The sequence below is a fragment of the Nocardioides flavescens genome, assembly GCF_009823805.1.
Taxonomy (GTDB): domain Bacteria; phylum Actinomycetota; class Actinomycetes; order Propionibacteriales; family Nocardioidaceae; genus Nocardioides; species Nocardioides flavescens.
Genome location: NZ_WUEK01000002.1, coordinates 1 through 56110 on the forward strand (window position 1 = coordinate 1; position 56110 = coordinate 56110).

Genomic DNA, 56110 nt, shown 5'->3' on the forward strand with positions numbered 1-56110 from the left:
CGCGTGGCCGACGCCGTTCTCGGTCGAGGTGCTCGACGAGCACCCCGAGGCGGTCGTGCTGGCGACGGGCGACCCGCTCGTCTCCGGGGTCGCGACGACGCTGATCGAGCGGTACGGCGCCGAGGCGGTCACCGTCGTCCCCGCGGTCTCCTCGGTCACGCTCGCCCGGGCCCGGATGGGGTGGACCGACCCGACCGTGCTGCGCGACCCGCGCCACCTGCCCCGCCACCTCGCCCCCGGCCACCGCGTGCTGCTGCTCTCGCCCGACGAGACGACACCCGCGCAGGTGGCGGTGCTGCTCGCCGAGGCGGGCTACGGCGCCACGACGATGACGGCGCTCAGCGACCTCGGCACCGACCACGAGACGCACGCCGCGGCCAGCGCCGCGGACGGCGGTCCGGCGGCGTCGCGCCTGCACGTGCTCGCCCTCGAGCTGCGCGGCTCCGCCGTCTCGAGCTGGGCGACCGGGCTCGCGGACGACGCCTTCGAGCACGACGGCCAGCTCACCAAGCGCGACCTGCGCGCCGCGGCGCTCGCCCGGCTGGCCCCGCACCCCGGCGCCCTGCTGTGGGACGTCGGCGCCGGTGCCGGCTCGGTCGGCATCGAGTGGAGCCGGGCACACCCGTCGTGCCGGGCGGTCGCCGTCGAGCGCGACCCGGAGCGGGCCGCGCGGATCGCCCGCAACGCGACCCGCCTCGGGGTGCCCGAGCTGCGCATCGTCGAGGGCTCGGCGCCCGAGGCGCTCGCCGGGCTCGAGGCGCCCGACGCGGTCTTCGTGGGCGGGGGTGCGACCGCCCCCGGGCTGCTGGAGACCTGCCGCGACCGGCTCGCCCCGGGCGGGCGGCTCGTGGTGCACGCGGTGACGCTCGAGACCGAGCGCCTCGTGATCGACCTGCACGCCGCCCTCGGCGGCGAGCTCACCCGGCACGCGGTGGAGACGGCCGCGCCCATCGGCGCCTTCACGGGCTGGACGCCGGCCCGCGCGGTCGTGCAGTGGGCGTGGGTGAAGCCGTGACCGTCCACTTCGTCGGTGCCGGCCCCGGGGCCGCCGACCTGCTGACGCTCCGCGCGGCGGCCCTGCTCGGCGCCGCCGACCTGGTGCTGTTCCCGGGCACCTACCTCGACGACGAGGTGCTCGCGCACTGCCGCGCCGACGCCGAGACCGTCGACACCCAGGGCCTCGACCTCGACGCGATGGTCGCCCTGATGGTCGAGGCGTCGGGCGCGGGGCGGGAGGTCGTGCGGCTCACCAGCGGCGACCCGTCGGTCTACTCCGCGCTCGCCGAGCAGACCCGGCGCCTCGACGCCGCCGGCGTCGCGTGGGACGTCACCCCCGGCGTGCCGTCGTACGCCGCGGCCGCCGCGCTGGTCGGGCGCGAGCTCACCGTGCCGCTCGTCGCGCAGTCGGTCGTGATCACCCGGCCGCAGGCGCGCTCGAGCGAGATGCCCGAGACGGAGTCGCTGGCGGCGTTCGCGGCCACGCGGGCGACCCTGGCGCTCCACCTCGGCATCACCCGCACCCGCGAGCTGATGGCCGAGGTCGAGCCGGCGTACGGCGCCGCGTGCCCCGTCGTCGTCGTGCACCGCGCCTCACAGCCCGACGAGCTCGTGCTGCGCGGCACCGTCGGCGACATCGCCGACCGGGTCGAGGCAGCCGGGCTGAGGCAGGCCGCGGTGGTGCTGGTCGGCTGGGCGCTGGCGCGCGAGGGCGACGGGCAGCGGGCCGCGGGGGAGTCGTGGCTCTACTCGGCGGGGCGCCCGCGTGGCTCCGAGCGGGGGGCTTCCCAACCGCCGCAGGATTGATAGCCTGCAGCCGCCAGTCACACATGGGAACCCGGTGAGAGTCCGGGACTGACGCGCAGCGGTGTGGGTGACGGGCGGGGCACGCCGGGCGACCGGCAGCCACTGGGTCCGCGGACCTGGGAAGGCGCTCCGACCCGGTGGATCCCGAGTCCGAAGACCTGCTGGCCCTCACGGCGACCGCCGCGAGGTCGAGAGGACGACGCGCCGAGTCCGAGACCTCCCAGGGACACCCATGCTCGAGGCTCCCAGCCGTTCCCCCGGCACCTCGCGCCACCGGCGCGACCTGTGCCCCGGCGTGCTGCGGCCGTGGCGCGCCGACGACGGCGCGCTGGTCCGGCTGCGCCTCGTCGGCGGCCGGGTGAGGGCCGGGCAGCTGGCCGCGCTGAGCCGGGTCGCGACGGCGTACGGCGACGGGGGAGTGCACCTCACCGCCCGGGCCAACCTGCAGCTGCGCGGGCTGGCGCACCACGACGGCGTCCTGCCCGACGAGGTGGTCGCCGCGATCGAGGCGACCGGCCTGCTGCCGACACGCAGCCACGAGCTGGTGCGCAACGTGATGGTCTCCCCGCCCGGCCCGGGGGCACGTGCCGATCTCGCCCCCGTGGCCGCGCGCCTCGACGTACTGGTGTGCGCGGACCCCGCGCTGGCCGGGCTGCCGGGGAGGTTCCTGTGGGTGCTCGACTCCGGCCGCGGCGACCTGCTCGACCGTCCGCTCGACCTCGGTCTGGTCGCCCTCGACGAGGTCACCGCGCAGCTGCGCGTCGGGGCGGACGGGTGGGGCGAGACCGTCGCCCTGGCGGACGCCGCCACGCGGCTCGCGTCGCTGGCGGCGCGGTTCCAGGTGCTGCGCGGCACCGGTCCCGGCGCGCCGTGGCACGTCGACGAGCTGCCCGCCGAGCTCCGCTCCCGGCTCGCGGCGCGCGTGACCCGCGACCCGCGGACCCACGTGCACGCCGACCCCGCGCCGTACGACGACCACCACGTCGAGGCCCCCGGCGGGGTGCTCGACGCGCCCCTGGTCGCCCGGCTGACCGACCGCGTCCACCCCGACGACGAGCTCGTCGTCACGCCCTGGCACGGCGTCCAGATCCCGCTCCCGCTCCCGGAGGCCCCGCGATGACCCAGCTCGAGCTCCCCCCGCCGGCACCCGTGCTCGCCCCGCCCACGGCGCGCTACGACTACGTGCACACCGGCCCGGCGATCTACGCCGACTCCTTCGCGACGATCCGCGCCGAAGCCGACCTGTCGGGCGTGCCCGCCGACGCCGAGAAGGTCGCCGTGCGGATGATCCACGGCAGCGGCCAGGTCGACCTCACCGAGGACCTCGTGGTGCACCCCGGGCTCGGCTCGGCTGGTCGCACGGCGCTGGCCCTGGGCGCGCCGATCCTGTGCGACGCCCGGATGGTGGCGATGGGCGTCACCGCAGGCCGGCTGCCCGCCCGCAACGAGGTGCTCTGCTTCCTCACCGACCCGCGGGTGCCCGACCTCGCCCGCGACTGGGGCACGACCCGCTCCGCCGCCGCGGTCTCGCTGTGGGAGCCCCACCTCGAGGGCGCCCTCGTCGCCATCGGCAACGCCCCGACCGCGTTGTTCCACCTGCTCGAGATGCTCGCCGACGGCGCGCCCCGCCCCGCGGCGATCATCGGCTGCCCGGTCGGGTTCATCGGCGCGGCGGAGTCCAAGGAGGCGCTCGCCTCCTTCGCCGCCGCGACCGGGATCGACGTGCCCTTCGTGACCGTGCGCGGTCGCCGCGGCGGCTCGGCGATGGCCTCGTCGGCCGTCAACGCCCTCGCCACCGAGGTCGAGTGATGGGTCGGCTCTCGATCGTCGGGCTCGGCCCCGGCGACCCCGAGCTCGTCACGCTCAAGGCGGCCCGCCTCATCGGCGAGGCCGACGTCGTGGCCTTCCACGCCGGGGTCCGCAAGAGCTCCCACGCCCGCCGCATCGCCGGCGACCTGGTGCGACCCGGCACCGTCGAGGAGGAGCTGCGCTACCCCGTCACGACCGGCGCGACCGACCACCCGGGCGGCTACGCCGGCGCGATGGACGACTTCTACGCCGAGTGCGCGGAGCGGCTCGGCGCCCACCTCGACGCCGGGCGCCACGTGGTGCTGCTCGCCGAGGGCGACCCGCTCTTCTACGGCTCGCCGATGGTGATGCACGACCGGCTCTCCGCTCGTCACGAGACCGAGGTCGTGCCCGGCGTGCCGGCGTACGCCGCCGCGACCGCGCTCGCGCAGACCCCGCTCGTGCGCCACACCGACGTGCTGACGGTGCTGCCGGGCACCTTGCCGGAGCCCGAGCTGGCCCGGCGCCTCGCCGACACCCAGGGCGCGGTGATCATGAAGCTCGGCCGCACCTTCCCGGCTGTGCGCCGCGCGCTCGAGGCGGCCGGACGGCTCGACGGGGCGGTCTACGTCGAGCGGGCATCGATGGACGACGGCCGACAGCTGCCCGTCGCCGACGTCGACCCCGACTCCGTGCCCTACTTCTCGCTCATCGTCGTGCCCGGCGACACCGCGCCGCGGGCGCTCACCTCCCTGCCCGCTCCGGCCCCGGCGGCCGAGCTGCTCGTCGTCGGCCTCGGGCCCGGCCCCGACGCCTGGCTGACCCCCGAGGCGAGCGAGGCGCTGGCGCAGGTCGACCACGTGGTCGGCTACGCGCCGTACGTCGACCGCGTGCCGCAGCGCCCCGGCCTGCAGCGTCACTCCTCCGGCAACACCGTCGAGGTCGACCGCGCCCGCCTCGCCCTCGACCTCGCCCGGCGCGGCGAGCGGGTCGCGGTGGTCTCGGGCGGCGACGCCGGAGTCTTCGGCATGGCTGCGGCGGTCTTCGAGGTGGCTGAGGAGTTCCCCGAGGTCGACGTGCGCGTGCTGCCCGGGGTGAGCGCGGTGCAGGCAGTCGCCGCGAAGGCCGGTGCCGCGATCGGCGGCGACTTCGCGGTGATGAGCCTCAGCGACCGGCTGAAGCCCTGGCCGGTCATCGAGCGGCGGCTGCGGGCCGTCGCCGAGGCCGATCTCGTGCTCGCGGTCTACAACCCCGCCTCGCGCAGCCGCCGCGACCAGCTCGTCGAGGCGCAGAAGCTGCTGCTCGAGGTGCTGCCCGCCGACCGGGTCGTCGTGATCGGTCGCCACGTCGGCCGCCCCGCCGAGTCGCTCGAGGTCACGACCCTGTCCGAGCTCGACGCCGACTCCGTCGACATGGGCTGCCTGCTGCTCGTCGGCTCCAGCGGCACCACCGTCACCTCGACCGGACGGGTCTGGACCCGGCGCTCCGTCGAGCGCTGAGCCGCCCGCCCCCGCCGCTCCGCTTGTAACGCGGAGTTGGCGACTCTCCCGACCCGTTGCAACGGGTCGGCACCGTCACCAACTCCGCGTTGCAGCTGGAGGGCGAGGCGGTGCCCGCGCAGAGCGCAGACGGGGCGGGGCCTGAGCCTGAGCCGCTGGACCCCGCCGCACCCCGCGGGGTGGAGGTGGCTCGGCGCACCAGGGGCACCTGAGGGCCGTGCTCCTGCTTTCCACCGCCCGCCTTGCCGCCCGCCCTGACGCGCGCCCTGCCTCTTGTAACGCGGGGTCCGGGCCTCTTCCATCGCGTTCGAACGCGGTGGAAGAGGCCCTGACGCCGCGTTACAAGCGGGCGGTCAGTGGCGACGGACGTCGGGGGCACGGGGCGTGACCGGCGACCGGGGTGAGCACACGCTGACCTTCGGTGGTACGGCGATGACACTGCTGCGGCTCGGGTCGTTCACCCTGCTCACCGACCCGAACTTCCTGCACCGCGGCCAGCGGGCCTACCTCGGCAAGGGGCTGTGGAGCCGGCGGCTCACCGAGCCGGCCCTGCAGGCCGCGGACCTGCCGCCCCTCGACGCGATCGTGCTCTCGCACCTGCACGGCGACCACTTCGACCGGATCGCCCGCCGGGACCTCGCCCGCGACCAACCGGTCGTCACCACGCCCGCGGCGGCGCGGCGGCTGTCGCGGTGGGGCTTCGAGACCCGCGGACTGCGCACCTGGGAGACCGAGACGCTGACCCGCGGCGACGAGACGCTGAGCATCGAGGCGCTCCCGGCGTTCCACGCCCGCGGCGCCATGCGTGCGCTGCTGCCGCCGGTCATGGGCTCGCTCCTCGAGCACCGTGTCGGCGGCGAGGTCCGGCTGCGGGTCTACGTCACGGGCGACACCCTCACCGGCGACCACGTCGACCTGATCGCCGAGCGGCACCCGGATCTCGACGTCGCCGTCGTCCACCTCGGCGGCACCCGGGTGCTGTTCCACACCGTGACCATGGACGCGACGCAGGGGGTGGACCTCCTGGACCGGGTGCGCCCGGGCAGCGTCGTGCCGGTCCACTTCGACGACTACCGGGTCTTCCGCTCGCCGCGCTCGGCGTTCCTCGAGGCCGCCGCGCGGGCCGGACTGCCGAGCGTGGTGCGCCCGGTCGAGCGCGGCGAGACGCTGACGCTCGCGCGACGGCCCTGATCCGGGTGGGGGCACAGATCAGGGTGGTCCTCCCGCCCGCAGCGGGCGGGAGGACCGTCGTCGCATCGAGGTGTCGTCAGGTCACCTCCCGCACGGGGCCGGGCGGGTGATCCCTGGTCACCCGAGGGGCGCCGAGGCTCAACGGTAGGCGGCGCGGCCGGCACCGGACAGGGCCCGACCGGGCCGTTCTGCAACCGTTTGCAACGACCCGTTCGGGCCAGCCCCGAGGGGTCTCGGGTCAGAGCCGGTAGTCGAACCGGGCCAGGTCGTCGGCGTGCGCCGCCTCGACCAGGCGGCGGCTGCCGACGTCGTAGGCCTGCCAGTACGCGCGGCCGCGCGCGGTCACGTTGGTCGGCGGCACGTCGAGATCGAGGCCGAGGAGGTCGCGGAGGTCCTCGCTCAGTCGCTCCATGCGGAGCACCACGTCGGCCTCGTCGACGTGCCCGGCGTTGACGCGGCGCGTGCGCGGACGACCGTCGACCTCGCCGACCGCCTTGCGCAGCCAGTCGCCGAAGTCGAGCGTGAGCGCGTCGACGATGCCGTCGACCGCGCCGGGCGTGGCGTGCACCCACGATCCCGGGTCGCGCAGGTCGTGGACCCACCGGGTGCGGCTGCGCTCGTACTCCGCGACGTAGAAGTCGAACGGGTTGCGCGTCGTGGTGACGATCCGAAGCCCGTGGTCGGCGGGCAGGAGCCCGACCGCGACGAGCTCGCGCACCGTGGCGTGCTTCGCGTCGACGCCCTCGACCCGCACCGCGCTGACCGGCGGCACCTCGCGGACGCCGGGGCGGGCCAGCAGGGCCTCGCGCAGCGCCGTGCTCGCGGTGCCGGGGGCGGCGGTGACGACGATGCCGGCCGCCGGGTCGACCAGCGCCATCAGCGAGCGCCCCGACCGGGCGAGCGGGGTCGGAGGGTGGGCGGACAGGAGTCGGGCACGTCCCGCACTGAACCACGAGGCGCCGACGGCCGCGGCACGGGGCGGGTCGTCGCTCGACGCGCCGGTGCGGGACGATGGCTCGCCCGCGCTCGGTGCCCGGGCCGAGAGGAGCCACGTGTCCGGTCTGACCCTGGTCGTGATCGCCCTCGGCGTCTCGGCTGACGCGTTCGCGGTCGCTCTCGCGAAGGGACTCCAGCTGCGCCGGCTGCGGGGGCGCGACGCGCTCGCGCTGGCCGTGGCGTTCGGCGTGTTCCAGGCCGTCATGCCGCTGCTCGGGTGGTTGGCCGGCACCGGCTTCCGCGGCGCGATCAGCGGCATCGACCACTGGGTGGCCTTCGGGCTGCTGGTGCTGATCGGCGGCCGGATGATCTGGGAGGCGCTGCACCCCGACACCGACGACGAGCAGCGCGACACGGGCATCCCGCTCGGTGAGCTGCTCCTGCTGGCCCTGGCCACGAGCCTGGACGCGCTGGCGGTCGGGCTCAGCCTGGCCTTCCTCGACGTCGACATCCTCTCGGCCGTCGCGGTCATCGGGGTCACGACGTTCGTGCTGACCCTCGTCGGGGTGTACGTCGGGCACCGGGCCGGGGCACGGTTCCGCACCCCGGCCGAGGTCGCCGGTGGCGTCGTGCTCATCCTCATCGGCGTGCGGATCGTGCTGGACCACACCGGCGTGCTGTGAGCGAGCTGCGCGTCCGCCTCAGCCGGCTGCCGGCGGAGCGGGTCGCCGTCTCGCGCGACGACGGGTCCGAGCCGTTCGCGCTCGACCTGGCCGAGCTGGCGGCGTACGTCGCTGACCACGAGGGCGGGCCGGTCCGGCCCCGCTGGGTCTGGGACGACACGGCGCGCTGGCACGCGCTGCTCCTCGACGCCGGCGTGCGGGTGGCGCGCTGCCACGACCTGCGCCTGTGCCGACGGGTCCTGCGGCGGGCGCCGGCCGTGGACCAGACGCTCCTGGCGGGGGAGGACGCCGCGCGCTGGGACCGGCTCGGCCCGGCGTCCGCCTCCGAACCGGCGCTCTTCGTCGCCGACGACCGCGCCGAGCACCTGGCCGCCGACGCCGAGGACGAGCGGCAGCAGCGCGCGGTCGCGGCATCGGCCGAGGCGGGCCGGCTCGCCCTGCTCCTGGCCGCGGAGTCGTCCGGGGCGCTGGTCGCCGCCGAGCTGCGGTGGGCCGGGATGCCGTGGCGCGTCGACGTCCACGAGCAGCTCCTGGCCGAGCGCCTCGGACCCCGGCCGCCGCGCGGGACGCGTCCGGCCCGGCTGGCCGCGCTCGCCGCCGAGGTGGGCGAGCTCCTCGCGGCGCCGGGGCTCAACCCCGACTCCCGCCCCGAGCTGATGGCGGCCCTGCGGCGTCAGGGGCTCGACGTGCCCGACGTGCGCGCGTGGACCCTGCGCCGGCTCGACCACCCGGTCGTCGAGCCCCTCATCGCCTACAAGCAGCTGGCGCACCTGCTCGCGACCAACGGGTGGGAGTGGCTCGACGCGTGGGTGCGCGACGGCCGGTTCCGGGCCGGCTACCAGCCCGGCGGCTCGAGCACGGGGCGGTGGGCCTCGGACGGCGGCGGCGCCCTGTCGCTGCCCGCCATGGTCCGCCCCGCCGCGGTCGCCGACGACGGGTGGCGACTCGTCGTGGCCGACGTGGCGCAGCTCGAGCCGCGCGTGCTGGCGGGGATGAGCGGCGACACCGCGCTGGCCCGCGCCGCCCGCGGCGGCGACCTCTACCAGGCCATGGCCGACACCGGCGCGGTCGAGACCCGCAGCGACGCCAAGCTCGGCCTCCTCGGTGCGATGTACGGCGCCACCAGCGGCGAGAGCGGGCGTCTCGTGGCCGACCTGACCCGGCGCTACCCGCGGGCGTTCGGCCTGGTGGAGGAGGCGGCCCGGGCCGGCGAGCGCGGGCAGCCCGTGCGCACGCTGCTCGGCCGCGGCTCGCCGCCGATCGGGGAGGAGTCGGGCGAGCTGTGGGCCGGCGACCTCGACGCGCCACCTGCCGACGACGCCTCGCTGGCCCGCCAGGACCGGCTGCGGCGCGCCTACGGCCGCTTCACCCGCAACTTCGTGGTGCAGGGGACCGGGGCCGAGTGGGCCCTGTGCTGGATCGCCGACCTGCGCAACCGGCTCTGGGCGCTCCCCTCGACGCCGGGCGCCGCGCTGACCGAGCGCCCGCACCTCGTCGCCTTCCTCCACGACGAGGTCGTCGTGCACACCCCCGCGGCGCTGGCTGAGGACGTCGAGCGCGAGGTGCGCGCCGCCGCTGCGGCCGCCGGTCGCCTGCTCTTCGGCGACGCCCCGCTCGACTTCCCGCTCAGCGTGTCCGTCGTGACGTCGTACGCCGAGGCGAGCAAGTAGGGCGTTGCCCCCTCGTGGGCGGTGAGTGCTGAACCTGGCGCCCGGGGTGGAGGTGCGTCAGCAACCTTCCGGGGCCGCCGGGTGGTTGCCCGCGCACCGCCGCCCCCGGCGGCGAGGTTCACAGTTCACCGCCACCCGGACCGCGGCGCGCCCCGGCTCACTCGCCGAGCAGCGACTGCAGCACCTCGCGGTGCCGGCGGTACGCCGCGCGCCCGGCGCGGGTGAGCTTGAACGTCGTGGTGGCGCCGCGGCCGCGGCCGGTCTTCGTCGTGTCGACGTAGCCCGCCTGCTGCAGCGCGGTCATCTGCTTGGACAGGTCGGAGTCGCTGACCTGCAGGTGCTCTCGCACGAAGGCGAAGTCGGCGTTGCCGGCCCGGCTGAGCAGTGCGACCGCCGCGAGCCGCTTGGGCGCGGTCAGGGCGGGGTCGAGCTCGGCCCAGCCGGGGGCCCGGGTGGTCGTCTCGTCGCTCACGCGCCGATCACCCGAGTCGGGCCCGCACCCGCGCGGCACCGGCGGCGTAGGCGCGCTCGTACCACCACACGACAGCGGTGCCGACGACGAGCACGAGCGCCGCGGCGAGCCAGGCGTGACCGGTCATGGTGAGGGCGCCGGCGCCGACGACGATCACCAGGACAGCGGCCATGAACGCGAGCATCGCGGGGCGCATCTCCCGGGGCACCGCGCCGGTCGGCATCGTGCCGCGGTAGTGGCGGTACCAGCGGATGAAGGCGACCTCGACGAGGGCCAGGGCGACCACGACGACGGCACCGACCGGGCCGTCGAGCAGGCCCAGCGCCAGGACCATCGCGGCGCCCCAGGCGCCGACGGCCGGTGGGTACCACCCCGGCGTCGGCGGGAAGTCGACCCACGGCGCCGCCTCGGCGCGGTCGGCCTCGCGGAGCAGCTCTCGGGCATCGCGATCGGTTTCCATGACGGAAACCATACCTATCGCTTTCCGGAGTGGCAAGCACTCTCGAGCCCTACGATCGCGCACGTGCGCCTCGTTGCCCCCGTCCTCGTCCTGTCCCTGCTGGCGTTGGCGGCGCCGGCCCACGCCGACACCTGGTCCTCGCGCGACCGCCGCGCCGACGTGATCGGCTACGACACGTCCCCACCCGCCGCGGAGGGCGACTGCGGGCCACCGCCGCGCCGGGTCCGTAGTGACGCCCGTCGTGATCTGCTGCGGCTCTCGGTCGACCACACGTCCGCGGACATCGTCGTCACGTTGTCGATGCGTGCGGTCTCCCGTCGCGATCGCGACACGAGCTACGAGGTCTACCTCCGCACTCCGGGTGGTGTCTACAGCGTCAGCGTGGTCCCTGGTCTGGGCAAGGACCCCGGCCTGTTCGAGGTCCCGACGCTCCCGCAGTCGGATCCTGGAGACGACTGCGAGGGCATCGGGCTCCTCCTCCTCGACACCGGCTGCGACGGTCTGGCTCGCGAACGCGACCCCGTCGCCGACACGGTCACCTACACAATCCCGCGCGACTGCCTCGACCGGCCGGCGTGGGTGCGGGTGGGAGCGCAGGTCTACGGCTTCCTGTCCGGCGAGGACGAGGGTCGCTCGGACCGGTGGGGCCGACAGGGCACTGCGGACGTGGGCTTCCCTCCGCCGTTAGGCCCGCGGGTGCACCCGTCCTGACGACGTACGCCATCAGGCGCGTGCCCTAGGCTGGCCCCGCGGATGGGCTGACCGGGCGACCGCGTCGCAGCACTCGGGAGACCGGGTGCGGCGCCGAGGAAAGTCCGGGCTCCACAGGGCACGGTGGTGGGCAACACCCACCCGGGGTGACCCGCGGGACAGTGCCACAGAGAACAGACCGCCTCCCGTCCCGACTCGTCGGGGCGGGCGGTCAGGGTGAAACGGTGGTGCAAGAGACCACCAGCGGCCCGGGTGACCGGGTCGGCTCGGCAAACCCCACCAGGAGCAAGGTCAAGAAGTCCGGAGCCTTCGGGCCCCGGATGCGCGTGCGTCCGAGGGCGGCCCGCCCGAGCACGCGGGTAGACCGCTGGAGGGTGTCGGCAACGGCACCCGTAGATGGATGGTCGCCCCCCGGCGACCGTGAGGGGACCGGGGACAGAACCCGGCTTACAGGTCAGCCCGTCCGCACCACCCGGCCGATCCCCGGCCGATCCCCGGCCGATCCCAGGCCGATCCCTGCCGCCGCGAAGATCACTCCGCCCTCGCCGCATGGACGCCGTCGGCGGGGACACAGGTGCGCCATGGAGACCCCACCTGCAGGACCCGACCAGTACACGATGCGCGACCCGTCGACGATGTACGCCGACCGCGTGCCCGACGAGCAGTACCTCCCCGGCCCCGGCACCGACGCGGAGATGGCGCAGAACGTCCCCGCCGACCACGGCGAGGACTCCTACCGCGGCAGCGGCCGCCTGCGCGACCGCAAGGCGCTGGTCACCGGGGGCGACTCGGGGATCGGTGCGGCGGTCGCGATCGCCTTCGCCCGCGAGGGCGCCGACGTCGTCATCTCCTACCTCCCCGAGGAGGAGGAGGACGCCGAGCGGATCCTCGGACTCGTCCGCGATGCCGGCCGGACCGGGGTGGGCGTGGCCGGGGACCTCTCCGACCCTGAGTTCGCCAAGCAGCTGGTCGACCGGGCGGTGGCGGAGCTCGGCGGTCTCGACATCCTGGTCAACAACGCCGGCAAGCAGCAGCACGTCGACGACGTCACGGACATCAGCGACGAGGAGTTCGACCAGACGTTCAAGACCAACGTCTACGCGACGTTCTGGCTCACCAAGGCCGCGGTCCCGCACCTGCCGCCCGGCTCGACCATCATCAACAGCACGTCGATCCAGGCCTACGCGCCCTCGCCCCACCTCGTCCACTACGCCGCCACGAAGGCGACGGTCAACAACCTGGCCAAGGGCCTCGCGGCCCAGCTGGCGCCGAAGGGGATCAGGGTCAACGCCGTGGCGCCCGGACCGATCTGGACGCCGCTCCAGCCCGCGGGTGGCCAGCCCCCGGAGGCGCTGCCGTCGGCCGGCGAGCAGACCTACCTCGGCCGCTGGGGTCAGCCGGCGGAGCTGGCGCCGGCCTACGTCTTCCTCGCCAGCGGCGAGTCGTCGTACGTCGTCGGCGAGACCCTGCACGTCGACGGGGGCATGCCCACCCCCTGAGGCAGCTCAGGCCCCGCCCGCGTGCGACGCCGCCGTCAGCCGCTGCAGGAACGACGTCACGGTGCGCAGCTCGTCGGGCGGGGTCGAGGCCAGCAGGGTCGCGATGTCGGTGCCGACGGCACTGAGGAACTCCCGGGTCCGCTCGCGGGCGGCGGGGGTCGGGCGCAGGGTGACCCGCCGTCGGTCGCTGCTCTCGCGCGTGCGCTCCACGTGGCCGGCGGCCTCGAGCCGGTTGACCAGTGCGGTCGTCGCGCCGCTGGTGAAGCCGTGCAGGCGCGCGAGCTCGGTGGGGGAGAGCGGCGACCCGGCCTCCGCGGCCCAGACGACCTGACCCAGCGCGGCGACGTCGGTGACGGGCAGGTCCATCCACGCCGCCTGACGGCGTACGAGCTCGTCGTGGGCCTGGACCCAGTCGCGCAGCGCGTGCATGACGGCGACCTGGTCGGGCGACCACGGGGTCTCGAGCGGGTCGAGGACGGGAGCGGGGTGGGTCTCGGTCACGGGTGGGTACCTTCACTGTGAAGCAACTTCACTGTTGAGCCACCACCCTAGAGGAAGCAGGACCCGATGACCCGACCCCACGCCCTCGTCTCCGGCGCGAGCGTCGCAGGCCTGTCCACCGCCTTCTGGCTCGAGCGCGCGGGGTGGTCGGTGACCGTGCTCGAGCGCGCGCCGGCGTTCCGCGACGGCGGTCAGAACGTCGACGTGCGCGGCGTCGCCCGCGAGGTGGTGGACCGGATGGGTCTGCTCGAGGCGATCCGTGAGCGCAACACGACCGAGACCGGCACCGTCATCGTCGACGACGAGGGCGGCGAGGTCGCCGAGCTTCCGTCCGAGGGCCCCGACGGGCCCACCGCCGAGCTCGAGATCCTGCGCGGCGACCTGGCGCGGGTGGTGCTGGACGCGCTGCCCGACACCGTCGAGGTGAGGTACGACGCCACGATCGCCTCGGTCGACTCGGGCACCCGGCCCGGTGACGGCGGGGTCGGCGTGACCCTGGCCTCGGGGGAGACCCTCATTGCCGACCTGCTCGTGGTGGCCGAGGGCGTGCGGTCCACGACCCGCGACCTCGTCTTCGGCGACGAGGTCGAGCTGCGCGAGCTGGGCATCACCATGGCCTTCGGCACCATCGCCCGCACGCCGGACGACGACCACCGGTGGCGCTGGTGCACCACGACCGAGGGCCGCCAGGTCCACCTGCGCCCCGACCCCTACGGCACCACCCGCGCGATCCTGTCCTTCCTCGACGGACCCGACGAGCGCGCCGGGCGTGGTGGTCGTCGGGTCGTCGAGCTCGGCCGCGACGAGCAGCTGGCCCTGCTGCGGGAGCGCTACGACGGGGTCGGCTGGGAAGCGCCCCGCGTGCTCGAGGGCTTCGCGACCTCCGACGACGTCTACGTCGACGACCTCGCCCAGACCCGGATGACGACCTGGTCGCGCGGGCGGGTCGTGCTGGCCGGGGACGCCGCGTGGTGCGTCACGCCGATGGGCGGCGGCGGGTCGTCGCTCGCGCTCACCGGCGGCTACGTCCTCGCCTCGTGCCTCGCGACCGACACCAGCGCTCCCAGCGCGCCCGGTGACCCCGGCGCCGCGCTGGCGGCGTACGACGCGTGGATGCGCCCGCTGGTCGACGACGTGCAGGACTTCCCCCAGGCGGTGCTCAAGCTGGCCTACCCGCGCACCCGGGCCGCCGTGGTCGCGAGCCGGGTGGTCACGAAGGCGATGACCACCTGGCCGCTGTCGCGGCTCACCGCCAAGGTCAGCCAGGTCGCGGACACCGACCGGGAGCTGCCTGCGGAGCCCACCCCCGGCGGTGCCGAGCGCGACGCCGTCTCGCGCTAGCGTGCGGGGGTCCGCCCGCCGACCCTCAGGGAGCCCCGCGTGACGACCACGCCCGCCCGTCGGATGCGCTCGCACGCCGTGACGCTCGGCGTCACCGCGCTGATGGCCGCGGGGCTCACCGGCTGCGCGACGTCGGCCGACTACGCCGCCGTCTGCGTCGACCCCGCCACCGAGCAGCGGGTCGACGACGACCAGTGCGACGACGACCGAGAGTACGACGGCACCTCGTCGGGCTTCTTCTGGTACTACCTCGCCGCGAGCCGCGCCATCCCCTCGGTCGGGTCGCCGGTCTCGGGCGGGACGTTCCGCAGCTCGGGCCTGTCCGGCACCGTCCAGCGCGGGGGCCTGCCCCGCGAGGGCGGCACCACCGTGAAGTCCGCGACCTCCAAGGGCGGCTTCGGCGGCTCGGGCCGCAGCTCGTCCTGACCCGCACAGACCCGACCCAGCCCGACCCAGCCCGACCCACCCCAGCCCGACCCAGGAGAACCAGCGCCGTGACCGACCTCCTCGACGCCCTCGTCCACGCCGTCGTCTACGCCGTCGTGGCCGGGGTCCTGCTCCTCGTCTCCTACTACGTGCTGGACCTCGTCACGCCCGGCCACCTCGGCAGCCACCTCCTCGGCGTGGACGAGCGCGGCCAGGAGTCGGTGCACGCCCAGTCGCGCTCCGCGGCGGTCGTGACCAGCGCCTGGCTGGTCTCCAACGCCCTCGTGCTGTTCACCGCGATCTGGACCAACGGCGCGACCACCTTCGGCTGGGCGCTCGGGTGGACGGTGGCCTTCGGCGTCCTGGGCATCGCGCTCAACGCCGTCATGCTCTTCGCGATCGACGCGATCACCCCCGGCGACCTGCGGCGCATCGTCACCGAGCCCGGTCCCGTCCGCCCGCTGGCCCACGTCGCGGCGGCGACCTCGCTGTCGGTCGCGGCGATCGTCTGCGCCAGCATCGCCTGATGTGGCGCCACCGGATCCGTCCGCGTGAGGACTGGCAGCGCACGGTCACCGAGCAGGGGCTGATCTTCCCGGTCACCGCGCTGCCGGACGGCAGGAGCGTGCCGTACTGGAACGAGTCGGCGTGGTACGAGCTGTCGCTCGAGGAGGTCGAGTCGCTCGAGGCCGCCACCGAGGAGCTGTGGGCGATGTGCGTCGACGCCGCCGGCTGGATGGCCTCGCCCGGCTCCGGCATCGACGACGCCCGCCTCGGTCTGCCGCCCGGCTCTCTGGACGTCGTACGCCGCTCGCTCGCGCGCCGCGACCCGATGCTCTACGCCCGCTTCGACCTCGTCTACGGCGCCGACGGCTCGGTGAAGATGCTGGAGCTCAACGGCGACACCCCGACCGGCCTCGTCGAGACCGGCGTCGCGCAGTGGCGCTGGCTCGAGGACGTCATGCCCGACCTCGACCAGTGGAACAGCGTGCACGACCGCCTCGTCAACGCCTGGCGGCGGCTGCGCAACACCGGCGCGATCCCCGAGAGCCGCGTCCACCTGCTGTACGACGCGCCGGCCGGCGGGGCGACCGACGACGGCGAGGCCGAGATGACGGTGCACTACCTCGTCGACACCGCCGTGCAGGCCGGGCTGGTCGCGATGGCGCACCCGATCTCGGAGGTCGGGTGGAACCCCGACGCGCGCGAGTTCCGCGACGCCCACGACCAGCCGATCACGACGGCGTTCAAGCTCTACCCCTGGGAGGACATGCTCGGCGAGGAGTTCGGCCGCCACCTGGTCGAGGGCCACGAGGTGCGCCCGGTGCGGTGGTTCGAGCCCGCCTGGAAGGCGCTGCTCTCGACCAAGGCGCTGCTGCCGGTGCTGTGGCAGCGCAACCCCGGCCACCGGCTGCTGCTCCCGGCCCACTTCGACGAGCCGCGCGACCTCGAGCAGTGGGTCGCCAAACCGCTGTTCGGTCGCGAGGGCGACAACGTCCGCATCCACCTCGCCGACGGCTCCGAGGACCTCGCCCGGCCCGGTCCGTACGGCGCCGAGGGGTGGGTCTACCAGGCCTACGCCCCGCTGCCGGTCTTCGACGGCAACCACGTCGTGCTCGGCTCGTGGGTCGTCGACGACGAGGCGGCCGGGATGATCGTGCGCGAGTCCGACTCGATGGTCACCGACTACTTCAGCCGCGTCGTGCCTCACGTCATCAGCGATGCCCTCAACCCCGACGACGCCCAGGTGATGGCCTGGCTGCTCGACCGGGTCGGTCCCGACGTGCCGCGCAGCGGCGGGACCTCACGCGCTACGTAGGTGGTTTCGAGACGGTCGTTGCACGACCTCCTCAACCAGCCGCACGGTGGTTGAGGAAGGACGAAGTCCTGTCTCGAAACCACTCGTGTCGTCAGCCTCGGGACACGAATCGGGACACGGTCCGGGACACCCTCGGGACATCGGCCGGGACACCGGTGGGACACCCTCCGCGACCGTCCGGGACCGGCGCCACGTCCGCGCGGAAGGGGGGCGCGCCCGACGGGTCGCCCTGTCTAGAGTGGCCGCGATGATCAGGGTGCTCGGGCCGCTCGAGGTCCACGGGGAGGCAGCCGCGGGGGCGGTCGACGTCGGGTCGCCGCGCCACCGCGAGGTGCTCGCCGCGCTCGTGGTCGACGCGGGCCGCGTCGTGTCGACCGACTCGCTGCTCGACCGGGTCTGGGGCGACGTCACCCGCGGGGGCACCACGACCAACCTGCACGCGATCATCTCGCGCCTGCGCGGGCGCCTGCGCGAGGGCCGCACCGGGGTCGAGCTGAGCACCGTGCCGCCCGGCTACCGCATCGACGTGCCCGTCGACGGCGTCGACGCCACGATGTTCCTCGACAGCCTCGCGCAGGCCCGCGACGCCCGCACCCGTGGCGACCTCGAGACCGCGCGGCGCGTGGTGCGTGAGGGGCTCGCGCTGTGGCGCGGACCGGCGTACGCCGACATCGCGCAGCCGTTCGCCGAGGCCGAGGCCGCCCGGCTCGAGGGCCAGCGCATCGCCGCCGTCGAGCTGGCCGCCGAGGTCGACCTGATGCTGGGCCGCCACGACGAGGTGCTCGAGGAACTGCCCGCCCTCGTCGCCGAACACCCCCTGCGCGAGTCGCTGCGCGGCCACCTCATGCTCGCGCTCTACCGCGGTGGTCGTCAGTCCGACGCGCTGGCGGCCTACGACGACGTGCGCGAGCAGCTCTCCGACGAGCTCGGGCTCGACCCCGGACCGCAGCTGCAGGAGCTGCGCCAGCGCATCCTCGAGCAGGACCAGACGCTGCTCGCCCCCGCGACGTCGGCCGCGCCCCCCGGCGCACCCACCGAGCCGCCGGTGGAGTCGGCGCCCGCGGGCCAGGGCGGCCTGCGCTCGGACTTCGTCGTCCCCACGAGCCGGCTGCTGGGGCGCGACCGCGAGATCGCCTACGTCCGCTCGCTGCTCGAGGGCTCGACCCAGCGGCTGGTGACGCTCACCGGCACCGGTGGGGTCGGCAAGACGCGGCTGGCCGCGGCGATCTCCGAGGCCAGCGTCGGCGCGTACGCCGACGGCGTGGTCGCCGTGTCGTTGGCGCCGCTCACCGACCCCGACCTGGTCCTCCCGGAGGTGGCCCGAGCGCTGGGCATCACCGGCGGCGAGGTCGTGGACCCCGCGGCCGCGGTCGCCGAGCACCTGCGCTCGCGCCGGGTGCTGCTGGTGCTCGACAACCTCGAGCACCTGCTCCCCGCCGCCACGTCGCTCAGCCGGCTCATCGCCTCCTGCCCCGACCTGACCGTGCTCGTCACGAGCCGCACGGTGCTGCGCGTGCGCGGCGAGGTGCAGTACCAGGTCCAGCCGCTGCCGCTGCCCGAGCCGGAGGAGGCCGACCCCGACGCGCTCGCCGAGTCGGCCGCCGTCGCCCTCTTCGTCGACCGGGCCCGGTCGGTGGCGCCGGAGTTCGACCTGGCCGGCCTCGATCCCGACAACCTCGCCGCCGTCGGCGCGATCTGCCGGCGGCTGGCCGGGCTGCCGCTCGCCATCGAGCTCGCCGCGGCGCGGGTGCGCCTGATGCCCCCGACCACGATGCTGGCGCGCCTCGACGACGTCGTGGCCGGCGGTGGCGCGCGGGACCTGCCGCTGCGCCAGCGCACCATGCGGGCCGCGCTCGACTGGAGCCACGACCTGCTCGACGACGAGGCCCAACGGCTGCTGCACCGGCTCTCGGTCTGCAGCGGCGGCTTCACCCTCGAGGCCGCCGAGGCCGTCGGCGGCGGTCCGGGCGTGCTGGCCACCCTCGAGTCGCTGGTCGAGCACTCGCTGGTCGTCACCGACCTCGACAACCCGACGGTCTCGCGCTTCCGCATGCTCGAGCCCGTCTCGCAGTACGCCGCCCTGTGGCTCGAGGGCGAGGAGCGGCTCGCGGCCCGCGCCGCGCACCGCGAGCACTTCCGCGCCCTGGCCGCCGAGCTGGAGCCGGCCTACCGCGGTCCGGGCACCTTCGACTCCCTCGCCGTCGCCGAGCGCGAGCACGCCAACCTGGTGACGGCCATCGAGACGGGCCTGGCCGACGGCGACGCCGACCTCGCGGGCTGGCTGGCCTGGGACCTGTGGCTGTTCTGGTGGCTGCGCGGCGCGCTCGTCGAAGGCAGGCGCCTCACCTCTGCGGTGCTGGCCGAGGACGTCGACGACCACGTGCGCGTCTACATGCTGGCCGTGCACGCCGCCATGGCCTTCGCCCAGGGCGAGCTGGCCACCGCCCGCGAGGGGTGGGAGGAGGGCGACGGGCTCGGCGAACGCATCGGCGACGGCGTCGGCCGCTCGCACAACCTCGCCGGCATCGGACTCGTCGCCCTCGGTGAGGGTGACCTGGACCGGGCGGTCGAGGGGCTCGAGGCCACCATCGCGCTGTGCGAGGAGATCGACCTCGCCGGGGCCTGGATGTGGACGTTGGCCCACACCTGGCTGGGCACCGTCCGGCTGCTGCAGGGCGACCTGGAGGCCGCTCAGCGCTGCGTCGACCGGGCGCTGGCCGCCGCCCACGGGCGCCACGACTCGCTCGCGACCTACATGGCCCACTTCACCGCGGCGCAGGTCGCCCTGGCCCGCGACGACGCGGCCACGGCTCGCGACCGGCTCGAGGAGGGCGTGCGGCTCAGCCTCGACACCAGCGACCTGGCCAACCTCGCCTACTTCCTCGACGCGCTCGCGCTGGTCGAGTCCCGCGACGGCGCGCACGAGCGGGTCGCCACGCTGCGCGGCGCGGCCGCCCGGGTGCGCGAGGGCGTCAGCGGCGTCGTCTACGGCTACTACAAGGTCGACTCCGCCGAGCTCACCGCGGCGCTCGAACACGCCCGCTCCGAGCTCGGCGACGCGGCGTACGCCGCCGCCCTGGCGCGCGGACGGGCGATGAGCGTGGCCGACGCGGTCGACCTGGTGCTGGCGCGCACGGCGGTCTGAGGGAGTCGCGCCCAGCGACGACAAGGCGACCGCAGGCGGGCCGCAAGGACGAGGGACGAGGCTGGAGCCATGGACACCACCACCTCCCGCTGGCTGCCCGCCGACTGGGCGCACCCGCTCCGGGTGCCGCTGGGCGAGCACCACCACCTGCGCCCCATCCGCGCCACCGACGTCGACCTCGACATGCCCGCCGTCATGGGCAGTCGCGAGCGCCTGTGGGCGACGTACGGCGTCGCGTGGGGCTGGCCGCCGGCCGACATGACCCACGAGGAGGACCGCGTCGACCTCGCGCGCCACGAGGCCGAGATCGAGGCCCACGAGTCGTTCAACTACGCCCTCTTCGATGAGGCGGAGACCGCCCTGCTCGGCTGCGTCTACATTGACCCGCCCGAGCGCGTCGGCGCCGATGCCGAGATCAGCTGGTGGGTCGTCGACGCACTCGTTGGCACCCCGCTCGAGCAGCAGCTCGACGCCTTCGTGCCCCAGTGGGTCGCCGAGGACTGGCCGCTGAGCCGGCCGCGCTACGTCGGCCGCGACCTGACCTGGGACGCCTGGCTCGCGCTGCCCGTGCTGCCGCGCTGACGAGCGGCCCGGGCGGCCCGGGCGCCTCAGGACACCCGGGTGACCTCGACCGAGACGTCGAGACCCCTGGCCTCGGACCCGGAGTAGATGCCGCTGATCGCGGTGACGTCGTCGTGGTCACGGCCGGTGGCCACGACGACGTAGCGGTCGTCGGGCTCGGTGCCGTGGGTGACGTCGTAGGAGCGCCAGCCGTGGTCCCACCACTCCAGCCAGGCGTGCGGGGAGCCGCCGACCGGCTCCCCGACGACGGGCTCGGGTGAGGGGTGCAGCCACCCGGTGACGAACCTGGCGGGGACCCCGAGCGAGCGCAGACCACCGATGGCCAGGTGGGCGGTGTCCTGGCACACCCCGGCGCGCTGGGCCCACGACTCGGCCGCCGTCGAGCCCGCGTGCGTGGCGCCGGGACGGTGCTCGACCTCGCGGCCGAGGAGGTCGAAGAGCTCCGACGCGGCCGCTCCCGGGGTGGCCGCGTCGGCGCGCAGCGTCTCGAGGCGCGAGCTGAGGTCCTCGGGCGGGGCGACGCGGGGCGGGAGCACGAGGTACTCCGTCCACCGGTCCGCCACCTCGCGACCGGCGAGCTCCTCCCAGGTCGCGCTCGGCGCGGCGGCGGGGGAGCGGTTGACCTGCACCGTCGAGGTGGCGGTCACCGTCATCGTCTCGTGCGGGTCGACGACCTCGAACGCCGTCACGTGGTTGCCGAAGTAGTCGCGGTAGTCGTAGGTCCACGGCTTCGGCGAGACCTCGAGGCGCGCGTGCACCACGATCTGCTCCGGCGTGGTCACCGGCGTCAACCGGGCCTGGTTGTACGACGCCACGGCGGGGCCGTCGTAGGAGAACCGGGTCGTGTGCACGACCCGCAGCTGCATGCTCATCCCTGGATCCCCTGCCACGTCATCGCCTCGGCCCCCGCGAAGTAGCGGCGGGTCACCGCCTCGGTCGCGGTCGCGCACGCCACCTGCAGCCGCTCCATCTCCTGCGGGAGGTCCTCGACGAGGTCGGCGAGCGAGCGGTACTCCAGCTCGGCGCGCATCCGCCCGAGCAGCCGCTGCGCGTCGTTCTGGAACCCCGCGCGGGCCGAGGACTCGAGGTTCTCCAGGCACTGCTCGGCGCGGTTGAGCGCGAAGACCACCGAGCGCGGGAAGAGCCGGTCGAGCAGCAGGAACTCCGCCGCCGCGCGCTCGGTCTCGAGGCCGCGGTAGGTCCTGAGGAAGGCCTCGTAGGCGCCGCAGGCGCGCAGGGTCTGCGTCCACGGCGAGGCGCCGCTGCCGGCCTGGGCGGCCGTCGCGACCAGGCGCGAGGTCATGTCGGCGCGCTCGACGCAGCGCCCCAGCATGAGGAAGTGCCAGCCCTCGTCGCGCACGGTCGTGGCGTCGGCGGTGCCGTTGATGAGGGCCGCACGACCGCGCACCCACTGGAAGACCCCCGGCACCCGGCGCTGCTGGAACTGCCCGCTCGGGATGGCGCGGTACGTCGTGTTGATGGCCTCCCACATCGGCACCGACAGCGTCTCGCGAGCCCGTCGCGCGCTCTCGCGGGCCGCGGCGAGCGCGGAGGCGATGGAGGTGGGCGAGGTGGGGTCGAAGCAGAGCCGGTCGTGCACGAGCGCGAGGTCGACCCGTGTCGTCGGCTCCTCCTCGGCGCCCATGATCGACAGCAGGGCGCGGCAGGCGGCGTCCTCGTCGAGCGAGGCGTCCTCGAGGATCAGCTGGGTCTGCACGTCGAGGATGCGCGCGGTGTCCTCGGCGCGCTCGACGTAGCGACCGATCCAGAACATCGACTCGGCGATCCGGCTCAGCACGTGCGTCCCCCGCTCTGCTCAGGTCCCTGCTGCTGTTGCTGGTCGGCCTGGGCGTGCAGGTCGCGCAGGTCACCGAGCGCCGGGCCGACCGGCATCTCCGGGGCCGGTCCCGGTCGGGGCGTCGGGGGTGCGGGTGGGGGCGGGGCCGATTCGGGCGCGGGGTCGTCGACCACGTCGATCTCGTCGATCTCGTCGAGGACGTCGACCACATCGGTCACGTCGACCTCGTCGACCGGATCGGTCACGTCGACCGGATCGGCCCCGCCGACCGCTTCACGCTCGGTCTGGGTGGGACCCGCGAGCACCCACGTGTCCTTCGAGCCGCCGCCGCGCGAGGAGTTCACGATCAGCTCGCCCTCGGCGAGGGCGACCCGGGTGAGCCCGCCGGGCAGCACCCAGACCCGCGAGCCGTCGTTCACCGCGAACGGGCGCAGGTCGACGTGGCGCGGGCCGAGCCGGCCGTCGACGAACGTCGGCACCGTCGACAGCTGCACGACCGGCTGCGCGATCCAGGCACGCGGGTCGTCGAGGACCTTCTGCCGCAGCTCGTCGAGCTCGGTGCGCGAGGCGGCGGGTCCGATGACGATGCCCTTGCCGCCCGAGCCGTCGACGGGCTTGAGGACGAGCTCGTCCAGCCGGTCGAGCACCTCCTCGCGGGCGTCGGCGTCACCCATGCGCCAGGTGTCGACGTTGCGGAGCACGGGCTCCTCGCCGAGGTAGTAGCGGATGACGTCGGGCAGGTAGGTGTAGAGCAGCTTGTCGTCGGCGACGCCGTTGCCGACGGCGTTGGCCAGGCTGACGTTGCCGGCGCGGGCGGCGTCGATGAGACCGGGGACGCCGAGCACCGAGTCGGCGCGGAAGTGCACGGGGTCGAGGAAGTCGTCGTCGATGCGGCGGTAGATCACGTGTACCGGCTCGAGGCCCTTGGTGGTGCGCATCATGACGCGGCCGCGGCGGCACTCGAGGTCGCGGCCCTCGACGAGCTCGACGCCCATCGTGCGGGCCAGCAGTGCGTGCTCGAAGTAGGCGCCGTTGAACACCCCGGGGGTCAGCACCACCACGGTCGGGTCGGTGACGCCCGCGGGGGCGGCTGCGCGCAGCGCCTGCAGCAGCCGCTGCGGGTAGCCCGCGACCGGGCGGATGCGGTGCTCGGCGATCGTCTCGGGCAGCGCGGCGGAGATGGCGCGCCGGTTGGTCATGACGTACGACACGCCCGAGGGCACCCGCACGTTGTCCTCGAGCACCCGGAACTCGCCCGCGTCGTCGCGCACCAGGTCGATGCCCGCGACGTGCACGCGCACGCCGTTGGGTGGACGCACGCCCGCCGCGGCGCGGTGGTAGTGGCTCGACGTGGTCACGACCCGCCGCGGCACGACGCCGTCCTCGAAGACCTGGCCGGTGTCGTAGACGTCGGCGAGGAACCGCTCGAGCGCCTCGACCCGCTGCTGCACCCCGCGCTCGATGACCGAGAACGTGTCCATCTCGATGACCCGCGGGAGGATGTCGAGCGGGAACGCCCGCTCCTCGCCCCCGATGTCGAACGTCACGCCCTGGTCGAGGTAGCCCGCCTGCAGCGCCTCGACGCGCGCGACCAGCTCGGGTGTGGTCAGGTCGGCGAGCGAGCTGCGCAGCCGGGCGTACGGCGGGCGCAGCTGCGCGCCGTCGAACATCTCGTCGTACGCCGGCCCCCGTGAGCCGTAGCCCTCGAACATGGCGTTCACGACCTCGACCCTAGTGGGCTGCGCTACCGGTAGGTTTCGGGAACATGACGTACTACTTCTGCCTCAAGCACCACACGGTCGAGGAGGCCGAGGGGTGCCGGGCCAACAACCGGCTCGGCCCCTACGACACCGAGGCGGAGGCCGCCCGGGCGCTCGAGAAGGTCGAGGAGCGCAACGAGGCCTGGGACAACGACCCCAAGTGGAACGACGACGCGGGCTCCGGGTCAGGCTCGGGGTCAGGCTCCGGCGCAGGGGACTCCTCCGCGGGTTCGTGACCGGCGGCTGACCCGTGGCGATCGTCGAGCGCGAGCGGGCCTCGCCCTGGCCGTTCGTCGCGATGGCCGGGATGGCCGGCTGCTTCTTCCTCTACGCCGCCAGCGTGCTCCTCGCCCCGTGGTGGGCGGTCGCCGCGCTGCTGGCGTTCTGGACCGGCCTGCTCGTCGTCGCCTGCCGCTGGTTCACCCGGCGCCCCCGGCTCTCGGTGGTCCTGCCCGTCGTCGCCCTCGTCGTCTGGTGGGTCGTCCTGCTCGTCGGCGCGGCGCTGCTCGACTGGTGAGGCCCGTCGGGGGTCACGCCACACCGACAGTCGAGGACTGCAGTCACCGGCGAGCGTGCAACTCTGCACATTCGGTTTGAGGCGGGGCACCGGGGCGCCGCGCCACCTTCCGACGTACGCCGCCGAACCACCCCCGAGATCCGAGGTCGACACGATGACTGCCACCCCCCGGCCCACCCGCGAGCAGGCGATCGGCGCCGGTCTGCGCTGGACGTCGGGCTGGTGCCTGCGCTGGCTGCTGATCGCGCTCACGGCGGTCGCGCTGGGCTACGTCGTGCAGTACGCCTGGTCGATCCTGCTGCCGGTGATCCTGGCCCTCATCGTCACCACGGTGCTCGAGGGGCCGGTGCGCCTGCTGGAGCGCTACCTGCGCTTCCCGCCGGCGCTCGCCTCGGCGGTGGTGCTGGTCGGCAGCATCGGCATCCTGGTCGCGATCGCCTTCGCCATCGCCCCCTCGGTCAGCGGGCAGTCCGGCGACATCGTCAAGAGCGCCAACGCCGGTCTGCAGAAGCTCCAGGACTGGGTCCAGGAGAGCGACTTCATCACCCGCAACCAGGTCGACGCGGCGCTGCAGGCCGCTCAAGACCGCGTGCAGTCGAGCGGTGGCGCGATCGCGGCCGGGTTCGTGACCACGGTGGGGGCGGTCAGCTCGGCTGCCATCACCCTCGTCATCACGCTCGTGCTGACGTTCTTCTTCCTCAAGGACGGACGTCGCTTCGTGCCGTGGGCCCGCGGCATCGCCGGTCCCCGGGCCGGGGTGCACGTCGGCGAGGTCCTGCACCGCTCGTGGCGCACCCTCGGCGGGTTCATCCGCACCCAGGCCCTGGTGAGCGCGATCGACGCGGTCTTCATCGGGCTGGGGCTCGTGCTGGTCGGCGTACCCCTCGCGATCCCGCTGGCGATCCTGACCTTCTTCGGCGGCTTCGTGCCGATCGTCGGCGCGGTCGTCGTCGGTGCGCTCGCGGTGCTGGTCGCACTGGTCTCGAACGGCGTGACCGGGGCGCTGATCATCCTCGCCGTGATCTTGGCGGTGCAGCAGCTCGAGGGCAACGTGCTCTCGCCGTGGCTGCAGTCGAAGAGCATGCAGCTGCACGCCGCCGTGGTGCTGCTGTCGGTGACCCTGGGCTCGACGCTGTTCGGGATCACCGGCGCGTTCCTCGCCGTGCCGACCGCCGCCGTCGCGGCGGTCGTGCTGCGCTACCTCAACGAGCAGGTCACGGTCGTGAGCGGCGAGCCGAGCAGGCGGGAGAGGCGGAAGGCGGCGGAAGAGCGGGGCGCCGAGGAGCGCGACGCCGAGGAGCCGGACGCCGAGGTCAGCGAGGGCTGACCCGCAGGATCCGGTCGTTGCCGGCACCGTTGTCGGTCAGCACCAGCAGGCTGGTGCCGTCGGGTACGACGGTCCGGATGCGGCCGTAGGCCCGCAGCGCCTCCGGTGCGCGCTCCGAGCGCAGCCGGCCGCGGTCGTCGAAGCGCAGGAACAGCACCCGCGTCGCCTTCAGGCAGGCCACCGCGAGCGTGCCCCGCAGGGCTCTCCAGGCCCTGGTCGTCGGCACGAACCCGATGCCCGAGGTCGCCAGCGTGCTCGGCCCCGAGCGCCAGCGGGCGCCCCGCTGCTCGCCCGGCAGGGACTGGTCGGTCATCGGGACGGACTCGTCGTAGCCCGGCACGGGGTTCCAGCCGTAGTCGCCGCCGCTCTTGAGCAGGTTGACCTCGTCGTCGCGGTAGCTGCCCTGCTCACCCGACCACAGGCTGCCGTCGCGGCGCTGCGCGAGGCCCTGGACGTTGCGGTGGCCCCAGGTGTGGACCAGGGACCGGTTGCCGCCGGCCGCGACGAACGGGTTGCCCGGCCATCCCGCGCCGGTGAACCGGTCGACGCGCAGCGTCTTGCCGCCGAGCGAGTCGAGGTCCTCGGGGTTGGTGCCGACGGCCGCGTCGCCGGTGCCGACCAGCAGCGAGCCCGCGCGGTCGATCAGCAGCCGGCAGCCGCCGTGGCGCCCCGAGGTCGCCGGGATGCCGCCCACGACCTGCCCCGCCGCGGTCGCGGTGCGCAGCCGCTCGTCGAGCGTCCAGGCGAGCACGCGGACGTCGTGCCCGCCGCCTGCCGTCGTACCGCCCTGGCAGGTGTAGATGCGCCGGTTGCTCGCGAAGTCCGGGTCGACCTCCAGCCCCATCAGCCCCGTCTCGCCCGACACCCACACCTCCGAGCTCGGGAACGCGACCGTGCGGACCTTCCCGCCCTTGAGCACCGACAGCGTCGCCCGGTCCCGCTGGGTGAACAGCACCGCCCCGCCCGGCAGCGGCCGCGCGTCCCACGGGTGGTCGAGGCCCTGGGCGACGGCCTTGATCCGCAGCTTCGGCACCTTCGCCCGGCGTGCCGTCTGCGCCTGCGTCTGAGTCTGGGCCGATCGCTCGGTCCCCGGCCCCGCCGCCTGCGCTCCGCCCTGAGCCAGGCTCGCTACCGTCATCGGCGCCACCAGCGCCACCACCACACCCGCGATCGCCGTACGCATGGTCCACCGTAACGCCGGTCGCCGCTGGGTGGTCCGGACATCGACAGTCGAACTTCCTGGTCACCAGGTGGCCCTGAATGTTGCACAGTCGACGGTCGGGTCGGCGTTCTCCACAGGCGTGCCGCGGCCGGAAGCGCGGCGGGGTGCCAGCGGCGAGCATCGTGCTCATGGGTCTGCAAGCCGATCAGGACGGCGTCATCTCCAGGCAGCAGCTCCTCGCCTCGGGAGAGTTCGAGGACGAAGCGAGCCTGGTGACGACCGTGCGCCGGCGCGTCCGGCGCAAGGAGTGGGCTCGGGTCCTGCCGGGTGTCTTCGTGGACCACACCGGTCCTCTGACCTGGCGGCAGCGTGCTTGGGCCGCGGTCCTGTTCTACGAGCCTGCTGCGCTGGCGGGCCCCTCCGCTCTCCACGCGTGGGGCGTCCGGGGGTACGAGCCGAAGGACAGCGACCCGATCCACGTCTGCATCGACCGCTCCCGCGGGGTGAAGCGTCGCGTGGGGATCCACGTCAGACAGGTCGTCCGGATGGAGACACTGTGCGTGATGGGGGCCGGCATTCCTCGTGAGCGGGTCGAGCACGCGCTCATCGACGTCGCGTCAGCCGAGCGCGGCCTCGACGACTGCGTGGCGAAGCTGGCGGACGCGGTCCAGGACCGGCGGACGACGGCTCCCCGACTGGTCGAGGCGCTCGGTGTCCGCACCCGCTTGCGCCAACGCGCCGTGATGTTGGAGGTGCTCACGGAGATCGGTGCGGGGGTCCGGTCCGCGCTCGAGCATCGGTACCGGGTCGACGTCGAGAGGGCGCACGGCCTGCCGACCGCACTGCGTCAGGCACCGGTGATGGTGGACGGTCGCCGCACCGAGCGGGATGCGTCCTACGACGAGTTCGGCGTGGTGGTCGAGCTGGACGGGCGGGTGGCACACGAGCTCAGCGAGACCCGATGGGCGGATGTCGACCGCGACATCGCCGCTGCGATCTCGGGGCAGATCACCATCCGCCCGGGCTGGCGACACGTCCTCGAACCGTGCCGACTGGCACAGTCGGTCGCCGACCTCCTGACCTCTCGCGGCTGGACGGGCCAGCTCGTCCGCTGCGGACCGGACTGTGCAACTTCTGAGTCACCTGGTGGTCTGAAAGTTGCACAGTCCTCCTGAGCCCCGTCCCAGGAATCGACTGTTGAACTTTCAGTGCCACCAGGTGACCGGAAAGTTCGACTGTCGACTGCCGGGCCGTCGCGAGGCGCTCAGAGCGACCTCAGAGCCACCCGTGACCGTCGGCGGTGATGACGGCCTCGGCGCGGTTGGCGGCGCCGGTCTTGCCGATGGCGGAGGAGAGGTGGTTCCGGACGGTGCCCTCGGAGAGCGAGAGGGCCCGGGCGATGGCGGCGACGGGGGCGCCGCCGCGGGCGGCGCGCAGGACGTCGGTCTCGCGGGGGGTCAGGGGCGACTCGCCGGCGACGAGGGAGTCGGTCGCCAGGGCCGGGTCGACGACGCGCAGGCCGGCGTGGACGCGGCGTACGGCGTCGGCGAGCTGGGCGGCGGGGGTGTCCTTGACGACGAAGCCGGCGGCGCCGGCCTGGAGGGCGCGGCGCAGGTAGCCCGGTCGGCCGAAGGTCGTCACGATGAGCACGCGGGTGGCGGGGCAGGCCGAGCGCACCGAGGCGGTGGCGGCGATGCCGTCGAGACCGGGCATCTCGACGTCGAGCAGGGCGACGTCGGGGCGGTGCTCGAGGACGGCGGGCAGGACGGCGTCGCCGGAGCCGACCTCGGCCACCACCTCGAGGTCGGGCTCGAGGGAGAGCAGGGCCGACAGGGCACCCCGCACCAGTGCCTGGTCGTCGGCGAGCAGCAGCCGGATGCTCACGCGCGCACCACCCGGAGCACGAAGCCGGGGGAGAGGTGCGTCGTCACGACGGTCGCGCCGACGTCGGCGGCGCGCTCGCGCAGCCCCGCGAGCCCCGAGCCGTGGCCGGTGGGCGAGGGGGTGGCGGTGCCGTCGTCGCGCACCTCCGCGCTGGTGGGAGTGAGCCGCACCTCGCAGTGCGAGGCGCGGGAGTGGCGGATGACGTTGGTGACGCCCTCGCGCACCGTCCACGCGAACAGCTCGCGCAGCTCGGTCGGCACCTGGTCGGCCGAGCCCGGCACCTCCGCCGAGATCTCCGCCGCCCGCAGCGCCGCGCGGGCGCGGACCAGCTCGGCGGGCAGGGTGATCTCGCGGTAGCCCTCCACCGCGCGTCGTACGTCGACCAACGCGTCGCGGCTCAGCCGCTCGAGGTCGACGAGCTCGGCGCGGGCGCGCTCGGTGTCGACGTCGAGCAGCTTCTGGGCGAGCTCGGCCTTGACGGTGATCACGGTCAGCGAGTGGCCGAGGATGTCGTGCAGGTCGCGGGCGAAGCGGGTGCGCTCGTTGTCGACGGCGAGGCGGGCGTTCTCGCTCTGGGCCTCGAGGAGGTCGACGTTGCGGCTGATCAGCGCCCGCAGACCGAAGACGGCGAGCGAGGCCGCCATGATGCTGAACGCCGTGCCGATCTGGCTGCCCCAGTCCTCGACCGCCCCCAGCGCGATCGTGCCCACCACGAGGGCCAGCGTCGTCACCGCGGCCACGCGGAACGGGAACGACATCACGCAGCCGACCGCGACGTAGACGGTGCACGCCAGCCCGCTCTCGCCGACGCAGGCCACGACCACGGTCCCGAGCGCGACGAGCGCGGCGAGGTAGCCGAGCGACCACCGCAGCGACGGGTTCGCCACCGGCCGCCACCGCTGCGCGCGGGCCCCGAGCCACAGCGTCATGTAGACGGCCGCGAAGGCGACGACCGCCACCATCCCGACGACCCCGGCGACCGTGTCGCGCCGCGACCAGGCCTGCAGGAGCGGGTCGATGAGGAAGAACAGCCAGATGCAGGCGAACAGGGGCCCCCGACGGCCGATCTGGGCCGGTGGGTCGGAGGCGCGGCCCTCGGACGTCACGCCCAGCAGGGTAGGGCCCGCCTCTGCGGACGCCGTGCTCCCACCCGCGCTCACACCCGCGCCGTGTCCTTGCTCATCCGCCACGCGGCGCCGGCCACGAACAGGGTCAGCCAGGCGACGACGTTGACCACGGCGTACCACGGCAGCTCGCCGGTCAGGGGGGCCCGCGAGACCTCGGCGACACCGAACATCGGGGTCAGCTGGGCGATGTGCCACAGCAGGCTGGAGTGGTCCTGGATCGGGATGAAGACGTTGCCGAGGAACGACAGCAGCGCGAGGCCGGGGCCGAGCACCTGCATGGCGTTCTCGCCGGGCACGAGGTAGCCGACGAAGACGCCGAGGGCGGCGAAGACCATCGTGCAGCCCACCGTCAGCAGGCCGCAGGCGACCCAGCGCGCGACGCTCATCTCGGCGTGGCCCTGCAGGGCACCCGCGACGTTGACGACGGTGACCGCGACGGCGCCCATGACGACCGCGACGAGCGCCTTGGTGCCGACGTAGGCGACCGGCTTCAGCGGTGTGAGCCGCAGCTGGCGCGACCAGCCGAGGGCGCGCTCGCCGCCGACCGAGGCGCCGGCCGCCGAGGCGGTCAGCGCCGCGCCGTAGAGCGCCATCGAGACCATGACGTAGGCCGCGACGTTGCCGTGGCCGACCGAGTCGTCGTAGCCACTGGCGCTCGAGAACGAGAAGAACAGCGCCACCGGCAGCACGAGCGCGAAGACCAGGGTGCGCCGGTTGCGCAGGAGCCGCCTGAGCTCGATGCGCAGCACCGTCGTGTTGAAGCCGCCGTACGCCGGCACGCGGCGCTGCGGGACGGAGCCCGGGACGGAGCCGGGGACGGAGGGGGCGGCGGAGGGGGTCGTGCTCAGGGTCGTCATCTCAGGACTCCTGCGTCGTCGAGGTCGAACGGTGGGTGAGGCTCACGAACGCGTCCTCGAGCCCCTTGGAGGTGATCTCGAGGTCGTGGGCCGCGGTCTGGGTGAGCAGGTGGCGGGCGACGACGTCGCTGTCGCTCGTGTGGACGAGCACGGTCTCGCCGCGCACCTCGACCCCGTCGACCCCGGGCAGGCCCGCGAGCCGGTCGGACGCCGCGGTGTCGAGGCCGGGCACGGTGGCGCGCACCGAGCGGCCCGAGGTGAGCGCGCGGATCTGCGCGCCGGTGCCGTCGGCGACGATGCGGCCCTCGGCGACGAGGACGATGCGGTCGGCGTACTGGTCGGCCTCCTCGAGGTAGTGCGTCGCGAAGAGGACGGTGCGGCCCTGCTCGGCGTCGCGGCGGATCGCCGACCAGAACGCACGGCGGCCCTCGACGTCCATGCCCGTCGTGGGCTCGTCGAGCAGCAGCAGCGCGGGGTCGGGCAGCAGCGCCATCGCGAACCGCAGCCGCTGCTGCTCGCCCCCGGAGCACGTGCCGACGCGCCGGTCCGCGATGCCGGTGATGCCGGCGTCCTCGAGGACGTCGGCGACCGGCCGGGTGTCGGCGAACAGGCTCGCGGTGTAGGCGACGGTCTCGCGGACGGTGAGGTCCTTGAGCAGGCCCCCGGTCTGCATCACGGCGGAGACGAGCCCGCGGGCGATCGCCTGCCGTGGCTCGAGCCCGAGCACCTCGGCGGTGCCGCTGGTGGGGCGGGAGAGCCCGAGGACCATGTCGATGGTCGTGGTCTTGCCGGCACCGTTGGGGCCGAGGAACGCGACGACCTCGCCCTGCTGGAGCTCGAGGTCGATGCCGCGCACCGCCTCGACGGAGCCGAAGGACTTGGTGACGCCCCGCAGCGACACGGCCGGCACGGGGGCCGTGCCGGTCCCGGCCGGCGCCGCTAGCTGGGTGACGAGTGGGGTGGTGGTCATGACGACCACGCTCCCGCCGTACGCCGGCCCGCGCCTCGCCCGGGCGTCACGACGTCGTCGTGACATCCGTCAGGGGTGGCGGTGCGCTCCCGGTGCCCCCGGCCCGTAGGGCGGGGCTCAGAACGTGTGCTCGGGCCCCGGGAAGGTGCCGGCGCGCACGTCGTCGGCGTAGTCGCGGGCGGCCTGGAGCAGGACGCCGTGCACGTCGGCGTACTGCTTGACGAAGCGCGCCATCGTGCCGGTGCGCAGGCCGAAGGCGTCCTGCCAGACCAGCACCTGGCCGTCGCACTCCGCGCCGGCGCCGATGCCGATCGTGGGGATGCTCAGCGCGCGGGTCACCTCGCCGGCGACGTCGCCCGGCACCATCTCCATGACGACGGCGAACGCACCGGCGCCCTGCACGGCCTCGGCGTCGGCGAGCACGCGGGCCGAGGTCTCGCCGCGGCCCTGGACGCGGTAGCCGCCGAGGGCGTGCTCGCTCTGCGGGGTGAAGCCGATGTGGGCCATCACGGGGATGCCGCCGCGGGTGAGCCGCTCGATCTGCGGCACCATCTCGACGCCGCCCTCGAGCTTGACGCAGTGCGCGCCGCCCTCCTTCATGAACCGCGCGGCGGTGAGGTAGGCCTGCTCGGGGGAAGCCTGGTAGCTCCCGAACGGCAGGTCGCCGACGACCAGGGCGCGGCGGGCACTGCGGCTCACCGCGCGGGTCAGCGGGATGAGCTCGTCGACCGTGACCGGCAGCGAGGTCTCGTTGCCGAAGACGTTGTTGGAGGCGCTGTCGCCGACGAGGAGCACGTCGATGCCGGCCTCGTCGAACGTCGCCGCGGCGTACTGGTCGTAGGCGGTGAGCATCGAGAACCGCTCGCCGCGCTCCTTCATCTCGCGCAGGTGGTGGGTGCGCACCCGCTTGGGGCGGGGGGTGCCGGCGGACGGGGACGGGGCCGCCGGGCCGGTGCCGTAGGGAGCGGGCTCTTCGGGCGTGCTCATCCCTCCACGCTAGTGCGGACGGGCGCCGCTCGGTCCGGGCCGTCCTGAGACGGTGATCACGCCGAGGCAGACGACGGCGACGGCGGCCGCGACGCCGAGGGCTCCTCGGTCGGTCAGTCCCAGTCCGGCGAGGCCGCCGAGGAGGTACGGCGTGGCGAAGCCGAGGTAGGTCAGGGCGTAGAAGACCGCGACCGTGGCGCCGCGCTGGTCGGGCGGCGAGAGCCGCTCGGTCTCGCGCAGCCCCGAGACGAGGCAGCAGCCGTAGGCGAAGCCGAAGACCGGCGCCGCCACGAGCAGCAGCCAGCGGTGCTCGAGCGTCAGTGCCACGACGCCGAGGCCGGTGCCGAGGAGCGTGGCCACCAGCGCCGCCTGGCCCGCGAGGAGTGGTCGCCGGTCGTCGAGGCGACGCGCGAGCGGCTGCACGAGCACACCCGTGCCGAGCGAGATCCCGGCCAGCACCCCCGCGAAGGCCACCGCGCCGCTGCTCGACCCTCCGATCTCCCCGGGCAGGTAGGCCAGCGACAGCGACGCGCTCGCGAACACCCACGGCGCCAGCGGCACCACCAGGGTCACGAACCGTCGCGTGCGTGTCACCGCCGGCAGGCTGAGCAGCGGTCGTCGGACGGCGGCCGGGGGAGCGACGTCGCGCACCGGGACGACCAGCGCGAGGGCGACCACGGCCAGGACGAGGTGGGGGACGTAGGGGACGGTCAGGGGGTACGCCGAGACCTCGGCCACCAGCCCCGCCACCAGCGGCCCGAGCCCGAAGCCGGCCGAGAGCGCGACCGCCGCGCGGCGGGCGCCCGCGCCGGGTGCCTCGTCCGCGGACAGCTCGCTGACCCAGGCGCTCGCGGCGCTGAAGACCACGCCCGAGCAGACCCCGGCGAGCAGCCGCGCCAGGGTCAGCCCGAGCGTCGAGTGGTGGGCCACGATGAGCAGCACCGTCGCCACCGGCGACAGGGCCACGGCGGGCAGCACGACCGCCCGGCGGCCCCAGCGGTCCGAGGCCCCGCCGCCGAGGAGCAGCGCCGGGACCAGCCCCGCGGCGTACACGCCGAAGAGGAAGGCGCGCGTCTGCGTCGACATGCCGAGTTCGTCGCGGTAGGCCACGAGCATCGGCGCGAACTGGTTGGCGCCCCACCCGACGGCGAACATCGCCAGGGCCACCCGCTGCCACTGCCTCACCGCGCGCTCACGAGACGACGGTAGAAGAGGCTCAGCCCACGCCGGCGACCGCCTCCTCGAGCTCGGAGACGACGATGCGCCGCATCCGCAGCATCGCCTCGACCGCGGCGTTCGCGCGCACCGGGTCGGGATCGGAGACGAGCTCGAAGAGGCGCCGGGGCACGATCTGCCACGACAGCCCGAAGCGGTCCTTGAGCCAGCCGCAGGCCGACTCCGCGCCACCGTCGGCGGTGAGGGCGTCCCAGTAGCGGTCGACCTCCGCCTGGTCCGCGCAGGTCACCGAGAACGAGATCGTCTCGGTGAAGCCGGCGAACTGCGGACCGCCGTTGATGCCGCGGAAGGTGAGCCCCATCAGCGTGAACTCTCCGGCCATCACCGTGCCGGGGACGCCGGGGCCGGCCTCGCCGTGGCGGGTCAGGTGTCCGAGGGAGGAGTCCGGGAAGACCGACGTCCAGAACGTCGCCGCCTCCTCGAGGTCGTCGTCGAACCACAGGCAGGGGCTGATGCGGGAGCCGCCGTCGATGCTGGGGGGTGTGCTGGTCATGCGACCTCAGACCCCCCGCGGGGCGACGACTCATCGATGCCGCGTCAATAGAGTGAGTCCGTGGACTTCTGGTCGGCCTACGCCCACGGCTTCGCCCGCGTGGCGGCCTGCACCCTCGACACCGCGCTCGCCGACCCGGCGACCAACGTCGCCTCGGTTCTCACCGAGGCCCGGGGCTGCCACGAGGATGGCGTCGCGGTCGCCGTGTTCCCCGAGCTGTGCCTGACCGGCTACTCGATCGACGACCTGTTCCTCCAGGACACCCTGCTGCGCGCCGTCGGCGACGCGCTGGAGGTCCTCGTGGAGGGCTCGCGCGACCTGCTCCCGGTGCTCGTCGTCGGGGCACCGCTGGTCTGGGGCAACCGGGTGCTGAACTGCGCGGTCGTCGTGCACCGCGGCCGGGTGCTGGGGGTCGCGCCGAAGAGCAACCTGCCGACCTACCGCGAGTTCTACGAGCGGCGCTGGTTCGCCCCCGGTGACGACGTGCGCGGCACGATCGTGGTCGCCGGCCAGGAGGTGCCGATCGGGCCGGACCTGATCTTCGAGGCCACCGACGTCACCGGGCTGCAGATGCACGTCGAGGTCTGCGAGGACATGTGGGTGCCGGTGCCGCCGAGCGCGGAGGCCGCGCTCGCCGGCGCCACGGTGCTGGCCAACCTCTCGGGCAGCCCGATCACCGTCGGGCGCGCCGAGGACCGCAAGCTGCTCGCGCGCAGCGCGTCGTCGCGCTGCCTCGCGGCCTACGTCTACGCCGCGGGCGGGCAGGGCGAGTCGACCACCGACCTGTCGTGGGACGGCCAGACGATGGTCTGGGAGATGGGGCAGCTGCTCGCCGAGGCCGACCGCTTCCCGCAGGGCGCCCAGCGCGCCGTCGCCGACGTCGACCTCGACCGGCTGCGCCAGGACCGGCTGCGCACCGGCACCTTCGACGACAACCGGCGTACCCACGCCGACCGGGTCTCGTCGTTCCGCCGGGTGCGCTTCGAGCTCGGCGCGCCGACCGGCGACATCGGGCTGCGGCGCAAGCTGGACCGCTTCCCGTTCGTGCCCGACGACGTCGAGCGGCTCGCCCAGGACTGCTACGAGGCCTACAACATCCAGGTCTCGGGTCTCGAGCAGCGACTGCGCGCCATCGGCGGTGGGACCTGGCACCCCAAGGTCGTCATCGGCGTCTCGGGCGGTCTCGACTCGACCCACGCGCTGATCGTCGCCGCCAACGCGATGGACCGGCTCGGACGTCCGCGCTCCGACATCCTCGCCTTCACACTGCCGGGCTTCGCGACGACCGAGACGACCAAGGGCAACGCCGTGCGGCTCATGGAGTCGCTCGGCACCACCCACGAGACCATCGACATCACCCCCGCGGCGCGGCAGATGCTCGCCGACCTCGGCCACCCCTTCGCCGACGGCGAGGAGGTCTACGACGTGACGTTCGAGAACGTCCAGGCCGGGCTGCGCACCGACTACCTCTTCCGTGCCGCCAACCAGCGCGGCGGCATCGTGCTCGGCACCGGTGACCTCTCCGAGCTCGCGCTCGGCTGGTGCACCTACGGGGTCGGCGACCAGATGTCGCACTACAACGTCAACGCCGGCGTCCCGAAGACCCTCATCCAGCACCTCATCCGCTGGGTCGTCGAGACCGACCGCTTCGACGACGAGACCGACGCGGTGCTCGGCGAGATCCTCGCCCAGGAGATCTCCCCGGAGCTGGTCCCGGCCCGCGAGGGCGAGCGGCCGCAGAGCACCGAGGAGAAGGTCGGGCCGTACTCCCTGCAGGACTTCACGCTCTTCCACGTGCTGCGCTACGGCTTCGCGCCCTCCAAGATCGCCTTCCTCGCCTGGCACGCCTGGCACGACGCCGAGGCGGGGGAGTGGCCGCCCGGGTTCCCGGAGGGCTCGCGCGCGGCGTACGACCTGGCGAGCGTGCGGCACTGGCTCGAGGTCTTCGCCACCCGCTTCTTCGCCAACCAGTTCAAGCGCTCCGCGCTGCCCAACGGCCCCAAGGTCTCGGCCGGCGGCACCATGTCGCCACGGGGCGACTGGCGGATGCCCTCCGACGCCTCCGCCGCGGCGTGGCTCGCCGAGCTGGAGCACGTGCCGACCGCCTGAGGTCCTCCGCGGATCCTTTGCCTCTCCTTAGCCGACGGCTGGAGCTGGGTTAGCGGCACCCGGGAGACCGTGGGGGCACAGGGTCGCGCAGTGGTGCGCGAGCCCGCCCCACGGACTCACGGAGGACCACCATGAAGAAGGCCCTGCTCGCGCTCGCCGCGGTCGTCGTCGTCGCCGCGATCGGCGTCGGTGCGTGGATCGCCGTCGGCGGCGACGGCGAGGCGGTCGCGCGCGACACCTGCGACGGCCGCACCACCGAGCTGGCGGTCGAGGAGGACGACGGCGCCCTCGAGGTGTCGTTCGAGCTGCAGTCGACCGCACCCGGCGAGACGTGGACCGTCTCTCTCGTCCAGGGCGGCACCACCCTGCTCGAGGGTGAGCGCACCACCGACGAGGACGCCGAGCTCGACCTCGACGCGCCCGCCGACTCCAACGGCGACCGGGAGTTCACGGCCACCGCGACCTCCGCCGACGGCACCACCTGCACCGCCACCGTCACCCGCTGACCGCTGCGCCCCACCACCCACCACCTCAGGAGAACTCTGTGAACACCTCGGCGAAGACCACCGCCCTGCTCGCTGCCTCGACCCTGCTCGCCGCTCCCCTCGCCACCGTCGCCCTCACCGCCGCGCCGTCGAGCGCCGCACCGGCCGACCGCGAGAAGCGCGGCACCTGCGCCGGCGGCACCTACGAGCTCCAGGCCGAGCGCGAGGACGGCGGCTACGAGGTCACCGTCGACCTCGACCGCCTCGCCCCCGGCTCGCAGTGGAAGGTCGTCCTGCGCCACGAGGGCAAGCGCGTCGCCGCCGTCACCCGCACCGCCGACGCCGAGGGCGACGTCGAGCTCGAGGCGTTCCGCAAGGGCACCCCCGGCCCCGAGACCTTCTCGTTCCGCGCCACCCCCGTCGGCGGCGGCAAGGGTTGCGCGGCGACCGTCCGCCTGGCCTGACTGGTTCCCACCCGACCCCCGTCGGAGCTCGCGCTCCGGCGGGGGTCTCGTGCTGTCCGGGGCTCCGTCGCGCGGCGGGCCGGGCTGGGGGAGCGGTGCCTGGGCAACCGCTCTGGTGGTGTAGGAGGTTGCTGGGGCACCGCCGCCCCGGGCCGTCCGCGCCGGGCCGTCCACGACCCGAGCCGCGAGCAGCCTCAGGCCGGGCCCAGCTCGACGATGACCCGCGCGCCGCCGTACGCCGAGGTGCCCAGCGTCAGAGCGCCCCCTGACTCGGTCGCGGTGCGCTCGACGATGGCGAGGCCCAGCCCGGTGGAGCCGGCGCCGGAGGCGCCACGGGCGACGACGTCGAGGTCGGCGGGCCACCCGGGCCCGCCGTCGTCGACGGTGAGCGCGACGCCGCCTCCGGAGCGGGCGGCGAGCGTGACGGAGACCGGGGCGGCGTCGGGGGAGTGGCTGAAGACGTTGTCGAGGAGCACGTCGACCGTCGCGGCGAGGTCCTCGGCCGAGGCCCGCACCGCCACCGGACCCTCCGTGGAGACCGACAGGGCGAACGGGCGCCCCTGGTCCTCCGCCAGCGGCGCCCAGAACTCCACCCGCTCGGTCAGCGTCCCCACCGCGTCGGCCGACGGGGCCAGGCCCTCGCGCTCGGAGCGCCGCGCCTCGCGGACGACGTGGTCGACCATCGCCTGGAGCTCGTCGAGGTCGCCGCCGAGGCGCGCGCGGTCCTCGGCGGAGGCCAGTCCGTCGACGCGCAGCCGCAGCGCGGTGATCGGGGTGCGCAGGCGGTGGGAGACGTCGGCGACGCCCGCCCGCTCCCGCGCGAGAAGCACCTCGATCCGCTCGACCAGCCGGTTCATCGCGCTCGCGAGCTCGCGCACCTCGTGGGGTCCGGACGGCTCGACCGGCTCGGGGCGGGTGCCCTCGCCCAGCCGGCCGGCGTACGCCGCGAGCGCGCGGATCGGCTGCACGAACGAGCGCCCCAGCCGGTCCGCCAGCGCCAGCGCGCCCGCGAGCAGGACCAGACCCAGGACCAGCAGCACCAGCCAGCTGCGCAGGATGCCCGACTCGGTCCAGCCGGGCTCCTCGACCACGACGCGGATGACCGGGGTGTCCTCGGGGGCGGCGCTGCTCGCGCCGAGCGAGACCGGCACCAGGAACTCCGCCCCGCCCTCGACGTCGTCGAGCCGCGCCCGCCCGGTCAGCCGCGAGTCGACGACGCGGTAGTCCTCGCCCGGGTCCGGTCCGAGGTCGCGTCCGGAGCACTGCCCCGGCGGGTAGAGCACCGTGGTGTCCGTGCCGGAGTCGCGGTTGATGCGCGAGAGGTAGTTCTGCACCGCACCGCAGTCCTGACCTGAGACGACGGTCTCGGTGGCCTGCACCTCCAGAGCGGCGCGCGAGAGCCGGTCCTCCAGGGCGTAGCCGCGCAGGAGCAGGGCCATCGGCACCAGCATCGCCAGCAGCACCATCGCCACCGCCGCCGCGACGGTGGTGCTGAGCCGACGGCGCACGTCAGGTCCCGGGCGCGGACAGGCGGATGCCGACGCCGCGCACCGAGTGCAGGTAGCGCGGCTCGGACGCCGACTCGCCGAGCTTGCGGCGCAGCCACGACAGGTGCACGTCGACGGTCTTGTCGGAGCCGCCCCACGCCTGCTGCCACACCTCGACGAGCAGCTCCTTCTTGGTCACCACCTCGCCCGCGCGCTCGGCGAGGTGGCGCAGCAGGTCGAACTCGCGGGGGCTCAGCTCGACCTCCGCGCCGTCGAGCGTCGTACGACGCGCGGCCGGGTCGATCTCGAGCCCGCCCACGACGATCTGCTGGCGCGGCGACCGCCCGCCCGCCGTACGCCGCAGGACCGCGCGGATCCGGGCCTCGAGCTGGGCGGTCGTGTAGGGCTTCACGACGTAGTCGTCGGCACCGGCGTCGAGGCAGCCCACCAGCGACGGGTCGTCGTCGCGCGCGCTGGCGACGATGACCGGCACCTCGCTGACGGCGCGCAGCATCGAGAGCACCTGCGTGCCGTCGACGTCCGGCAGCCCGAGGTCGAGGACCACGATGTCGGGGCGGTGCTCGACGGCCTGCTGCAGCCCGGTCATCCCCGTCGTGGCCGAGGCGACGGCGTACCCCCGCTCGCCGAGCGAGCGCATGACCAGCGGACGGATCCGGTCGTCGTCCTCGATGATCAGCACCTGCACCACGCCCCTGAACCTACTGACTTGCCCTGCAGGCCACCGCGCATCCGGCACGATGCAGGGGTGGCAGCCAGTGAACGCCGGGACGAGGGCCAGGTGCGCCGCGCCCTCGCGTGGGTGCTGGCGTGGCTGCTCGCCGCTGCGCTGGCGGTCACCGTCGGTGTCCTCGCGGTCTCCTCGCTCGGGGCGAGCATCCGCGACCGTGGCCCCATCGGCGACAACGAGCTGATCCGTCAGGCCGACGTCGACGAGGGCGGCGGCTCCGTCGACGGCACGGTCGACGACGGCGCCGAGCCGGTGCAGCGCACGTTCACCGACGAGTTCGGCTCCTTCGTCGTCGAGTGCCGCGGGGTCTACGCCAACGGCGTCTCGACCGCTCCCGACACCGCAGCCGGCTGGCAGGTGGTGACCTTCGAGCGCGGACCCGACGACGACGTCGACGCGGTCTTCCTCAACGGCGACACCTCGATCGACGTCGAGGTCTTCTGCGACCGCGGTCAGCCCACGATCGCCGAGGTCGAGCGCCACGTCCTCACCGAGGACGACGACTGAAAGAGCCCCGCGCTCCGGCGTTCGTGACGCTCGACCATTCGACCTCCCAGACAGCGGACGGTCGCGAGACCGAGCGTGTCCGGCAACGACGTCGAGCGGTGCCCGCTAAGCGAGCGAGCAGTCCTTGATCTCGACACCTAGGTCACCGCCGTCGTCAAAGTCACCGAGCACGGTGACGGCGTCACCCTTGTTCAGCGTTGCGAGTTCGTCGGTCGACATGTCATTGCAGTTCACCGTGAAGATCTCGTACTCGCCGCCGCCACCGAGTCGGAGGACGTACTTGTCTTCGTCGAACAGCGCCGTGTCGATCTTGTCGACCACACCCGAGACCTTCACGGTTTTGCCTTTGTACTTCGCGTCAGCGGCCAGCTCGTTGTCCGCGAATTCCTGAAGCATCGCGCTTGCCTTGACTGCAACCGGCTTGTCGGCTGGCTTCTCCTCGGCGGGCTGACTGGCCTTCGTGGGTTCCGTCGTCGGTTCAACTGCGTCCGCGGACTCGTCGCCGGCGGACGGCGCCTCGGAGCTAGGGGTGCTGGCAACGGTTGAGGAACCGCTGGTGGTGTCGGTTGCGGTTTCACTCCCGTCGTCGCCGCCGCCTCCGAGTGCAGAGCCAGCCACGACGAGGACGACGAGGGCCATCGGGATGATGAACCGCTTCTTCTTGAACCACGGTCGCGATGCCTTCGCGTAGGCCTTCGCTGCCTTGGCGTCAGCCTTCGGATTGCCGGTCTGCTGATAGCCGGTCGGCCCAGGCTGAGGCCCGCGGGGGCGTGTCTGCTCAGTCCATGCGCTGCCGTCCCAGAACCTCTCCTGGTTCGGGTTCGAACTGTCCGGGAACCATCCTGAGGGCGTGCCGCTGCTGTTGCTCATGTTCTCCCCGTGTGAATGCGGTCGACTCCGTTGCCAACCAAGAGTTGACGGGACACTAACGTCAAACACGTGTGATTAGTGCTGATTCGGGTTCGCGGGTTATCTCGCCCGTGTCGCGGCGATGCGATGACCGTGATCGCGACCCCGACCTACCGCCTAGAAGTTCACCGCGCCCAGTTGTCTGTGGACGTCAGATCGCGACGACGACGGACCGGCCCTGATGGCGTCTCAGAGACGACGTCCTGTCTCTGGCCACATTCCGTGGAGGAGTGGTTTCGAGACGGTCGTTGCACGACCTCCTCAACCAGCGGTGGGCCTGTCGGGCCCCACCCCTAGGCTGGCGCCCATGGGCAAGCAAGAGGACTTCGTGCTCCGGGCGCTCGAGGAGCGCGACGTCCGGTTCGTGCGGCTGTGGTTCACCGACGTGCTGGGGTTCTTGAAGTCGGTGGCGGTCGCGCCGGCCGAGCTCGAGGGGGCCTTCGCGGAGGGGATCGGCTTCGACGGCTCGGCCATCGAGGGGTTCGCGCGGGTCTACGAGTCCGACATGCTCGCGATGCCCGACCCCTCGACGTTCCAGATCCTGCCGTGGCGCGGTGAGGGACCGAGCACCGCGCGGATGTTCTGCGACATCGTGATGCCCGACGGCTCGCCGTCGTACGCCGACCCGCGGTTCGTGCTCAAGCGCACGCTGGGGCGGGCGGCAGAGAAGGGGTTCACCTTCTACACCCACCCCGAGATCGAGTTCTACCTCTTCCGCGACAGCCCCGAGCAGGGCGAGGAGCCGGTGCCGGTCGACCGCAGCGGCTACTTCGACCACACGGCGCAGTCCAAGGGCGCCGACTTCCGCCGCGAGGCGATCACCATGCTCGAGTCGATGGGCATCTCGGTGGAGTTCAGCCACCACGAGGGCGGCCCGGGTCAGCAGGAGATCGACCTGCGGTACGCCGACGCGCTCTCGACCGCCGACAACATCATGACCTTCCGCACCGTCATCCGGGAGGTCGCGCTCGGTCAGGGCATCTGGGCCAGCTTCATGCCCAAGCCGTTCACCACCCACCCGGGCTCGGGGATGCACACCCACGTCAGCCTCTTCGAGGGTGACCAGAACGCCTTCTACGAGGCCGGCGCGGAGTACCAGCTCTCGCGCACCGGTCGCCAGTTCATCGCCGGCATCCTCCACCACGCCGCCGAGATCAGCGTGGTGACCAACCAGTGGGTCAACAGCTACAAGCGGATGATGTTCGGCGGCGAGGCGCCGTCGTACGTCTGCTGGGGCCACAACAACCGCTCGGCGATGGTCCGGGTGCCGATGTACAAGCCCAACAAGGGCCAGTCGACCCGCGTCGAGCTGCGCACCATCGACGCCGCGTGCAACCCCTACCTCGCCTACGCCGTGGTGCTCGCGGCCGGGATGCGCGGGATCGAGGAGGGCCTCGAGCTGCCGCGTGAGGCCGAGGACGACGTGTGGTCGCTGACCGAGCGTGAGCGCACCAGCCTCGGCATCGAGCCGCTGCCCAAGAGCCTCAACGAGGCCATCGAGATCGCCGAGCGCTCCGAGCTGCTCGCCGAGACCCTGGGCGAGCACGTCTTCGACTTCTTCCTGCGCAACAAGCGCGCGGAGTGGGACGAGTACCGCGGTCAGGTCTCGGCCTTCGAGCGCGACCGGATGCTGCCGGTCCTCTGACGTGCCGGGGTCGGGTACGCCGCCGCGGGTCTTCGGTGAGGACCGCGTCCGCCGGCTGCGCTGGGTCGTCACGGTGGTGCTCGCCGTCGTCGGCCTGCTCGCGCTGCTCTCGGCGCTGGTGCTCGCCCGCGGCGGCGACGGCGCGACGCTCGCCGGGCTGATCGGTCTGGGCTGCGCCCTGGTCGTCGGCGCGGCCGGCGGCACCGCCCTGCGGCTGCTGCCCGAGGCGGGTCGCCCCGCCAAGCGCGCCTGCGTCGCGACGGCCCTGCTGACGATCGTGGCCGGCATCCTGCTGCTCGGGACGTGGCTGGCCTTCGTGCTGCCGCTGACCGGGGTCGGGCTGCTCTTCCTGACCCTCGTCGAGGACCCGGACGCATGACCGGAGACGGCATGACCCTTCCCCCGACGCTGCGCATCCTCGTCGTCCAGCCGGAGCTCGACGACCCGCCGCACCTGTTCGGACGCTGGCTCGAGGAGGCCGGGGCCGAGCTCGAGGTCGTCCACCCCTACGCCGGCGACGCGCTGCCGACGCTCGACGGCCACGCCGGCCTGCTGGTCATGGGGGGCGCCCCGAGCGCCAACGACGACGAGCTGCTCCCGTGGATCGGCGCGGTCAAGGACCTGCTGCGCGACGCGGTCGCCGAGGACGTCCCGACGCTCGGGATCTGCCTGGGCCACCAGCTCCTCGGTGCCGCGCTCGGCGGCCGGGTGGCACCCAACCCGCGCGGCCAGCAGGTGGGCCTGCTCGAGACCGGGTGGACCGACGCCGCAGGCGACGACCCGCTGTTCGCGGGCGTGGCGACCCCGCGCCGCGGCGTCCACTTCAACGACGACCTGGTGCTCGAGCCGCCGCCGGGCGCCGTCGTGCTCGCGCGCACCGCGCAGGGCGAGCTCCAGGTCGTGCGCCACGCCCCGCGGGCCTGGGGCGTCCAGCTGCACCCCGAGGTGGACGCGGCGGTCGTCGCCACCTGGGTCAGCGACACCGAGCGCGCCCGGATGGCCGAGCGCGGCATCGACGCCGACGAGGTGCTCGAGTCCATCGCCGCCGCGCGCGCCGAGCTCGACCACGCCTGGGCACCGCTGGCGGCCGGCTTCGCCGACCTCGCCCTCGGACCGGCCCGGGGCCAGGGCCAGGACGCACCGTGAGCCGGGCGGCGACGACGCAGGGCACGCTCACCCGGCTCGGCTTCCAGGACCCGGAGCAGTCCATCGCCGACCTCGCCCGCCTCGGCGACGCGGCTGAGCCGCTGCTCGCCCTGCTCGCGGGCACCGCCGACCCCGACCTGGCGCTCGCGCAGCTGGTGCGGCTGCGCGAGGCCGCGGAGCAGCGCAACGACGGCGACGGCCACACGCTCCTGCAGGCCGTCGTCGACGACGAGGGCACCGCGATGCGCCTGCTGTCGGTGCTCGGTGCCAGTGAGGCCCTCGGCGACCACCTGTGCCGCCACCCCGAGCACTGGCGCGAGCTGACGGATCCGACCATGGGCTCGACCCGCCCCGCGGCGTACGCCGTGCGCGAGGGGATGCTCGCGGTCGTCGGTGCCGACCCGCACGCCGCCGCACCGGTCGCGACGCTGCCCGACGCCGAGGCCGTCGACGCCCTGCGGGTGGAGTACCGACGCGTCCTGCTGCGCCTGGCCGCCCGCGACCTCGCCCACCACTTGCCGGTCGACGACGCCGCCGCCGAGCTCTCCGACCTCGCCGCCGCCACCCTCGAGGCGGCCCTGGCGGTCGCCCGTCAGCGGGTCGGCGACGACGCCGCCCTGGCCAGGCTCGCGGTCGTCGCGATGGGCAAGTGCGGCGGCCACGAGCTCAACTACGTCTCCGACGTCGACGTCGTCTTCGTGCACGAGCCCGTCGAGGGGGCGAGCCCCGACCGGGCGCTGCGGGCCGCGACCCAGCTGGCCAGCCACCTGATGCGGGTCTGCTCCGACCACACCGGGGAGGGCACGATCTGGCCGGTCGACGCGGCCCTGCGCCCCGAGGGCAAGGCCGGCCCGCTCACCCGCACGCTCGCCAGCCATCAGGGCTACTACGAGCGGTGGGCGCAGACCTGGGAGTTCCAGGCCCTGCTCAAGGCCCGCGCGGTGGCGGGCGACCTCGAGCTCGGCCGGGCCTACGTCGCCATGGTCCAGCCGATGGTGTGGAGCGCGGTCGAGCGCGACGGGTTCGTCGCCGACACCCAGGCGATGCGGCGCCGGGTCATCGCCCACATCCCGGCGCAGGAGGCCGAGCGCCAGCTCAAGCTCGGCTCGGGCGGGCTGCGCGACGTCGAGTTCGCGGTGCAGCTGCTGCAGCTCGTCCACGGCCGCGCCGACGAGAGCATCCGCCCGCCGACCACGCTGAGCGCGCTGGCCCGTCTCACCGAGGGCGGCTACGTCGGTCGCGCGGACGGCGAGGCGCTGCACGAGGCCTACGCGTTCCTGCGCACGCTCGAGCACCGCATCCAGCTCTTCCGGCTGCGCCGCACTCACGTGGTGCCCGACGACGAGCGCTCGCTGCGCCGGCTCGGGCGCAGCATGGGCTTCTCCAAGGATCCGGTCGCCTCCCTCCGCGACGCCTGGCAGCACCACCGCCGCGAGGTGCGGCGCCTGCACGAGAAGCTCTTCTACCGCCCGCTGCTGACCGCGGTGGCGCGTCTCGACAGCGGCGAGGCCAGGCTGACTCCCGAGTCGGCCACCCGGCGCCTGGCCGCGCTCGGCTTCGCGGACCCGCGCGCGGCGCTACGACACCTCGAGTCGCTCACCGCCGGCGTCTCGCGCACCGCCAACATCCACCGACAGCTCCTGCCGGCGATGCTCGACTGGTTCGCCGAGGCGCCCGACCCCGACGCCGGGCTCTTCGGGTTCCGGCGCCTCAGCGAGTCGCTCGGGTCCAGCCCGTGGTTCCTCACCACCCTGCGCGACGAGGGCGAGGTCGCCGAGCGCCTCGCCCGGCTGCTCGCGACCTCGCGCTACGTCACCAACCTCCTCGAGCACGAGCCGGCCGGGGTGCGGATGCTCGGCCAGGACCTCGCGCCCCTGGCCGCCGAGCCGCTCACCGAGGAGATGCTCGCGACCGTGCGCCGCCGTGACGGTGCGGAGGCGGGCGTGCGCGCGGTGCGCGGCGTACGCCGACGCGAGCTGCTGCGCATCGCCGCGGGCGACGTGCTGGGGCTCACCGACGTGGCCGACGTGGGCGCGGCGCTGTCGCGCCTCACCGACGCGACCCTCGAGGCGGCGCTCGCCGCGGTGGTCGAGGGCGTGCGGGTCTCGCGCGACCTCGAGCGGGCGCCGGTGCGGATGGCCGTGGTCGCGATGGGCCGCTACGGCGGCTTCGAGCTGTCCTACGGCAGCGACGCCGACGTGCTCTTCGTCCACGAGGCGGAGGAGGGCGTCGACCAGCACGACGCCACGCGGTTCGCCCGGGCGGTCGCCGACGAGCTGCGCCGGCTGCTCGCCCTGCCCGGCGACGACCCGCCGCTCGTGGTCGACGCCGACCTGCGGCCCGAGGGCCGACAGGGCCCCCTCGTCCGCAGCCTCGACTCCTACGCCGCCTACTACGCCAAGTGGTCGCACGTCTGGGAGGCGCAGGCCCTGCTGCGCGCCGACGCGGTCGTGGGCGATCGGGGAGTGCGCGCGAGCTTCGAGGCGCTGATCGACCCGCTGCGCTACCCGGAGCGCGGGCTGAGCGAGGCGGAGGTCACCGAGGTGCGCCGGATCAAGGCGCGAGTCGACCAGGAGCGGCTCCCGCGCGGCGCCGACCCGCTGAGCCACCTCAAGCTCGGGCGCGGCGGACTGGCCGACATCGAGTGGAGCGTCCAGCTGCTGCAGATGCGGTTCGCGGGGCGGACCCCGGGGCTGCGCACCTCCCGCACCCTCGAGGCGCTCGCCGCGGCCGTCGAGGCCGGGCACCTCGACGCCGAGGACGCCGAGGTGCTGCGGACCGGGTGGCGCTGGGTGAGCCGGGTGCGCAACGCGATCACGCTGGTGCGCGGCAAGGGCGCCGACCTGCTGCCGACCGACATCCGCGAGCGGGCCGCCGTGGCCGCGGTCCTCGGCTACCCCGCGGGCGCCACGGAGGAGATGGTCAACGACCACCTCCGCACGATGCGGCGCTCGCACGCCGTCGTCGACCGGGTCTTCTGGGAGTGAGCGCCCCGCCCCTGCGTCGTCACCAGCGCGAGGCGCTCGACGCCCTGGCGCAGGCGTGGGGGAGCGGACGTCGCCGGGCGTGGGTCGCGCTGCCGCCGGGAGCGGGCAAGACCCGCGTGGGTCTCGAGACCGTCGCCGCCCGTCTGGCCGACGACCCCGCGACCCGGGCCGTCGTGCTCGGTCCCAACACCGCGATCCAGGGCCAGTGGGTTGCCCAGGCCCGCGCGGCCGGCCTCGACGTGGGCACCGACCGCGCACTGGAGCACCCCGTCACCGCGCTCACCTACCAGGCCGTGGCGACCTTCGACCCCGACGTCGAGGGCGACGACGCCGACACCGACGACGGCGGCGGGACCGCGCTCGTGGACCGCCTCCACCCGAACGGTCGCGCCCTCGTCGAGCGGTTGCGCGAGGCGGGCCCGCTGCTGCTCGTGCTCGACGAGTGCCACCACCTGCTCGAGGTGTGGGGGCGGCTGCTGGCCGAGCTGCTGGAGCAGGTCCCCGAGGCCACCGTCCTGGGGCTCACCGCCACGCCGCCCGGGACCCTCACCCGCGACCAGGCCGCCCTCGTCGCCGAGCTGTTCGGCGCCCCGGTCTTCGCCGCCTCCATCCCGGCCGTCGTGCGCGAAGGCGACCTCGCGCCGTACGTCGAGCTGGCCTGGCTCACCAGTCCCACGGCGGCCGAGGAGGAGTGGCTGGGCGCGCAGGCCGAGCGGTTCCAGGAGCTCGTGACCGCGCTGCTCGCGCCCGACTTCGGCTCCGTGCCCCTGCTCGCCTGGCTCGACGCGCGCTTCGTCACCGCCGCGACCCCGTGGCTCAGCCTGCTGCGCGAGGAGCCGCAGCTGTGCCGAGCCGTGCTCCGCCTGCACCACGCCGGGCTGATCGCGCTGCCCCCGGGTGCCCGCCCGGGCGAGGAGCACCGCACGGCCCCGACGGCCGAGGACTGGGTCGCGCTGGTGGACGACTGGCTGACCCGCCGCGTCGCCCGCAGCGACCTGCCCGAGGACGAGCGCGTGCTCGAGGCGGTGCGCCGCGCGCTGCCCTCGGTCGGCTACCGCTGGACGCGGGCCGGAGTGCGCCGCGGGCGCAGCCCCGTCGACAGGGTGCTGGCCCGCAGCGAGTCCAAGACCACCGCGGTCGTCGAGCTCTGCGACCACGAGCACCTCGCCCTCGGTGAGCGGCTGCGGATGCTCGTGCTGTGCGACCACGAGCGTGCCGGCGCCACGCTGCCCGCGGACCTCACCGGTGTCCTCGACCAGCAGGCGGGCTCCGCGGTGGCGGTGCTCGCGGCCCTCGTCGCCTCGCCCGACACCGCCAGGCTAGGCCCCCTGCTGGTCACCGGCAGCACGGTGGCGGGCTCGTCCGAGACCGTGGCGGCGCTGCGCGACTGGCTGCCCGACCGCGACCTGGCGGCCGCGCTCGTGCTCGAGCCGCTCGAGGGGGCGACCGGCCTCGTCCGCCTCGCCGGCCCGTGGTCCTCGCGCCGCTGGGTGGCCCTCGTGACGGGCTTCTTCTCCGAGGGCCGCTGCCGGGTGCTCGTCGGCACCCGGGCGCTGCTGGGGGAGGGCTGGGACGCACCCCGGGTCACCGGCGTGGTCGACGCGACGACGGCCACCACCAGCACGGCCGTCGTGCAGACCCGCGGCCGCGCGCTGCGCCTCGACCCCGCGTGGCCCGACAAGGTCGCCGTGAACTTCTCTCTCGTCTGCGTCAGCGACCGCCACCCCGCCGGCGGGCAGGACTGGGAGCGTCTCGTCCGCAAGCACGCCGGCTTCCTCGGCCTCGACCTCGACGGCCAGGTGGTCGACGGCGTGGCCCACCTCGACCCGGCCTTCTCGCCGTTCGCCCCGCCACCGGTCGCCGAGCTCGGCGCCGCCAACGCCCGCGCGGTCGTGCGCTCCCAGCAGCGTGACGAGATCCGCGAGCAGTGGCGCATCGGATCGGCGTACGACGACACGACGCTCACCGCGCTGCGCATCCGCCCCCGCGCGACCGGGCGCCTCGGGTCGGGCGCCGGCCCGGCGCCGGTCGTGCTGCGCCCGACGCTCACCGAGGTGCGCGGCATCGAGCGCGACACCCGGCTCGCGGCGCGGGCGGGCGTGGCCCGGGTCGTCGCCCCGCTGGTCGGGGTCGCGGCGGGCCTCGCCCTCGCCGGTGCGGGCGGGGCGCTGCTCCTGCTCGGCGCGGTCGTCGCGCTGCTCGGGGTGCTGCTCGGGGTGGGCGCCGCGCGGTCCCGCACGCGCGCCCGCACGGCGTACGGCACCGAGGTGCTGCGCGCCGCCGCCGAGCCGCCGTCGGTGCACCGGATCGCCGCCGCCGTGGCCGATGCGCTGCGGGCGAGCGGCCTGACCGCCGTCGGCGCCGAGGCCGTCGAGGTCGTCCTGGACCACGAGGGGGAGTACCGCTGCGTCCTGCGCGGCACCGACGCGGAGGCGGCGACCTTCGCGACCGCCCTCGACGAGGCGGTCGGGCCGATCGGGCTGCCGCGCTACGTCCTGCCCCGTCACGTGGTCCTGCCCGCCACCGCCGCGGCCCTCGACCCCGGCGTGGTGCGCAGCGCCGCCGAGGGGCGGCTCGCGCCGGACGGCGTCGTGTGGCACGCCGTGCCGTCCGTGCTCGGCACCCGGGCGGAGCGGGCGCGGGCCTACGCCGCGGCCTGGGACCACTGGGTCGGCGGTGGAGCACCGGTCTTCACCGGCTCCCCGGAGGGCACGGGGGTCCTGGCCGCCCAGCAGGGCAGCGACCCGTTCGCGGCCTCGACCGTCATGCGCCGGCAGTGGACCTGAGCTGAACCGACCCGGCCGGACCTGGGCCGATCTGGTCGTGGGGATCTCCACGCGGCGGGCACAGTTCGGCACACCACGTCACCAACGTCGCCAGGGCCGTCTGCGACCCCTGCCCGCTGCCTACCGTGGGGTCATGGACCCCCAGCCCCGACCGGTGCGCGCGGTGGTCATCGACGACACCACCGACATCCGCGACCTGCTGCGCATCGTGCTCTCGCGCCGCGGGATGGACGTCGTGGGCGAGGCCGGTGACGGCCGGGCCGGACTCGAGGTCGTGGCCGAGCACCGACCCGACGTCGTGCTCCTCGACCTGAGCATGCCGGAGATGGACGGGATGGAGGCGCTCCCGCAGCTGCGCGAACTCGTCCCCGACGCGCAGATCATCGTGTTCTCGGCCTTCGCGAGCGCGCTGGGTCAGCAGGTCATCGACCGCGGCGCCGACGGCTTCCTCGTCAAGGGCACGCCGCTGCGGCAGGTCGCGGAGTACGTCGAGGAGCGGGTCCGCGCCGCTTAGCCTGCGCGCAGCCGCACCCGGCAGACTGGGCGGGTGAGCGACGCAGCGGTGACCCTCGACCCGGCCGTGGCCGCACGGCTCAAGCGGACCGACGACGGGCTCGTGCCCGCGGTCGTGCAGCAGCACGACACCGGCGAGGTCCTCATGCTCGGCTGGATGGACGACGAGGCGCTCGCCCGCACGCTCACGACCGGCCGCGCGACGTACTGGAGCCGCTCGCGGCAGGAGTACTGGGTCAAGGGCGAGACCTCGGGCCATCGCCAGTGGGTGCACGAGGTGCGCCTCGACTGCGACGGCGACACCCTGCTCGTCAAGGTCGAGCAGGAGGGCGCGGCCTGCCACACCGGCGACCGGACCTGCTTCGACGCCGACCTGCTCCCGATGGCGGCCCTCGCGGAGCGCACCGGTGGCTGAGTCCACGGCCGCACCCGACCGCCGCCGGCGCACCTTCGGCCCGGTCGTGCTCGCCGGACTCGGGACCGCCGGGCTGTCGGCGTTCGCCGGACACCAACCGTGGGCACGCGGTGAGGGCGCCGGCGGGCTCGGGGAGCTCACGGCGACCGTCGAGGCCGGCCGGGTGCCCGCGGCCAACGCCCTCGCGCTCGTCGTGCTGGCGTGCTGGGGCGTCCTGCTCGTCACCCGGGGCCGGGTGCGCCGCGCGTGCGCAGCGCTCGCCGTCCTCGCCGCCGCGGGCGTCGTCGCCTCGGTGGTCGTCGGCTGGACGAGCGCTCCCGACGGGGTGCGCCGGGCCTACCAGGACCTGGGCGTCCTCGACCCCGACGTCTCGCGCACGGGGTGGTACGCCGCTGCGGCGGGGCTGTCCCTCGCCTCGCTCGCGACCGCCGTGCTCGCCCTGGGGCTGGTGCGGTCGTGGCCCGAGATGGGCCGCCGCTACGACGCACCCGCCGACGGCGCGGCCCGGCCGGCGGCCGAGCGCCCTTCCGAGCCGGAGGAGCGCGAGAGCCTCGAGCTGTGGAAGTCCATCGACGAGGGACGCGACCCGACCACCTGACCCACCGCCTGACCCACCACCTGAGCAGCTGGCGTCGACCGCCCCTCTAGACTTCGTCGCGCACGGACCGTTCAGCCCTCGCAGTCAAGGAGTCCCATGTCCTCTCACCACGGCAACACCCCGGCTGCGTGGACGGCCGTCGTCGTGGGGCTGCTCGGCTTCACCGTCGGTGGGGTCGGGCTGATGTTCGACCCGGCCAAGATGATGATCTTCTGGGTCGGCGTGGTCATCGTGGTCGTCGCCGGTGTGCTCTTCCTGGTGATGGACCGCCTCGGCATGGGCACGGAGCGCTGACCCTCCTCCTCGACGCACCGCCGTCCCGGACCCGCGGACGGCGCGTCCTCGCGCCCACGCTCACCATCGCGGGCCTGGGGCTCGCGACCCTCGCGCTGCACCTGCGCGACCCCCACCAGGCCGGCAGCTGGGGCTTCTGCCCCAGTGCGGCCCTGGGCTTCTGGTGCCCCGGCTGTGGCGGCCTGCGGGCGGTCAACGACCTCACCAACGGCCAGGTCGGCGCCGCGCTGTCGAGCAACCTGCTCGTGACGCTGCTGATCCCGTTCGCGGTCGCCGGGCTCGCCTTCTGGTGGACCAACGCCTGGCGCGGCCGGGTCCTGAACATGGCGAACGCCAGGGCGATCACGCTCGGCACGGTGGCCTTCTGCGCGGTCGCCCTGGCGTTCGCGGTGCTCCGCAACCTCGCCGTCGGCGCCTGGCTCGCCCCGTAGGCACGAGAAGGCGCTCGGTCCGCTGGTCGAGGAGGCCCGTGAGGGCCGTCTCGAGACCACGACGGCGGGGGTGGTTCCGAGACGGTCGCCAGCGCGACCTCCTCGACCATCGGTGAGGTCAGCTGGTGGTGGTCTCGAAGTCGAAGTTGGTGTCGATGACGCCGGTGGCGACGAGCACGATCGAGACGACCACGAGGACGACGCCGATCACGCCGGTGATGATGCCGGTCAGGGCGAAGCCGTCGCCCTTCAGCCGGCCGCCGCTGGCGGCGATCTCGCGGCGGCCCATCACGCCCAGCACGATGGCGGCGATGCTCGAGACGACGAAGAAGCCGCAGCAGATGGTCAGCAGGCCGACGAGCCCGGTGACCAGCGCGGCGACGGCCTTGCCGGAGTTCTTCTGCTCGCCGGGCATCCCGGGACCGGGCGCGCCGTACTGCGGCGGAGGCGGGGGCGGGGTTCCGTAGGACACGTTGGGTGACTCCTCGTGGGGGTGCGACGGGTGGTGCGACAGGTGGTGCGTGCGCGGCAGGGTCCGTCCGGCCGGTGGTCGGACCCTACCGCCCGGGTGCGGGCTGGAAACGGGATGAGAGAATCGTGTGTCGGGCCGTTCCTCGGCCCGCACCGACCACCACCAGGGGAGCGCTCCGCATGTCCGTGCTCGACGACATCGTCGCGGGCGTGCGCGACGACCTGGCCCGCAGGCAGGAGGAGGTGTCCGAGGCCGACCTGCGCGCCGCACTCGCCGACGTCGACCCGCCGCGCGACCCGATGCCGGCGCTGCGCGGGGCCGGCTCGAGCGTGATCGCCGAGGTCAAGCGCCGCAGCCCCAGCAAGGGCGCCCTCGCCGACATCCCGGACCCGGCCTCGCTCGCGGCTCGCTACGCCGCCGGCGGTGCCGCCGCGATCAGCGTGCTCACCGAGGAGCGTCGCTTCGGCGGCAGCCTGGCCGACCTGCGAGCCGTGCGCGCTGCGGTCGACACCCCGCTGCTGCGCAAGGACTTCACGGTCGAGCCCTACCAGGTGCTCGAGGCCCGCGCGCACGGCGCCGACCTGGTGCTGCTGATCGTCGCGGCCCTCGACGACGACACGCTGCGCCGTCTGCACGACCTGGCCGGTGAGCTCGGCCTCGCCGCCCTCGTGGAGGTCCACGACGAGGCCGAGACCGGGCGGGCAGTGGCCCTGGGCGCCGAGCTCGTCGGGGTCAACGCCCGCAACCTCAAGACCCTCGAGATCGACCCTGACGCCTTCGGCCGTCTCGCTCCGCTCGTCCCGGACGACCGCGTCAAGGTGGCGGAGTCCGGCATCTTCGCCCCCGCCGACGTCGAGCGCTACGTCGGCGAGGGCGCCCGCGCCGTGCTCGTCGGCGAGGCGCTGGTCAAGGACGGCGACCCCGAGGCGGCCGTCCGCGCCATGACAGGGATTCGCACCCGGACAGAGATGGGGACACCCCGATGACCGATCTGACCACCGCACCCGCGAGCGCGCTGACGGGCGCTCCCACGAGCTACGACGCCGACGAGCAGGGCTGGTTCGGCGACTTCGGCGGCCGCTTCATGCCCGAGGCGCTCGTCGCGGCCCTCGACGAGCTGACCGTCGCCTGGCGTGAGGCGGTCGCCGACCCGGCGTTCATGGCCGAGTTCGACGCCATCCAGCGCGACTACGCCGGCACCCCGAGCCGGCTCTACGACGCCGAGCGGCTCACCAGGCGCATCGGCGGCGCCCGCATCCTGCTCAAGCGCGAGGACCTCAACCACACCGGCGCCCACAAGATCCGCAACGTCCTCGGCCAGGCGCTGCTGACCAAGCGGATGGGCAAGAGCCGGGTCATCGCCGAGACCGGCGCGGGTCAGCACGGCGTCGCCAGCGCCACGGCCGCGGCGTACTTCGAGCTCGACTGCACCGTCTACATGGGCGCGGTCGACACCCGCCGCCAGGCGCTGAACGTCGCGCGGATGGAGCTGCTCGGCGCCAAGGTCGTGCCGGTCGAGTCCGGGAGCGCGACGCTGAAGGACGCCATCAACGAGGCGATGCGCGACTGGGTCGCCAGCGTCGACCACACCGCCTACCTCTTCGGCACCGCCGCGGGCCCGCACCCGTTCCCGAGCATGGTCCGCGACTTCACCCGCGGCATCGGCGACGAGGCCCGTGAACAGTGCCTCGAGCTGACCGGGCGGCTGCCCGACGCGGTCGCCGCGTGCGTGGGCGGCGGCTCCAACGCGATCGGTCTGTTCACGGCGTTCCTCGACGACCCCGAGGTGCGCATCTACGGCTTCGAGCCCGGCGGCGACGGCGTCGAGACCGGTCGCCACGCCGCCACCATCCACGCCGGTGACTCCGGCGTGCTCCACGGCGCCCGCACCTTCGTGCTGCAGGACGAGGACGGCCAGACCGTCGAGTCGCACTCGATCTCGGCGGGTCTCGACTACCCAGGCGTCGGCCCCCAGCACGCCCACCTGGCCAAGACCGGACGCGCGGAGTACCGCCCCGTCACCGACGCCCAGTCGATGGACGCGCTGGCGCTGCTGGCGCGCACGGAGGGGATCATCCCGGCGATCGAGTCCGCGCACGCCCTGGCCGGCGCCTTCGACGTCGCCCGCGAGCTCGGCCCCGACGCCACGGTCCTCATCAACCTGTCGGGCCGCGGCGACAAGGACATGGAGACGGCCCGCGAGTGGTTCGCGCTCGGCGAGAAGACCCAGGAGCAGGTGTGAGCACGTCCGTCGCGTTCGAGAAGGCGCGGTCCGACGATCGCGCCGCGCTCGTGGGCTACCTCCCGGCCGGCTTCCCCGACGTCGACGGGTCGATCGCCGCGCTCGAGGCGATGGTCGCCGCGGGGTGCGACGTCATCGAGGTCGGCCTGCCCTACAGCGACCCGGTGATGGACGGGCCCACCATCCAGGCCGCGGCCCAGCAGGCGCTCGAGGGCGGCTTCCGGGTGCGCGACGTGTTCCGCACGGTCGAGGCCGTCGCGGCCACCGGCACCCCGGCCGTCGTCATGACCTACTGGAACCCCGTCGAGCGCTACGGCGTCGAGCGGTTCGCCCGTGACCTCGCCGGGGCCGGGGGAGCGGGGCTGATCACCCCCGACCTCACCCCCGACAGCGACCCGCACTGGCCGAGCGCGGCCGACGCCCACGACCTCGACAAGGTCTACCTCGTCGCCCCGTCCTCGACCGACGAGCGGATCGCGATGACGGTCGCGGCCTGCCGCGGCTTCGTCTACGCCACTGCCGTCATGGGCGTCACCGGGGCCCGCACCACGACCTCTGAGCTCGCCGAGCCCCTGGTCGCCCGCACCAAGGCCGCCACCGGTCTGCCGGTCGGGGTCGGTCTCGGCGTGAGCACCGGCGACCAGGCCGCCGAGATCGCGGCGTACGCCGACGCGGTCATCGTCGGGAGCGCGTTCGTCCGCACGCTGCTCGACCACGGCGACGACCGAGCCGGCGGTCTGCGCGCGCTCACCGTGCTCACCGAGGACCTCGCGGACGGCGTGCGCCGTGGCTGATCCCCGACGGACCCGCCTGCCCCGCCTGCGTCGCGCCGCAGTGGCCGCGGTGGTGCTCGCCGCCCTGGCCGGCGGGCTCAGCGCCTGCAGCAGCGACGACGTCCAGGCCTCCGACTTCCACGGCAACGTCGTGCCCCCGCCGCCGTTCAAGGTCGACGGCACGATGCTCGAGGACACCGACGGCACGCCGTTCTCGCTCACGGGCAGCACGGACAAGCGCCTCACCCTGGTCTTCTTCGGCTACACCAACTGCCCCGACATCTGCCCGGCGGTGATGGCCAACCTCGCCTCGGCGATGACCCGCCTCGACGAGGCCGACCGCGACCAGGTGGAGGTCGTCTTCGTGACGACCGACCCCGAGCGCGACACCCCGGAGGTCCTGCGCTCCTACCTCGACCGCTACGACAAGAGCTTCGTCGGCGTCACCGGCTCGC

57 protein-coding genes, 1 other RNA gene, 1 pseudogene and 1 riboswitch (1 of these 60 cut by a window edge) are annotated in these 56110 nt (G+C 74.2%); of the genes and pseudogenes, 40 read left to right on the forward strand and 19 right to left on the reverse strand.

All coding sequences use genetic code 11. The features are described from left to right. Positions 1-55: 55 nt before the first annotated feature. The 7 genes and pseudogenes from GRQ65_RS24300 to GRQ65_RS02750 form a co-directional block, all read left to right on the forward strand. Positions 56-319: pseudogene (locus GRQ65_RS24300) on the forward strand (SAM-dependent methyltransferase); the annotation flags it as partial. Positions 320-433: 114 nt separating this feature from the next. Next, entirely contained in the window at positions 434-1015 is a 582-nt protein-coding gene (cbiT, locus tag GRQ65_RS24305) for a precorrin-6Y C5,15-methyltransferase (decarboxylating) subunit CbiT (protein ID WP_439331843.1), read from the forward strand. Next, positions 1012-1803 carry a cobalt-precorrin-4/precorrin-4 C(11)-methyltransferase gene (locus tag GRQ65_RS02730; RefSeq protein ID WP_337191438.1) on the forward strand — a complete coding sequence of 264 codons (792 nt, stop codon included), beginning with the start codon at positions 1012-1014 and terminating at the stop codon, positions 1801-1803. Before cbiT ends, GRQ65_RS02730 begins: the two co-directional genes overlap by 4 nt. Beyond that, positions 1801-1983: riboswitch (cobalamin riboswitch) on the forward strand. Its footprint overlaps the gene before it by 3 nt. A 52-nt stretch (positions 1984-2035) precedes the next feature. Next, positions 2036-2923, forward strand: a complete 888-nt coding sequence (locus tag GRQ65_RS02735; RefSeq protein ID WP_160874980.1) for a ferredoxin-like domain-containing protein — start codon at positions 2036-2038, stop codon at positions 2921-2923. Continuing rightward, the gene (locus tag GRQ65_RS02740) at positions 2920-3612 is read left to right on the forward strand and encodes a precorrin-8X methylmutase (protein WP_160874982.1); all 693 of its coding nucleotides are present in this window, start codon (positions 2920-2922) and stop codon (positions 3610-3612) included. Before GRQ65_RS02735 ends, GRQ65_RS02740 begins: the two co-directional genes overlap by 4 nt. Beyond that, positions 3612-5090: a precorrin-3B C(17)-methyltransferase gene (cobJ, locus tag GRQ65_RS02745; protein ID WP_160874984.1), complete on the forward strand. Its 1479-nt coding sequence runs from the start codon at positions 3612-3614 to the stop codon at positions 5088-5090. Before GRQ65_RS02740 ends, cobJ begins: the two co-directional genes overlap by 1 nt. Before the next feature lie 384 nt (positions 5091-5474). Next, positions 5475-6281 (forward strand): MBL fold metallo-hydrolase, encoded by an 807-nt coding sequence (locus tag GRQ65_RS02750; protein ID WP_160874986.1) that lies wholly within the window; start codon positions 5475-5477, stop codon positions 6279-6281. A gap of 238 nt (positions 6282-6519) precedes the next feature. On the opposite strand, the gene GRQ65_RS02755 is transcribed toward GRQ65_RS02750, so the two are convergent. Then, the gene (locus GRQ65_RS02755; RefSeq protein ID WP_160874987.1) at positions 6520-7158 is read right to left on the reverse strand and encodes a PH domain-containing protein; all 639 of its coding nucleotides are present in this window, start codon (positions 7156-7158) and stop codon (positions 6520-6522) included. A 175-nt stretch (positions 7159-7333) separates the two neighbouring features. Here GRQ65_RS02755 and GRQ65_RS02760 point away from each other — a divergent pair, with 175 nt between their 5' ends. Continuing rightward, positions 7334-7900: a manganese efflux pump gene (locus tag GRQ65_RS02760; RefSeq protein ID WP_160874989.1), complete on the forward strand. Its 567-nt coding sequence runs from the start codon at positions 7334-7336 to the stop codon at positions 7898-7900. Then, positions 7897-9570, forward strand: coding sequence for a bifunctional 3'-5' exonuclease/DNA polymerase (locus GRQ65_RS02765; RefSeq protein ID WP_160874991.1), 1674 nt, complete (start codon positions 7897-7899; stop codon positions 9568-9570). Before GRQ65_RS02760 ends, GRQ65_RS02765 begins: the two co-directional genes overlap by 4 nt. 157 nt (positions 9571-9727) lie before the next feature. On the opposite strand, the gene GRQ65_RS02770 is transcribed toward GRQ65_RS02765, so the two are convergent. Then, positions 9728-10042 (reverse strand): transcriptional regulator, encoded by a 315-nt coding sequence (locus tag GRQ65_RS02770; protein ID WP_160874993.1) that lies wholly within the window; start codon positions 10040-10042, stop codon positions 9728-9730. 7 nt (positions 10043-10049) lie between these two features. After that, entirely contained in the window at positions 10050-10502 is a 453-nt protein-coding gene (locus tag GRQ65_RS02775; protein ID WP_160874995.1) for a hypothetical protein, read from the reverse strand. A 63-nt stretch (positions 10503-10565) separates the two neighbouring features. Between GRQ65_RS02775 and GRQ65_RS02780 the strand changes: the two genes are divergently transcribed. The 3 genes from GRQ65_RS02780 to GRQ65_RS02790 all read left to right on the forward strand — a co-directional run bounded on the left by GRQ65_RS02780 (position 10566) and on the right by GRQ65_RS02790 (position 12712). Next, positions 10566-11213, forward strand: a complete 648-nt coding sequence (locus GRQ65_RS02780) for a hypothetical protein (RefSeq protein ID WP_160874997.1) — start codon at positions 10566-10568, stop codon at positions 11211-11213. A 43-nt stretch (positions 11214-11256) separates the two neighbouring features. Next, positions 11257-11679: RNase P RNA component class A (gene rnpB / locus GRQ65_RS02785), an RNA gene on the forward strand. A 115-nt stretch (positions 11680-11794) separates the two neighbouring features. Next, positions 11795-12712, forward strand: coding sequence for a glucose 1-dehydrogenase (locus GRQ65_RS02790; RefSeq protein ID WP_160874999.1), 918 nt, complete (start codon positions 11795-11797; stop codon positions 12710-12712). A gap of 6 nt (positions 12713-12718) precedes the next feature. On the opposite strand, the gene GRQ65_RS02795 is transcribed toward GRQ65_RS02790, so the two are convergent. Then, positions 12719-13213 carry a MarR family transcriptional regulator gene (locus GRQ65_RS02795; RefSeq protein WP_202387265.1) on the reverse strand — a complete coding sequence of 165 codons (495 nt, stop codon included), beginning with the start codon at positions 13211-13213 and terminating at the stop codon, positions 12719-12721. A gap of 66 nt (positions 13214-13279) precedes the next feature. Here GRQ65_RS02795 and GRQ65_RS02800 point away from each other — a divergent pair, with 66 nt between their 5' ends. From GRQ65_RS02800 to GRQ65_RS02825, 6 genes are all read left to right on the forward strand, one after another. Further along, complete coding sequence (locus tag GRQ65_RS02800) at positions 13280-14554, forward strand: FAD-dependent monooxygenase (protein WP_160875001.1); 1275 nt, start codon at positions 13280-13282, stop codon at positions 14552-14554. A gap of 39 nt (positions 14555-14593) precedes the next feature. After that, positions 14594-14980, forward strand: a complete 387-nt coding sequence (locus GRQ65_RS02805) for a hypothetical protein (protein ID WP_337191439.1) — start codon at positions 14594-14596, stop codon at positions 14978-14980. Between the two features lie 68 nt (positions 14981-15048). After that, the gene (locus tag GRQ65_RS02810; protein ID WP_160875003.1) at positions 15049-15507 is read left to right on the forward strand and encodes a DUF350 domain-containing protein; all 459 of its coding nucleotides are present in this window, start codon (positions 15049-15051) and stop codon (positions 15505-15507) included. Then, positions 15507-16799: a glutathionylspermidine synthase family protein gene (locus GRQ65_RS02815; protein WP_160875005.1), complete on the forward strand. Its 1293-nt coding sequence runs from the start codon at positions 15507-15509 to the stop codon at positions 16797-16799. The genes GRQ65_RS02810 and GRQ65_RS02815 overlap by 1 nt, the downstream gene beginning before the upstream one ends. A gap of 247 nt (positions 16800-17046) precedes the next feature. After that, positions 17047-19944 (forward strand): BTAD domain-containing putative transcriptional regulator, encoded by a 2898-nt coding sequence (locus tag GRQ65_RS02820; RefSeq protein ID WP_160875007.1) that lies wholly within the window; start codon positions 17047-17049, stop codon positions 19942-19944. Between the two features lie 69 nt (positions 19945-20013). Then, positions 20014-20526, forward strand: coding sequence for a GNAT family N-acetyltransferase (locus tag GRQ65_RS02825; protein WP_160875009.1), 513 nt, complete (start codon positions 20014-20016; stop codon positions 20524-20526). A 26-nt stretch (positions 20527-20552) separates the two neighbouring features. Here GRQ65_RS02825 and GRQ65_RS02830 read toward each other — a convergent pair whose 3' ends face one another. From GRQ65_RS02830 to GRQ65_RS02840, 3 genes are read right to left on the reverse strand one after another with little or no spacing between them, the layout of a single operon-like run. Beyond that, positions 20553-21398 carry a transglutaminase family protein gene (locus tag GRQ65_RS02830; protein WP_160875011.1) on the reverse strand — a complete coding sequence of 282 codons (846 nt, stop codon included), beginning with the start codon at positions 21396-21398 and terminating at the stop codon, positions 20553-20555. Continuing rightward, on the reverse strand, positions 21395-22324 hold the full coding sequence (locus GRQ65_RS02835) for an alpha-E domain-containing protein (protein ID WP_160875013.1): 930 nt from the start codon (positions 22322-22324) through the stop codon (positions 21395-21397). Before GRQ65_RS02835 ends, GRQ65_RS02830 begins: the two co-directional genes overlap by 4 nt. Further along, positions 22318-24036 (reverse strand): circularly permuted type 2 ATP-grasp protein, encoded by a 1719-nt coding sequence (locus tag GRQ65_RS02840; RefSeq protein WP_237447667.1) that lies wholly within the window; start codon positions 24034-24036, stop codon positions 22318-22320. The genes GRQ65_RS02835 and GRQ65_RS02840 overlap by 7 nt, the downstream gene beginning before the upstream one ends. Before the next feature lie 53 nt (positions 24037-24089). Here GRQ65_RS02840 and GRQ65_RS02845 point away from each other — a divergent pair, with 53 nt between their 5' ends. The 3 genes from GRQ65_RS02845 to GRQ65_RS02855 all read left to right on the forward strand — a co-directional run bounded on the left by GRQ65_RS02845 (position 24090) and on the right by GRQ65_RS02855 (position 25928). After that, positions 24090-24320 carry a hypothetical protein gene (locus GRQ65_RS02845; RefSeq protein WP_160875015.1) on the forward strand — a complete coding sequence of 77 codons (231 nt, stop codon included), beginning with the start codon at positions 24090-24092 and terminating at the stop codon, positions 24318-24320. Between the two features lie 14 nt (positions 24321-24334). Then, positions 24335-24601, forward strand: a complete 267-nt coding sequence (locus GRQ65_RS02850) for a hypothetical protein (protein WP_160875017.1) — start codon at positions 24335-24337, stop codon at positions 24599-24601. Positions 24602-24755: 154 nt separating this feature from the next. Further along, positions 24756-25928 (forward strand): AI-2E family transporter, encoded by a 1173-nt coding sequence (locus GRQ65_RS02855; RefSeq protein ID WP_160875019.1) that lies wholly within the window; start codon positions 24756-24758, stop codon positions 25926-25928. Here GRQ65_RS02855 and GRQ65_RS02860 read toward each other — a convergent pair. Beyond that, entirely contained in the window at positions 25915-27111 is a 1197-nt protein-coding gene (locus tag GRQ65_RS02860; RefSeq protein WP_202387276.1) for a PQQ-dependent sugar dehydrogenase, read from the reverse strand. The two genes, GRQ65_RS02855 and GRQ65_RS02860, sit on opposite strands and share 14 nt — an antisense overlap. Before the next feature lie 494 nt (positions 27112-27605). Between GRQ65_RS02860 and GRQ65_RS02865 the strand changes: the two genes are divergently transcribed. Beyond that, positions 27606-28265 (forward strand): hypothetical protein, encoded by a 660-nt coding sequence (locus GRQ65_RS02865; protein ID WP_160875021.1) that lies wholly within the window; start codon positions 27606-27608, stop codon positions 28263-28265. A gap of 100 nt (positions 28266-28365) precedes the next feature. On the opposite strand, the gene GRQ65_RS02870 is transcribed toward GRQ65_RS02865, so the two are convergent. From GRQ65_RS02870 to GRQ65_RS02900, 7 genes are all read right to left on the reverse strand, one after another. Beyond that, on the reverse strand, positions 28366-28974 hold the full coding sequence (locus GRQ65_RS02870; RefSeq protein ID WP_160875023.1) for a response regulator: 609 nt from the start codon (positions 28972-28974) through the stop codon (positions 28366-28368). After that, on the reverse strand, positions 28971-30080 hold the full coding sequence (locus GRQ65_RS23735; protein WP_202387278.1) for a histidine kinase: 1110 nt from the start codon (positions 30078-30080) through the stop codon (positions 28971-28973). Before GRQ65_RS23735 ends, GRQ65_RS02870 begins: the two co-directional genes overlap by 4 nt. Before the next feature lie 50 nt (positions 30081-30130). Next, the gene (locus tag GRQ65_RS02880) at positions 30131-30958 is read right to left on the reverse strand and encodes an ABC transporter permease (RefSeq protein WP_160875025.1); all 828 of its coding nucleotides are present in this window, start codon (positions 30956-30958) and stop codon (positions 30131-30133) included. A gap of 1 nt (position 30959) precedes the next feature. Next, positions 30960-31928, reverse strand: coding sequence for an ABC transporter ATP-binding protein (locus GRQ65_RS02885; RefSeq protein WP_160875027.1), 969 nt, complete (start codon positions 31926-31928; stop codon positions 30960-30962). A 117-nt stretch (positions 31929-32045) separates the two neighbouring features. After that, positions 32046-32915, reverse strand: coding sequence for a 3-methyl-2-oxobutanoate hydroxymethyltransferase (panB, locus tag GRQ65_RS02890; protein WP_160875029.1), 870 nt, complete (start codon positions 32913-32915; stop codon positions 32046-32048). 9 nt (positions 32916-32924) lie between these two features. Continuing rightward, the gene (locus tag GRQ65_RS02895) at positions 32925-34100 is read right to left on the reverse strand and encodes an MFS transporter (RefSeq protein WP_160875031.1); all 1176 of its coding nucleotides are present in this window, start codon (positions 34098-34100) and stop codon (positions 32925-32927) included. Positions 34101-34131: 31 nt separating this feature from the next. Then, positions 34132-34644 carry a VOC family protein gene (locus GRQ65_RS02900; protein WP_160875033.1) on the reverse strand — a complete coding sequence of 171 codons (513 nt, stop codon included), beginning with the start codon at positions 34642-34644 and terminating at the stop codon, positions 34132-34134. A gap of 60 nt (positions 34645-34704) precedes the next feature. On the opposite strand from GRQ65_RS02900, the gene GRQ65_RS02905 reads away from it, so the two are divergent. The 3 genes from GRQ65_RS02905 (at position 34705) to GRQ65_RS02915 (ending at position 37702) form a co-directional block, all read left to right on the forward strand. Continuing rightward, positions 34705-36753 carry an NAD(+) synthase gene (locus tag GRQ65_RS02905; protein ID WP_160875035.1) on the forward strand — a complete coding sequence of 683 codons (2049 nt, stop codon included), beginning with the start codon at positions 34705-34707 and terminating at the stop codon, positions 36751-36753. A 131-nt stretch (positions 36754-36884) separates the two neighbouring features. Further along, positions 36885-37259, forward strand: coding sequence for a hypothetical protein (locus tag GRQ65_RS02910; RefSeq protein WP_160875037.1), 375 nt, complete (start codon positions 36885-36887; stop codon positions 37257-37259). A 38-nt stretch (positions 37260-37297) separates the two neighbouring features. After that, the gene (locus GRQ65_RS02915) at positions 37298-37702 is read left to right on the forward strand and encodes a hypothetical protein (protein WP_160875039.1); all 405 of its coding nucleotides are present in this window, start codon (positions 37298-37300) and stop codon (positions 37700-37702) included. A gap of 194 nt (positions 37703-37896) precedes the next feature. Here the strand turns inward: GRQ65_RS02915 and GRQ65_RS02920 are convergent, their stop codons facing one another. Together GRQ65_RS02920 and GRQ65_RS02925 are read right to left on the reverse strand one after the other, a co-directional pair. After that, positions 37897-39210, reverse strand: a complete 1314-nt coding sequence (locus GRQ65_RS02920; RefSeq protein WP_160875041.1) for an ATP-binding protein — start codon at positions 39208-39210, stop codon at positions 37897-37899. 1 nt (position 39211) lies between these two features. After that, on the reverse strand, positions 39212-39898 hold the full coding sequence (locus GRQ65_RS02925; RefSeq protein WP_160875043.1) for a response regulator: 687 nt from the start codon (positions 39896-39898) through the stop codon (positions 39212-39214). Positions 39899-39955: 57 nt separating this feature from the next. Between GRQ65_RS02925 and GRQ65_RS02930 the strand changes: the two genes are divergently transcribed. Beyond that, positions 39956-40444, forward strand: a complete 489-nt coding sequence (locus GRQ65_RS02930) for a hypothetical protein (protein ID WP_160875045.1) — start codon at positions 39956-39958, stop codon at positions 40442-40444. 105 nt (positions 40445-40549) lie between these two features. Here the strand turns inward: GRQ65_RS02930 and GRQ65_RS02935 are convergent, their stop codons facing one another. Beyond that, a complete protein-coding gene (locus tag GRQ65_RS02935; protein WP_160875737.1) occupies positions 40550-41314 on the reverse strand; it encodes an OB-fold protein in 765 nt (254 codons plus the stop codon). Positions 41315-41660: 346 nt separating this feature from the next. Here GRQ65_RS02935 and GRQ65_RS02940 point away from each other — a divergent pair, with 346 nt between their 5' ends. The 10 genes from GRQ65_RS02940 (at position 41661) to GRQ65_RS23230 (ending at position 52168) form a co-directional block, all read left to right on the forward strand. Continuing rightward, positions 41661-42998 (forward strand): glutamine synthetase family protein, encoded by a 1338-nt coding sequence (locus GRQ65_RS02940; RefSeq protein ID WP_160875047.1) that lies wholly within the window; start codon positions 41661-41663, stop codon positions 42996-42998. Between the two features lies 1 nt (position 42999). After that, entirely contained in the window at positions 43000-43377 is a 378-nt protein-coding gene (locus GRQ65_RS02945) for a hypothetical protein (protein ID WP_160875049.1), read from the forward strand. After that, positions 43374-44144 carry a type 1 glutamine amidotransferase gene (locus GRQ65_RS02950; RefSeq protein WP_160875051.1) on the forward strand — a complete coding sequence of 257 codons (771 nt, stop codon included), beginning with the start codon at positions 43374-43376 and terminating at the stop codon, positions 44142-44144. Before GRQ65_RS02945 ends, GRQ65_RS02950 begins: the two co-directional genes overlap by 4 nt. Continuing rightward, positions 44141-47131, forward strand: coding sequence for a bifunctional [glutamine synthetase] adenylyltransferase/[glutamine synthetase]-adenylyl-L-tyrosine phosphorylase (locus tag GRQ65_RS02955; RefSeq protein ID WP_160875053.1), 2991 nt, complete (start codon positions 44141-44143; stop codon positions 47129-47131). The genes GRQ65_RS02950 and GRQ65_RS02955 overlap by 4 nt, the downstream gene beginning before the upstream one ends. Then, positions 47128-49917: a DEAD/DEAH box helicase family protein gene (locus GRQ65_RS02960; protein ID WP_337191440.1), complete on the forward strand. Its 2790-nt coding sequence runs from the start codon at positions 47128-47130 to the stop codon at positions 49915-49917. The genes GRQ65_RS02955 and GRQ65_RS02960 overlap by 4 nt, the downstream gene beginning before the upstream one ends. A gap of 133 nt (positions 49918-50050) precedes the next feature. Beyond that, a complete protein-coding gene (locus GRQ65_RS02965) occupies positions 50051-50431 on the forward strand; it encodes a response regulator (RefSeq protein WP_160875055.1) in 381 nt (126 codons plus the stop codon). Positions 50432-50464: 33 nt separating this feature from the next. After that, positions 50465-50845: a phosphoribosyl-AMP cyclohydrolase gene (gene hisI, locus GRQ65_RS02970; RefSeq protein WP_160875057.1), complete on the forward strand. Its 381-nt coding sequence runs from the start codon at positions 50465-50467 to the stop codon at positions 50843-50845. Further along, the gene (locus tag GRQ65_RS02975) at positions 50838-51443 is read left to right on the forward strand and encodes a Trp biosynthesis-associated membrane protein (RefSeq protein WP_160875059.1); all 606 of its coding nucleotides are present in this window, start codon (positions 50838-50840) and stop codon (positions 51441-51443) included. The genes hisI and GRQ65_RS02975 overlap by 8 nt, the downstream gene beginning before the upstream one ends. A gap of 96 nt (positions 51444-51539) precedes the next feature. After that, a complete protein-coding gene (locus tag GRQ65_RS02980; protein WP_160875061.1) occupies positions 51540-51737 on the forward strand; it encodes an HGxxPAAW family protein in 198 nt (65 codons plus the stop codon). Positions 51738-51838: 101 nt separating this feature from the next. Continuing rightward, positions 51839-52168: a DUF2752 domain-containing protein gene (locus GRQ65_RS23230; protein WP_272917540.1), complete on the forward strand. Its 330-nt coding sequence runs from the start codon at positions 51839-51841 to the stop codon at positions 52166-52168. A gap of 118 nt (positions 52169-52286) precedes the next feature. Here GRQ65_RS23230 and GRQ65_RS02985 read toward each other — a convergent pair whose 3' ends face one another. Then, complete coding sequence (locus GRQ65_RS02985; protein WP_160875063.1) at positions 52287-52640, reverse strand: DUF4190 domain-containing protein; 354 nt, start codon at positions 52638-52640, stop codon at positions 52287-52289. Positions 52641-52819: 179 nt separating this feature from the next. Here GRQ65_RS02985 and trpC point away from each other — a divergent pair, with 179 nt between their 5' ends. The 4 genes in view from trpC to GRQ65_RS03005 are tightly spaced (each overlapping or abutting the next) and all read left to right on the forward strand, a layout consistent with a single transcriptional unit that may run on beyond the window. Further along, a complete protein-coding gene (trpC, locus tag GRQ65_RS02990) occupies positions 52820-53626 on the forward strand; it encodes an indole-3-glycerol phosphate synthase TrpC (RefSeq protein WP_160875065.1) in 807 nt (268 codons plus the stop codon). Next, the gene (gene trpB / locus GRQ65_RS02995; protein ID WP_160875067.1) at positions 53623-54882 is read left to right on the forward strand and encodes a tryptophan synthase subunit beta; all 1260 of its coding nucleotides are present in this window, start codon (positions 53623-53625) and stop codon (positions 54880-54882) included. Before trpC ends, trpB begins: the two co-directional genes overlap by 4 nt. After that, positions 54879-55676, forward strand: coding sequence for a tryptophan synthase subunit alpha (gene trpA, locus GRQ65_RS03000; RefSeq protein ID WP_160875069.1), 798 nt, complete (start codon positions 54879-54881; stop codon positions 55674-55676). The genes trpB and trpA overlap by 4 nt, the downstream gene beginning before the upstream one ends. Further along, positions 55669-56110, forward strand: the 5' portion of a protein-coding gene (locus tag GRQ65_RS03005; protein WP_337191441.1) for an SCO family protein. Its footprint extends 197 nt past the window's final position; the window shows 442 of its 639 coding nt (coding positions 1-442); its start codon is at positions 55669-55671; its stop codon lies beyond the right edge, outside the window. The genes trpA and GRQ65_RS03005 overlap by 8 nt, the downstream gene beginning before the upstream one ends.

Bases quoted from the DNA above. Each gene is read 5' to 3' on its own strand.
- GRQ65_RS02910 (WP_160875037.1), top strand. From the start codon at position 36,885: ATGAAGAAGGCCCTGCTCGCGCTCGCCGCGGTCGTCGTCGTCGCCGCG.
- GRQ65_RS02735 (WP_160874980.1), top strand. From the start codon at position 2,036: ATGCTCGAGGCTCCCAGCCGTTCCCCCGGCACCTCGCGCCACCGGCGC.
- GRQ65_RS02855 (WP_160875019.1), top strand. From the start codon at position 24,756: ATGACTGCCACCCCCCGGCCCACCCGCGAGCAGGCGATCGGCGCCGGT.
- GRQ65_RS02740 (WP_160874982.1), top strand. From the start codon at position 2,920: ATGACCCAGCTCGAGCTCCCCCCGCCGGCACCCGTGCTCGCCCCGCCC.
- GRQ65_RS02775 (WP_160874995.1), bottom strand. From the start codon at position 10,502: ATGGAAACCGATCGCGATGCCCGAGAGCTGCTCCGCGAGGCCGACCGC.
- GRQ65_RS02845 (WP_160875015.1), top strand. From the start codon at position 24,090: ATGACGTACTACTTCTGCCTCAAGCACCACACGGTCGAGGAGGCCGAG.
- GRQ65_RS02860 (WP_202387276.1), bottom strand. From the start codon at position 27,111: ATGCGTACGGCGATCGCGGGTGTGGTGGTGGCGCTGGTGGCGCCGATG.
- GRQ65_RS02800 (WP_160875001.1), top strand. From the start codon at position 13,280: ATGACCCGACCCCACGCCCTCGTCTCCGGCGCGAGCGTCGCAGGCCTG.
- GRQ65_RS02815 (WP_160875005.1), top strand. From the start codon at position 15,507: ATGTGGCGCCACCGGATCCGTCCGCGTGAGGACTGGCAGCGCACGGTC.
- GRQ65_RS02935 (WP_160875737.1), bottom strand. From the start codon at position 41,314: ATGAGCAACAGCAGCGGCACGCCCTCAGGATGGTTCCCGGACAGTTCG.
- trpC (WP_160875065.1), top strand. From the start codon at position 52,820: ATGTCCGTGCTCGACGACATCGTCGCGGGCGTGCGCGACGACCTGGCC.
- GRQ65_RS02885 (WP_160875027.1), bottom strand. From the start codon at position 31,928: ATGACCACCACCCCACTCGTCACCCAGCTAGCGGCGCCGGCCGGGACC.
- panB (WP_160875029.1), bottom strand. From the start codon at position 32,915: ATGAGCACGCCCGAAGAGCCCGCTCCCTACGGCACCGGCCCGGCGGCC.
- GRQ65_RS02820 (WP_160875007.1), top strand. From the start codon at position 17,047: ATGATCAGGGTGCTCGGGCCGCTCGAGGTCCACGGGGAGGCAGCCGCG.
- GRQ65_RS02790 (WP_160874999.1), top strand. From the start codon at position 11,795: ATGGAGACCCCACCTGCAGGACCCGACCAGTACACGATGCGCGACCCG.
- GRQ65_RS02825 (WP_160875009.1), top strand. From the start codon at position 20,014: ATGGACACCACCACCTCCCGCTGGCTGCCCGCCGACTGGGCGCACCCG.
- GRQ65_RS02840 (WP_237447667.1), bottom strand. From the start codon at position 24,036: ATGTTCGAGGGCTACGGCTCACGGGGGCCGGCGTACGACGAGATGTTC.
- GRQ65_RS02900 (WP_160875033.1), bottom strand. From the start codon at position 34,644: ATGACCAGCACACCCCCCAGCATCGACGGCGGCTCCCGCATCAGCCCC.
- GRQ65_RS02965 (WP_160875055.1), top strand. From the start codon at position 50,051: ATGGACCCCCAGCCCCGACCGGTGCGCGCGGTGGTCATCGACGACACC.
- GRQ65_RS02830 (WP_160875011.1), bottom strand. From the start codon at position 21,398: ATGAGCATGCAGCTGCGGGTCGTGCACACGACCCGGTTCTCCTACGAC.
- GRQ65_RS02755 (WP_160874987.1), bottom strand. From the start codon at position 7,158: ATGGCGCTGGTCGACCCGGCGGCCGGCATCGTCGTCACCGCCGCCCCC.
- GRQ65_RS02940 (WP_160875047.1), top strand. From the start codon at position 41,661: ATGGGCAAGCAAGAGGACTTCGTGCTCCGGGCGCTCGAGGAGCGCGAC.
- trpB (WP_160875067.1), top strand. From the start codon at position 53,623: ATGACCGATCTGACCACCGCACCCGCGAGCGCGCTGACGGGCGCTCCC.
- GRQ65_RS02880 (WP_160875025.1), bottom strand. From the start codon at position 30,958: ATGACGACCCTGAGCACGACCCCCTCCGCCGCCCCCTCCGTCCCCGGC.
- GRQ65_RS02980 (WP_160875061.1), top strand. From the start codon at position 51,540: ATGTCCTCTCACCACGGCAACACCCCGGCTGCGTGGACGGCCGTCGTC.
- GRQ65_RS02950 (WP_160875051.1), top strand. From the start codon at position 43,374: ATGACCGGAGACGGCATGACCCTTCCCCCGACGCTGCGCATCCTCGTC.
- cobJ (WP_160874984.1), top strand. From the start codon at position 3,612: ATGGGTCGGCTCTCGATCGTCGGGCTCGGCCCCGGCGACCCCGAGCTC.